The organism is Hanstruepera sp. CR43 (assembly GCF_055227665.1).
Genome location: NZ_CP200078.1, coordinates 3,065,514 through 3,123,184 on the forward strand (window position 1 = coordinate 3,065,514; position 57,671 = coordinate 3,123,184).

Annotated in this window: 52 protein-coding genes and 1 pseudogene (2 of these 53 cut by a window edge); 25 read left to right on the forward strand and 28 right to left on the reverse strand. The window is 37.5% G+C overall.

Going from position 1 to position 57,671, the window contains the following annotated elements:
• Window positions 1-945, reverse strand: partial view of a sigma 54-interacting transcriptional regulator gene (locus ACKXGU_RS14035; protein ID WP_463465893.1) — the 5' portion only. It extends 906 nt beyond the left edge of the window; 945 of the gene's 1,851 nt are visible here — the first part of the coding sequence; its start codon is at window positions 943-945; the stop codon falls past the left edge of the window.
• 122 nt (window positions 946-1,067) lie between these two features.
• Between ACKXGU_RS14035 and ACKXGU_RS14040 the strand changes: the two genes are divergently transcribed.
• The 8 genes from ACKXGU_RS14040 to ACKXGU_RS14075 all read left to right on the forward strand — a co-directional run bounded on the left by ACKXGU_RS14040 (window position 1,068) and on the right by ACKXGU_RS14075 (window position 10,775).
• Window positions 1,068-3,098 carry a FlgO family outer membrane protein gene (locus tag ACKXGU_RS14040; RefSeq protein WP_463465894.1) on the forward strand — a complete coding sequence of 677 codons (2,031 nt, stop codon included), beginning with the start codon at window positions 1,068-1,070 and terminating at the stop codon, window positions 3,096-3,098.
• 62 nt (window positions 3,099-3,160) lie between these two features.
• A complete protein-coding gene (locus ACKXGU_RS14045; RefSeq protein WP_463465895.1) occupies window positions 3,161-4,039 on the forward strand; it encodes an OmpA family protein in 879 nt (292 codons plus the stop codon).
• Between the two features lie 83 nt (window positions 4,040-4,122).
• Window positions 4,123-4,461, forward strand: coding sequence for a DUF4870 domain-containing protein (locus ACKXGU_RS14050; RefSeq protein WP_463465896.1), 339 nt, complete (start codon window positions 4,123-4,125; stop codon window positions 4,459-4,461).
• Between the two features lie 159 nt (window positions 4,462-4,620).
• Window positions 4,621-5,928, forward strand: a complete 1,308-nt coding sequence (locus tag ACKXGU_RS14055; RefSeq protein WP_463465897.1) for a TolC family protein — start codon at window positions 4,621-4,623, stop codon at window positions 5,926-5,928.
• 20 nt (window positions 5,929-5,948) lie between these two features.
• Window positions 5,949-7,025, forward strand: a complete 1,077-nt coding sequence (locus ACKXGU_RS14060) for an efflux RND transporter periplasmic adaptor subunit (protein ID WP_463465898.1) — start codon at window positions 5,949-5,951, stop codon at window positions 7,023-7,025.
• A 15-nt stretch (window positions 7,026-7,040) separates the two neighbouring features.
• Window positions 7,041-10,235 (forward strand): efflux RND transporter permease subunit, encoded by a 3,195-nt coding sequence (locus ACKXGU_RS14065; RefSeq protein WP_463465899.1) that lies wholly within the window; start codon window positions 7,041-7,043, stop codon window positions 10,233-10,235.
• 2 nt (window positions 10,236-10,237) lie between these two features.
• Entirely contained in the window at window positions 10,238-10,543 is a 306-nt protein-coding gene (locus tag ACKXGU_RS14070) for a hypothetical protein (RefSeq protein WP_463465900.1), read from the forward strand.
• A 19-nt stretch (window positions 10,544-10,562) separates the two neighbouring features.
• On the forward strand, window positions 10,563-10,775 hold the full coding sequence (locus tag ACKXGU_RS14075) for a YgaP family membrane protein (RefSeq protein WP_463465901.1): 213 nt from the start codon (window positions 10,563-10,565) through the stop codon (window positions 10,773-10,775).
• Between the two features lie 109 nt (window positions 10,776-10,884).
• Here ACKXGU_RS14075 and dnaN read toward each other — a convergent pair whose 3' ends face one another.
• The 4 genes from dnaN to ACKXGU_RS14095 all read right to left on the reverse strand — a co-directional run bounded on the left by dnaN (window position 10,885) and on the right by ACKXGU_RS14095 (window position 15,654).
• Window positions 10,885-12,003 (reverse strand): DNA polymerase III subunit beta, encoded by a 1,119-nt coding sequence (gene dnaN, locus ACKXGU_RS14080; RefSeq protein WP_463465902.1) that lies wholly within the window; start codon window positions 12,001-12,003, stop codon window positions 10,885-10,887.
• 86 nt (window positions 12,004-12,089) lie between these two features.
• The gene (gldG, locus tag ACKXGU_RS14085) at window positions 12,090-14,480 is read right to left on the reverse strand and encodes a gliding motility-associated ABC transporter substrate-binding protein GldG (RefSeq protein ID WP_463465903.1); all 2,391 of its coding nucleotides are present in this window, start codon (window positions 14,478-14,480) and stop codon (window positions 12,090-12,092) included.
• Window positions 14,481-14,515: 35 nt separating this feature from the next.
• Window positions 14,516-14,812 carry a putative quinol monooxygenase gene (locus ACKXGU_RS14090; RefSeq protein WP_463465904.1) on the reverse strand — a complete coding sequence of 99 codons (297 nt, stop codon included), beginning with the start codon at window positions 14,810-14,812 and terminating at the stop codon, window positions 14,516-14,518.
• 5 nt (window positions 14,813-14,817) lie between these two features.
• Window positions 14,818-15,654 (reverse strand): SAM hydrolase/SAM-dependent halogenase family protein, encoded by an 837-nt coding sequence (locus ACKXGU_RS14095; protein WP_463465905.1) that lies wholly within the window; start codon window positions 15,652-15,654, stop codon window positions 14,818-14,820.
• 111 nt (window positions 15,655-15,765) lie between these two features.
• Between ACKXGU_RS14095 and ACKXGU_RS14100 the strand changes: the two genes are divergently transcribed.
• Entirely contained in the window at window positions 15,766-16,719 is a 954-nt protein-coding gene (locus tag ACKXGU_RS14100; RefSeq protein WP_103052464.1) for a PhoH family protein, read from the forward strand.
• Window positions 16,719-17,675 (forward strand): phosphoribosylaminoimidazolesuccinocarboxamide synthase, encoded by a 957-nt coding sequence (locus ACKXGU_RS14105; RefSeq protein WP_463465906.1) that lies wholly within the window; start codon window positions 16,719-16,721, stop codon window positions 17,673-17,675. Before ACKXGU_RS14100 ends, ACKXGU_RS14105 begins: the two co-directional genes overlap by 1 nt.
• A 14-nt stretch (window positions 17,676-17,689) precedes the next feature.
• Here ACKXGU_RS14105 and ACKXGU_RS14110 read toward each other — a convergent pair whose 3' ends face one another.
• The 3 genes from ACKXGU_RS14110 to ACKXGU_RS14120 all read right to left on the reverse strand — a co-directional run bounded on the left by ACKXGU_RS14110 (window position 17,690) and on the right by ACKXGU_RS14120 (window position 21,179).
• Complete coding sequence (locus ACKXGU_RS14110) at window positions 17,690-18,148, reverse strand: SRPBCC family protein (RefSeq protein WP_463465907.1); 459 nt, start codon at window positions 18,146-18,148, stop codon at window positions 17,690-17,692.
• Between the two features lie 185 nt (window positions 18,149-18,333).
• Window positions 18,334-18,969, reverse strand: a complete 636-nt coding sequence (locus tag ACKXGU_RS14115) for a hypothetical protein (RefSeq protein ID WP_463465908.1) — start codon at window positions 18,967-18,969, stop codon at window positions 18,334-18,336.
• Between the two features lie 86 nt (window positions 18,970-19,055).
• Window positions 19,056-21,179: a M13 family metallopeptidase gene (locus ACKXGU_RS14120; RefSeq protein ID WP_463465909.1), complete on the reverse strand. Its 2,124-nt coding sequence runs from the start codon at window positions 21,177-21,179 to the stop codon at window positions 19,056-19,058.
• Window positions 21,180-21,504: 325 nt separating this feature from the next.
• On the opposite strand from ACKXGU_RS14120, the gene ACKXGU_RS14125 reads away from it, so the two are divergent.
• Window positions 21,505-22,275, forward strand: a complete 771-nt coding sequence (locus ACKXGU_RS14125; RefSeq protein WP_463465910.1) for a lysostaphin resistance A-like protein — start codon at window positions 21,505-21,507, stop codon at window positions 22,273-22,275.
• Between the two features lie 24 nt (window positions 22,276-22,299).
• Here the strand turns inward: ACKXGU_RS14125 and ACKXGU_RS14130 are convergent, their stop codons facing one another.
• The 17 genes from ACKXGU_RS14130 to ACKXGU_RS14210 form a co-directional block, all read right to left on the reverse strand.
• Window positions 22,300-23,883, reverse strand: coding sequence for a T9SS type A sorting domain-containing protein (locus tag ACKXGU_RS14130; RefSeq protein ID WP_463465911.1), 1,584 nt, complete (start codon window positions 23,881-23,883; stop codon window positions 22,300-22,302).
• Window positions 23,884-24,198: 315 nt separating this feature from the next.
• The gene (locus ACKXGU_RS14135) at window positions 24,199-24,954 is read right to left on the reverse strand and encodes a class I SAM-dependent methyltransferase (RefSeq protein ID WP_463465912.1); all 756 of its coding nucleotides are present in this window, start codon (window positions 24,952-24,954) and stop codon (window positions 24,199-24,201) included.
• A 62-nt stretch (window positions 24,955-25,016) separates the two neighbouring features.
• The gene (locus ACKXGU_RS14140; protein ID WP_463465913.1) at window positions 25,017-25,553 is read right to left on the reverse strand and encodes a hypothetical protein; all 537 of its coding nucleotides are present in this window, start codon (window positions 25,551-25,553) and stop codon (window positions 25,017-25,019) included.
• Between the two features lie 100 nt (window positions 25,554-25,653).
• Complete coding sequence (locus ACKXGU_RS14145; RefSeq protein WP_463465914.1) at window positions 25,654-26,097, reverse strand: VOC family protein; 444 nt, start codon at window positions 26,095-26,097, stop codon at window positions 25,654-25,656.
• Between the two features lie 62 nt (window positions 26,098-26,159).
• Window positions 26,160-27,869 (reverse strand): amidohydrolase, encoded by a 1,710-nt coding sequence (locus tag ACKXGU_RS14150; protein ID WP_463465915.1) that lies wholly within the window; start codon window positions 27,867-27,869, stop codon window positions 26,160-26,162.
• Window positions 27,870-27,940: 71 nt separating this feature from the next.
• Window positions 27,941-28,471: a RidA family protein gene (locus ACKXGU_RS14155; protein ID WP_463465916.1), complete on the reverse strand. Its 531-nt coding sequence runs from the start codon at window positions 28,469-28,471 to the stop codon at window positions 27,941-27,943.
• Between the two features lie 111 nt (window positions 28,472-28,582).
• Window positions 28,583-29,014, reverse strand: a complete 432-nt coding sequence (locus tag ACKXGU_RS14160; protein WP_463465917.1) for a DoxX family protein — start codon at window positions 29,012-29,014, stop codon at window positions 28,583-28,585.
• Window positions 29,015-29,058: 44 nt separating this feature from the next.
• Window positions 29,059-30,081, reverse strand: a complete 1,023-nt coding sequence (locus tag ACKXGU_RS14165; RefSeq protein ID WP_463465918.1) for a tetratricopeptide repeat protein — start codon at window positions 30,079-30,081, stop codon at window positions 29,059-29,061.
• 92 nt (window positions 30,082-30,173) lie between these two features.
• A complete protein-coding gene (locus ACKXGU_RS14170) occupies window positions 30,174-30,884 on the reverse strand; it encodes a hypothetical protein (protein ID WP_463465919.1) in 711 nt (236 codons plus the stop codon).
• A gap of 137 nt (window positions 30,885-31,021) precedes the next feature.
• Complete coding sequence (locus ACKXGU_RS14175; protein ID WP_463465920.1) at window positions 31,022-31,759, reverse strand: class I SAM-dependent methyltransferase; 738 nt, start codon at window positions 31,757-31,759, stop codon at window positions 31,022-31,024.
• A 10-nt stretch (window positions 31,760-31,769) separates the two neighbouring features.
• Complete coding sequence (locus ACKXGU_RS14180; RefSeq protein ID WP_463465921.1) at window positions 31,770-32,390, reverse strand: hypothetical protein; 621 nt, start codon at window positions 32,388-32,390, stop codon at window positions 31,770-31,772.
• Window positions 32,350-32,637 (reverse strand): hypothetical protein, encoded by a 288-nt coding sequence (locus tag ACKXGU_RS14185; protein ID WP_463465922.1) that lies wholly within the window; start codon window positions 32,635-32,637, stop codon window positions 32,350-32,352. Before ACKXGU_RS14185 ends, ACKXGU_RS14180 begins: the two co-directional genes overlap by 41 nt.
• Before the next feature lie 93 nt (window positions 32,638-32,730).
• Window positions 32,731-33,486, reverse strand: coding sequence for a DUF6090 family protein (locus tag ACKXGU_RS14190; RefSeq protein ID WP_463465923.1), 756 nt, complete (start codon window positions 33,484-33,486; stop codon window positions 32,731-32,733).
• Window positions 33,487-33,646: 160 nt separating this feature from the next.
• Complete coding sequence (locus ACKXGU_RS14195) at window positions 33,647-34,111, reverse strand: Cif family virulence factor (RefSeq protein ID WP_463465924.1); 465 nt, start codon at window positions 34,109-34,111, stop codon at window positions 33,647-33,649.
• A 76-nt stretch (window positions 34,112-34,187) separates the two neighbouring features.
• The gene (locus ACKXGU_RS14200; RefSeq protein WP_463465925.1) at window positions 34,188-34,661 is read right to left on the reverse strand and encodes a nuclear transport factor 2 family protein; all 474 of its coding nucleotides are present in this window, start codon (window positions 34,659-34,661) and stop codon (window positions 34,188-34,190) included.
• Entirely contained in the window at window positions 34,651-35,082 is a 432-nt protein-coding gene (locus ACKXGU_RS14205; protein WP_463465926.1) for a nuclear transport factor 2 family protein, read from the reverse strand. Before ACKXGU_RS14205 ends, ACKXGU_RS14200 begins: the two co-directional genes overlap by 11 nt.
• A 305-nt stretch (window positions 35,083-35,387) precedes the next feature.
• A complete protein-coding gene (locus ACKXGU_RS14210; RefSeq protein WP_463465927.1) occupies window positions 35,388-36,515 on the reverse strand; it encodes a BamA/TamA family outer membrane protein in 1,128 nt (375 codons plus the stop codon).
• A gap of 120 nt (window positions 36,516-36,635) precedes the next feature.
• Between ACKXGU_RS14210 and ACKXGU_RS14215 the strand changes: the two genes are divergently transcribed.
• Window positions 36,636-38,006: an alanine/glycine:cation symporter family protein gene (locus ACKXGU_RS14215; protein WP_463465928.1), complete on the forward strand. Its 1,371-nt coding sequence runs from the start codon at window positions 36,636-36,638 to the stop codon at window positions 38,004-38,006.
• On the opposite strand, the gene ACKXGU_RS14220 is transcribed toward ACKXGU_RS14215, so the two are convergent.
• On the reverse strand, window positions 37,996-38,910 hold the full coding sequence (locus tag ACKXGU_RS14220) for an AraC family transcriptional regulator (RefSeq protein WP_463465929.1): 915 nt from the start codon (window positions 38,908-38,910) through the stop codon (window positions 37,996-37,998). The two genes, ACKXGU_RS14215 and ACKXGU_RS14220, sit on opposite strands and share 11 nt — an antisense overlap.
• 231 nt (window positions 38,911-39,141) lie before the next feature.
• Between ACKXGU_RS14220 and ACKXGU_RS14225 the strand changes: the two genes are divergently transcribed.
• From ACKXGU_RS14225 to acs, 11 genes and pseudogenes are all read left to right on the forward strand, one after another.
• Window positions 39,142-40,641: an aldehyde dehydrogenase family protein gene (locus ACKXGU_RS14225; protein ID WP_463465930.1), complete on the forward strand. Its 1,500-nt coding sequence runs from the start codon at window positions 39,142-39,144 to the stop codon at window positions 40,639-40,641.
• Window positions 40,642-40,708: 67 nt separating this feature from the next.
• Window positions 40,709-41,063 (forward strand): annotated as a pseudogene (locus tag ACKXGU_RS14230) (DUF779 domain-containing protein).
• Between the two features lie 102 nt (window positions 41,064-41,165).
• Window positions 41,166-41,585, forward strand: coding sequence for a transposase (locus tag ACKXGU_RS14235; RefSeq protein ID WP_463465931.1), 420 nt, complete (start codon window positions 41,166-41,168; stop codon window positions 41,583-41,585).
• A 107-nt stretch (window positions 41,586-41,692) separates the two neighbouring features.
• Window positions 41,693-42,910: a hypothetical protein gene (locus ACKXGU_RS14240; RefSeq protein WP_463465932.1), complete on the forward strand. Its 1,218-nt coding sequence runs from the start codon at window positions 41,693-41,695 to the stop codon at window positions 42,908-42,910.
• A 12-nt stretch (window positions 42,911-42,922) separates the two neighbouring features.
• A complete protein-coding gene (locus ACKXGU_RS14245) occupies window positions 42,923-43,183 on the forward strand; it encodes a DUF4212 domain-containing protein (protein WP_463465933.1) in 261 nt (86 codons plus the stop codon).
• Window positions 43,184-43,208: 25 nt separating this feature from the next.
• Complete coding sequence (locus ACKXGU_RS14250) at window positions 43,209-44,984, forward strand: sodium:solute symporter family protein (RefSeq protein ID WP_463465934.1); 1,776 nt, start codon at window positions 43,209-43,211, stop codon at window positions 44,982-44,984.
• Window positions 44,985-45,126: 142 nt separating this feature from the next.
• The gene (locus ACKXGU_RS14255; protein WP_463465935.1) at window positions 45,127-45,321 is read left to right on the forward strand and encodes a hypothetical protein; all 195 of its coding nucleotides are present in this window, start codon (window positions 45,127-45,129) and stop codon (window positions 45,319-45,321) included.
• Entirely contained in the window at window positions 45,314-48,001 is a 2,688-nt protein-coding gene (locus tag ACKXGU_RS14260) for an ATP-binding protein (RefSeq protein ID WP_463465936.1), read from the forward strand. The genes ACKXGU_RS14255 and ACKXGU_RS14260 overlap by 8 nt, the downstream gene beginning before the upstream one ends.
• An 18-nt stretch (window positions 48,002-48,019) precedes the next feature.
• The gene (locus tag ACKXGU_RS14265) at window positions 48,020-48,382 is read left to right on the forward strand and encodes a response regulator transcription factor (RefSeq protein ID WP_463465937.1); all 363 of its coding nucleotides are present in this window, start codon (window positions 48,020-48,022) and stop codon (window positions 48,380-48,382) included.
• A gap of 307 nt (window positions 48,383-48,689) precedes the next feature.
• Window positions 48,690-50,603, forward strand: coding sequence for an acetate--CoA ligase (locus tag ACKXGU_RS14270; protein WP_463465938.1), 1,914 nt, complete (start codon window positions 48,690-48,692; stop codon window positions 50,601-50,603).
• A complete protein-coding gene (gene acs / locus ACKXGU_RS14275; RefSeq protein ID WP_463465939.1) occupies window positions 50,596-52,503 on the forward strand; it encodes an acetate--CoA ligase in 1,908 nt (635 codons plus the stop codon). Before ACKXGU_RS14270 ends, acs begins: the two co-directional genes overlap by 8 nt.
• A gap of 47 nt (window positions 52,504-52,550) precedes the next feature.
• On the opposite strand, the gene ACKXGU_RS14280 is transcribed toward acs, so the two are convergent.
• A complete protein-coding gene (locus tag ACKXGU_RS14280; RefSeq protein ID WP_463465940.1) occupies window positions 52,551-53,219 on the reverse strand; it encodes a 3'-5' exonuclease in 669 nt (222 codons plus the stop codon).
• Between the two features lies 1 nt (window position 53,220).
• On the reverse strand, window positions 53,221-55,113 hold the full coding sequence (locus ACKXGU_RS14285) for a DUF294 nucleotidyltransferase-like domain-containing protein (protein ID WP_463465941.1): 1,893 nt from the start codon (window positions 55,111-55,113) through the stop codon (window positions 53,221-53,223).
• Between the two features lie 141 nt (window positions 55,114-55,254).
• Here ACKXGU_RS14285 and ACKXGU_RS14290 point away from each other — a divergent pair, with 141 nt between their 5' ends.
• Both ACKXGU_RS14290 and ACKXGU_RS14295 read left to right on the forward strand, forming a co-directional pair.
• Complete coding sequence (locus tag ACKXGU_RS14290) at window positions 55,255-56,976, forward strand: serine hydrolase (protein WP_463465942.1); 1,722 nt, start codon at window positions 55,255-55,257, stop codon at window positions 56,974-56,976.
• A gap of 176 nt (window positions 56,977-57,152) precedes the next feature.
• Window positions 57,153-57,671 carry the 5' portion of a Crp/Fnr family transcriptional regulator gene (locus tag ACKXGU_RS14295; RefSeq protein ID WP_463465943.1) on the forward strand. Its footprint extends 3 nt past the window's final position, so the window shows 519 of its 522 coding nt (coding positions 1-519); the start codon lies at window positions 57,153-57,155; its stop codon lies beyond the right edge, outside the window.

Sequence of the window (57,671 nt, forward strand, 5' to 3'; positions counted from 1 at the left end):
TATCAATTGCATCACCTTTTTCATACTTTGGTCTTCAGCAATAATACCATGATCACTGGTAAGCTCTTTAATTTCTTCCTTGAGATACTCGGTTTGTGACGTTAAAAATTCAATTTTATCTTCAGCTTGAAGCCTATCTTGTATGTTTCTTAAGATTAATGTGTAGAATGATGCTGTGTTATCGCCCCATTTACTTATAGTTCCTTCGTTTAAGGTTTCTGTTTCATTGGACCCTATGACCTTGATGACATCAGGTAAATAATTACTGCTTAAGGTTTGGTCATTATTTAAATCGGTATTTACTAGATTTTCAATACAATCGGCACTTCGATCATCCAGGAAGAATAGGAGATTGCGTTGTAAGACATCATTGTTTTCAAACAATACATTGGCCGATGGATTGGTAAGTAAAATCCTGAATTTTTCGTCAAACATGATAATGGCATCCATGGCGCCATCAATCAAACCACTTAATTTAGAGTTGGCTATTTCAAGGGCTTTCTTTGAAGAGGCTAAATTTTCCTGTATGATATCGATGTTACGATGCCTTTTTATGAGAACAGATAGAATGCCTTGCGAAAAACCAATATCATTGGAAATAAGTTTAAAAAAATGTTCTCTATCAATTTTTAGAACCGAAGTTTCTTCGAGTGTTGTAATTGAGGCAGAACGTTTATTGTTATCAATCAAAGCATATTCTCCAAAACATTCGCCAGCAAGCATATGGCCAAAAACATGATTTTTTTCGTGAACCTTGACGCTACCTGAAACAATAATATACATATACTCACCAACACTGTCTTTTTCAAAAACCAATTTATTTTTTCTAAAAGTTTCTTCTTCAAGTACTACTGTTAAGTGCTTGAGTGATTCTTTGTTGACTTCAGAAAAGAAAGGGATATTTGATAAAAACTCAATTAAACTTTCTGTTGCGGCTTTAGGCATTTTCTAAAAATTGTACCATAAATATATTAATATTTATTGTAGTTTTTAATCAACTGATAAATTGAAAGTTTAGTTTCAGAATATTTACTTAAATTTAATCGATTAATTAATTCTTCATATAGATGTCACAACAAAGGTTGCTTGCCGCTATCATGTTTACGGATATTGAGGGTTATACTTCCTTAATGCAGCGTGATGAGGCCGAAACAATTTCGATTAGAAATAGACATCGCGAAGCTTTTAAAAAGATTACGGCAAAGCATAATGGCCATATTGTTCAATATTTTGGTGATGGTACATTAAGCACATTTAAAAGCACTGTTGAAGCAGTAGACTGTGCCATTGAATTGCAGATGGCGTTTTTAAAAGAACCCAAAATTCCAATTAGGATTGGTATTCATGTAGGGGATATTGTATACTCTAAAGACGATATCATAGGAGATGCGGTAAATGTGGCTTCTCGTATTGAGGCCTGTGCATTGCCTGGCAGCATATTGATTTCTGATAGGGTACACGACCAAATAAGAAGCCATAGCCATATTGAAACTAAATTTCTTGATGCGTTCGAACTTAAGAACGTTAATGATACAGTGCCCATATTTGCCATTTCGAATAAAGGGTTGGTAATACCCAAAAAAGAAACAATAAAGGAGAAATTAAAAGCCACTGTTCCTCAAAAAAAGAAACACTTGGGAGTCAAGATTCTGGCAGCCGTATTGGTTATACTGGCATTGGTTTTTACTTTTTACAAGTTGGATATTTTTAAAGGCACCAATACTGTTAAAGATAAGTCTATTGCTGTGCTGCCATTTGATAACTTGAGTGATGACCATGACGCTGAAATTTTTAGGGATGGTATGACAGATGACATCCTTACCAATTTATCTAAAATTAAGGATTTGCATGTTATTTCCAGAAATTCTGTAATGGGTTATAAAGACACCAACAAGAGTCTGGATAAAATAGCCAAAGAATTAGGAGTTTCCTATGTTCTTGTAGGTAGCATTTTAAAATATGATAATGATGTTAGAATTAACACACAATTGATTGAAGTTAATACCGATAAAATTATCAGTGGTAATAAATACGATGTCGTTTTGACGGATATTTTTAAAGTTCAATCTGAAGTTTCTCAAAAAATTGTTGAAGCATTGGATATGAGTATTTCCTTTGAGGAGCAAAAAGAATTATCAACGGTTCCCATACGTGATATAGAGGCCTACAAACTCTTTTTAATGGGTAGAAAGGAGGCTGATAAGCGAAACAGTGAAAGTTTGGCAAAAAGTATTGAATTGTACGAAAAAGCTATTGAGATTGACCCTAATTATGCTGAAGCCTATGCTGAAATTGCGAACTCTATTTATTTAGAAACCTATTACTCTTCCAGAGATCCACAAGAAGCCTCTAACCTGGCAAATGAGTATTTGGACAAAGCTGAAAAAATAAATAGTAGAGTGTCACGAATATATTCTGTAAAGGGATTGATTTATAATATTGAAGGTAAAAAAGAAGAAGCCCAGGCAGCATTTGAGAAAGCCATTGCTTTATCGCCTAATGATTTAACAGCAAGACATCAATATTCTACATTTTTTTATTACAATCAAGAATATGAAAAACAATTGGAGCAAGCAGAAATAGCCTACAGGTTAGACCCTTTGTCCTTTGCGACTGCTAGTGGATATTTCACGGCTTTAATGTCGAATTATAAATACCACGAGGCCGAACAACTTATGAAAAAGGTTCAAAAGGAAGATTCTGGGAATAACGAGTTTGTAATCAATAGAAACTTTTTCAGATTGTATATGGATCAAGAGAAATATAATGAAGCTATTGTTCCTTTACGTGAATTGGTAAAAAAGCAAAATGTATTTAATAGGTTTTTAGGATATTGTTATACAAAAGTTGGTGATACAGCCAGTACATATAGGATTATAGATTCCATACGAAAAAATTCAACCGAAAGAGAAAAGAGCCACCAGCTGGCTATGGTATATTCCAGTTTAAAACAAACCGATAGTGTGTTGTTTTATTTGGACACGATTAGGAATAAACAAACCCGAACGTTTAAAAGGGAACAAAAGGCATTTTTTGATTATTTAAAGGATGACCCGAGATTTATTAAAATTTTGGAGGATCATGGTATTCAAGAGTAGGTTTTAAATACTTGAATTATATACTATATTTGCTTTGCCTCAATTTGTTGAACTTTTACTTTATGAGATTTTCTTTTTTAACACTACTGTTTTTAATTTCAACGTTTTCAAGTTTGTTTTCACAGGGAAACTCAATTATTAAAGATACGCTATTGGTCTATTATGATATGGGTGAGCATACAATTTCAGTCCAACAAAAAAAACAAATCGCGAACTATTTGAGTAACAGGAAAATTTATAGTTTGAAAGTTGAAGGTTATGCTGACTATGTTGGAAATTCAAATGATAACTATTTACTAGCCCAAGAAAGAGCTGAAAATGTATTGAGTGTTTTTTTAGAAGAACAATCTATAGATTCAGTTACAGTTCTTTCAAAAGGGGAAATGTCCAAACCTGAAAATTATAATAATACGGAAGGGAATCCAAAGGACAGAAAAACAGTTTGTTTTGTTACGTATTCCCTAAATACAGAAAAACGGGAAGATGATGTGGCTAGAGCTGATTTATCGAATAAACCATCAAGTTATCTTGATACCATACCCACTTTGAAAGTTGGAGAGCACATTATATTGAAAGACATTTTATTCTATTTGGGTAAAGCCGTCATAATCCCCAATTCTTTTTCAGAGTTGCAAAAATTAAAGGAGGTTTTGGTAATTAACCCAAACATATCTATTGAGTTAAGGGGACACGTATGTTGTGGTGTAATTACTGAAGAGGTTGAAGGAATGCCTCCACCAAAACAATCTGACTATAATATGGAGCTTTCTCTTAATCGAACTTTGGCGGTGAAAAATTATCTAATTGATAATGGGATAGATTCTCAAAGAGTTTCTGTAAAGGGGATGGGTTTTTTGGAGCCTCTTTACTATCCTGAAGAGAATGAAGCGCATCGACAATTAAACAGGAGAATTGAATTGTTTGTCATAAAAAATAATTGATTTACTTTTTTTTGAATACCCTGTTGTAACGTTTTCTGTTTTTTTACGTCACATAAGTACATCAATCATTTAATAAAACTATCATGAGACAAGACAATCAACTTTTGGTATTAACCCACTTGAGTCAGTTGCTGACTTTTATAACGGGTTTTGGAGGACTTATTGTTCCGTTAATCATTTGGGCGACCCAAAAAGACAATGTATATGCCATGGATGAACAAGGTAAGCGGATAGTGAATTTTCAATTAAGTTTAATTGTTTATGCCATTCTTTGTATTCCTGCTATTTTGCTTCTTGGATTAGGTATTATTGGCTTGATTGTTATCGGTTTGATATCTATAGCCTTTCCAATTGTAAATGCTGTTAAAGCCAGTCATGGCGAAACACCACGATACCCTTTATCTCTTAATTTTATTAGTTAGTTAGATTAATCGAGGTAAGTAAGACGCCCACATTTGTGGGCGTTTTTTATTTAGTTATCTGAATAAGATTTCATAATCTACCATAATTGCATAGTAACTTTTGTTACTGACTACCCTTGTTTCCCAATGTATTTTTGCCAAGTAAATTTAAGATACATTATGAAACGACAGACATATATCATTTTCGGAATGCTAGGATTTATGAGCTTAATCCATGCTCAAGAACGCATTCCGTTAGGAAAAACCGAAGCTTTGGATAAGGTGCTAGAATCCAATTACAGCTTACAGATTTCTGAAGCACAATTTAATGCCTCAAAAGCTGATTTTAAGCAGACCAATGCGGTGTTTTTACCAAACATCACGGCATCACATACAGGTATCACAACTACAAACCCCTTAATGGCTTTTGGTTCTAAATTAAATCAGGAAAGTCTAACAGCAGCCGACTTTAATCCTGCACTTTTGAATGATCCTGAACAGACACAAAACTTTGCTACCAAGTTTGAGATTCAACAGCCATTAATTAATATGGATGGCTTTTACCAACGTAAAGCTGCCAAAACCAAGATGGAGGCAACTGCCTTACAGACCGAACGTACCAAAGATTACCTGGAATTGGAGGTGGAACAAGCCTACATGCAATTACAATTGGCCTATAAAGGCGTAGCGGTTTTAGAACAAGCCCTGCTAACGGCTGAAGCCAACGAGCGATTGGCAAAGAATAGCTTTAATCAAGGATATCTACAAAAATCTGATGTGTTAGCTGTTTCCGTTCGGGTTAATGAAGTTAAAAATCAGTTGCAAACGGCCAAAAGTAATGTCGAAAATGCGTCCAATTATTTATCCTTTTTAATGAATGAAGAACAAGTAGCCATTTATCAACCAACAGATAGTTTACAGGTTGTTATTCCAAAAAATAATCAGGAGTTACAGGTTTCTGAAGAACGGTCAGATATTAAAGCGATGTCATTGGCAACCAATGCTTATGAAACCATGTACAAAGCGGATAAAATGACTTTTTTACCAAGACTCAATGCCTTTGGAAGTTATGAATTGTATGATGATCATATTTTTCAAGGCAATGCCAACGGTTATATTGTTGGCGCTCAATTAAGTTGGGATATTTTACAAGGCACCAAACGTTTCGGGAAGGCTCAAAAAAGTCGCTCGGAGTTTGAACAATCCAAATTGGAATACCAACAATATTTGTCACAAAGTCAATTAGAGCTTAATAAGGCGAAACGCATGTTGACTGATGCTCAAAACAAATTGGAATTAACAAGATTGGCTCTTGAACAGTCGAAAGAATCACTTCGTATTCGTAAAAACCGATTTGAAGAGGGATTGGAAAAAACCTCTGATTTGCTCATGGCAGATACGCAATATGCCCAAAAGCAATTAGAATATTATCAAACCATATATGAATATAATTATGCACTGGCTTATGTGCAGTTTTTAACAAAGTAAGAATCAAATAAACATAAATCATGAAATATATATATACCATTACTTTAGTAGCATTGTCTCTAACCTTCATAGGTTGTTCGGGTGATAAAAAGACTGCGGTTACAGACAATACTCCAGCGATTAATGTGACAGTGAGTGACGTATCATCTAATAACAACAATCCCTTTTTAGCAGTTAGTGGCAAGGTTCAATCGGTTAACAGTGCTGATTTAAGTACCCGAATGATGGGGTATGTAACCCAAGTTCCCGTAAATGTTGGTGATACCGTAAAAAAAGGACAATTATTGGTAGCTATTAATAACGCCGATTTACAAGCAAAAAAAGCACAGGTTGAGGCGAGTATTACTGAGGCTCAAGCAGCTTTTAATAATTCGGAAAAAGATTACAACCGCTTTCAAAATTTATTTTCCGAAAACAGTGCATCACAAAAGGAATTAGATGACATGACTGCGCGTTTTGAAATGGCTAAAGCCCGTTTAGAAGCAGCCAAGCAAATGCGAAACGAGGTCAATGCCCAATTTGCTTACAGCAATATTACAGCACCTTTTGCTGGCGTAGTAACCAGTAAAATGATTGAAACTGGAGATATGGCCAATCCAGGAATGCCTTTAATAACAGTTGAGGCTCCAGGTAACTTTGAAGTGATGGCTATGGTGCCTGAAACTGAAATATCTAAAATTAAAGCAAATACTGAAGTTGCGGTTTTGGTAAAATCCATAAACAAGACGCTTTCAGGTAAAGTTTCCGAAGTCAGTACGTCTTCAAAACATACTGGAGGTCAGTATTTAGTCAAGATTGCTCTGAACAAAACGGATACTAACTTATTGTCCGGTATGTTTGTTACGGTGCAGTTTCCTATTGAAAAGCAATCTGAAAATACCATGGTGTTAATACCTAAAATGGCTTTAGTACATAATGGTCAATTAACTGGGATTTATACCGTAAGCCAATCAAATACAGCCATTTTAAGATGGTTGCGTTTGGGCAGGGAGTATGGTAATCAGGTTGAGGTGCTATCAGGGTTATCAGCAGAGGAATCCTATATCGTTTCAGCCGAAGGTAAGTTGTACAATGGTGCAAAAGTAACCATCCAATAATAAAATATTAATCAGATGAAAGAAGGTATCGCTGGCAAAATTGCCAAAATATTTATACAGTCAAAACTGACGGTGCTTCTCATGATCGTATTTATGGTTATTGGGGTGTACAGTTCGTTCTTGATTCCGCGTGAGGAAGAACCACAAATTGATGTGCCCATGGCCGATATTTTTGTGGGTTATCCAGGAGCAAGTCCAACAGAAGTAGAATCGCGGGTTATTAAACCGCTTGAAAAATTAATATCTAACATTAAGGGTGTGGAGTATGTGTATTCTACATCCATGAAAGAACAAGGTATGGTCATTGTTCAGTTTTATGTGGGTGAAGATATCGAGCGCTCCTTTGTGAAGCTCTATAACGAAATCAACAAGCACATGGATCAAATGCCGCAAGGTGTAACCTTTCCGTTAGTTAAAACACGTGCCATTGATGACGTACCCATGTTAGGGTTGACCTTATGGAGCGAAAATTATGATGATTATCAATTGAGTCAAATGGCTCAAGAACTGGAAGCAGAAATTAAAAAAGTCAATGATGTAGCCATTACCCATAAAATAGGTGGTCGTGATAGACAATTGCGTGTGGTATTGGATAAAGATAAACTGGCGGCAAGTGGATTAGACTTTTTGTCGGTTTCTGAAATGATCAAGGCGAACAATGCCCAATTGAATTCGGGAAGTTTCGATAAAAATGACAGCGAGTTTTTAGTGAATACGGGAAAGTTTTTGGAAACGGTAACCGATGTTGAAAATTTGGTCGTTGGTGTCCAACAAAATCAACCGATTTACTTAAAGCAGGTTGCCACGATTGTGGACGGCCCCGAAGTACCTCAAAATTACGTGAGTTTAGGGTTTGGAAAAGGAAGTGAAAAAGCCAACCAATATCAATCAGAATATCCTGCTGTAACGCTTTCAGTGGCCAAACGTAAAGGTGCTGATGCCATGAAAATTGCTGATGTGATTATTGACAAGGTTGAGCACTTACGTAAGAACCTTATACCTGATGATGTTCATGTGGAAATCACCAGAAACTATGGTGAAACAGCTTCGCACAAGGTATCAGAGCTGTTATTGCACCTTATCGGTTCTATTATTGCTGTAACCTTTGTAGTGATGTTAGCTATGGGTTGGCGCGGTGGATTGGTAGTGTTTTTATCAGTACCAATAACCTTTGCTTTGACCTTATTAAGCTATTATATGCTGGATTACACCTTGAACAGAATTACCTTATTTGCTTTGGTATTTGTTACAGGTATCGTAGTTGACGACTCTATTATCATAGCCGAAAATATGCACAGGCATTTTAAAATGAAACGCTTACCATTTAAACAAGCCGCATTATACGCTATTAATGAAGTTGGTAACCCAACCATTCTGGCAACTTTTACGGTCATTGCATCTGTATTGCCTATGGCTTTTGTATCTGGCTTAATGGGTCCTTATATGGCTCCTATGCCAATAGGTGCATCTATAGCGATGATTCTGTCTTTGTTTGTGGCTTTAACCATAACTCCGTATTTGGGGTATATTTTCCTTCGTGAAAAGGATAAAAAGCAAAAGGTTGAGAAAGCAGAAAAACCTATAGAGGAAACCCTAATTTATCGTTTCTATGATAAATTCGAGCGACCACTTATTGAAAACCGCACCAAGCGATGGTTGTTTTTAGGGTTGACATTTGTCTTATTATTGGGAACCATGGCCATGTTTTTTACAAAATCCGTAGCTGTTAAAATGTTGCCTTTTGATAACAAGAATGAATTTCAGGTCGTCATTGATATGCCAGAAGGGACAACATTGGAACGCACAGGTGTGGTGGCCAAAGAAATTTCTCAATACTTAGCGACACGTCCAGAGGTGGTGAATTATCAAAACTATGTAGGTACTTCAGCACCTATAACTTTTAATGGATTGGTTCGTCACTACGATTTACGTGGTGGTAGTAATATGGCCGATATTCAAGTCAATTTGTTGGACAAGGAAGAGCGTAGTGAACAAAGTCATGATATAGCCAAATTATTACGACCAGATATCCAAAAAATTGCTTCAAAATACAATGCCAATGTGAAACTGGTCGAAGTACCACCAGGGCCACCTGTATTGTCAACTATTGTAGCTGAAGTTTATGGACCTGACTACGAGCAACAAATGGAGATTGCCAGTGATGTTCAAGCTATTTTGAATAATACTGAAGATGTGGTGGATATTGACTGGATGGTTGAGGACGATCAAAAGGAATACACATTTGTTATCGACAAAGAAAAAGCTATGCTATATGGCGTAGCGCCACAGCAAATAGCCTATACCATGAATATGGCTTTATCCAATAGACCTACAACTAATTTGTATGATGAAGATGCTGTTAACCAAATAGGTGTGGTATTAACACTTGATGAAAAGGAAAAATCAACCATTCAGGATATTTCCCAATTAAAAATCAATTCCAAGCAGGACAATATGATGCCGATAGCTGATTTGGTTGAAATCAAGGAAACAATAAGTGCCAAAAGTATTTATAGAAAAAATCAAAAACGCGTGGTATATGTTATGGCTGATATGGCAGGGGAATTAGAAAGCCCAGCTTATGCCATTTTAGGAATGGAGGAGAAATTAAAAGCCATTGAATTGCCGCAAGGTTATGAGATTAATGAAATGTATTTAGGACAGCCTGAATATGAAGATGATTATACCGTAAAATGGGATGGTGAGTGGCAGATTACTTTAGAGGTGTTTCGTGATTTAGGAATAGCCTTTTTAGGAGCCATCATCTTGATTTACATCTTGATCGTTGGTTGGTTCCAGAACTTTAAGGCGCCTGTGGTTATGATGGTGGCCATTCCATTATCATTAATAGGTATCATATTAGGGCACTGGCTGATGGGTGCATTTTTTACAGCAACGTCTTTTATTGGTATGATTGCTTTAGCGGGTATTATGGTTCGAAATTCGGTATTATTAATTGATTTTATCAATCTGCGTTTGGATGAAGGTATTCCCCTTAAGCAGGCAGCTATCGAAGCAGGTGCGGTTAGAACAACACCCATTTTGTTAACTGCTGGAACCGTAGTTATTGGTGCATTTGTGATTCTATTTGATCCAATTTTCCAAGGCTTGGCAATCTCTTTAATGGGAGGCACCATTGTAAGTACGGTATTGACCCTATTGGTAGTACCATTAGTATATTATATGATAGAACGTAAAAACCATAAATAATTATGAAGTTAGTAATAGTAACAGCAGTTGAAGAATTTCACAAAGATGTGATTAAACTGTTTAAAAAAGCAGGTATTGAGAGTTTCAGCGAGTCTGAAATTGATGGTTATAAAAATTCACCAACCTTATTGGCAACCAATAGTTGGTTTGCGAGTGAAAAAGGGGGCAATGAATCCAATATGTTTTTCTCATTTACAGATGACATACATATTGATGCACTTTTTGATTTAATAAAAACATTCAATTCAAATTTGGAAACCAATAACCCGATTAGGGCTGTTGTGCTTCCTATAGAAAGATCATTATAAACTTTAAATAATTAATAATATGTTAAACAGGTATATACGAGCAATAGCGGGTGTTTTTGTAGTAGCAAGCGTCCTTTTAGGTATGTATGTCAACGAAAACTGGCTGTGGTTCACAGTATTTGTAGGTGCCAATTTATTTCAATCGGCCATTACAAAATGGTGTCTCATGGAGACCTTTTTAGTCAAATTAGGCGTCAAGAAAGAAGATAGTAATTGCAATGCATCATCGTAGTTTTCCCGATTGATTAGTTAGTAGCTTGACCCGTTTGGGTCAAACAAAAACTCGTGATGCAAAAACGCCCACTAAATGTGGGCGTTTTAATTGTTTATAGAAAGTTTTTTTAATTGTTTAGCATCACTGGCATAACCAACATGGTTACTTGTTCACCCTCATCCAATCCATCAACAGGTGTTAAAATACCGGCGCGATTTGGTAAACTCATTTCCAATTGCACATCATCCGAAGTCAGGTTATTTAACATTTCAGTTAAAAAGCGCGAATTAAAACCAATTTGCATATCATCACCTTGATAATCGCAGGTTAAACGTTCTTCAGCTTTATTGCTGTAATCAATATCTTCAGCAGAAATATTCAATTCTGCTCCAGCGATTTTTAAACGAATTTGGTGTGTGGTCTTGTTTGAAAAGATGCTCACACGACGTACAGAGTTCAAAAATTGCGTACGATCTATGGTTAATTTATTCGGATTCTCTTTCGGGATAACCGCTTCATAATTTGGATATTTGCCGTCAATCAAACGGCAGATTAATTCCACGTTCTCGAATGAGAATTTTGCATTGGAATCGTTGTATTCAATAGTTACATCATCATCACTAGCAGCCAAAATACCTTTCAATAAGTTCAAAGGTTTTTTTGGCATGATGAATTCAGCAACTTCATTGGCGCTCACATCTTCGCGAGAGTATTTTACTAATTTATGGGCATCAGTAGCCACAAAGGTTAATCCTTCAGTAGAAAACTGAAAGAAAACACCACTCATCACAGGGCGTAAATCATCATTACCAGCAGCAAAAATGGTCTTATTGATGGCGGTTGCCAATATATCTCCTGTAATTGTGGTTGTACTGGCATCCTCTAACGCAACGGCTTTCGGAAATTCATTGCCGTTGGCATAAGCTAAAGCATATTTACCATGGTTAGAGCTTATTTCAATCGTGTTGTTGTCTTCAACAACAAAAGTCAACGGTTGCTCTGGAAAAGTTTTAAGCGTATCCAACAATAGTCGTGCTGGAACGGCAATACTACCAGAATTATCACTTTCAACCTCTAATTTAGCGGACATGGTTGTCTCTAAATCACTAGCTGATATAATGAGTTCAGTATTGTTTAATTCAAATAAAAAATTATCTAAAATCGGTAGTGTGTTTGAATTATTGATAACACCACCTAGAACTTGTAATTGTTTGAGTAAATAGGTACTTGATACTATAAATTTCATCTAAATAATATACGTTTTACGATCAATAGTTTAATATTACAAATATATCCCAAAGCTACTAATCTAGGAAACAAACTTATTAACATTTAGTGGACGTATTTTTTCTTTCTGAAATAATTAAAAAGCAATCCAAAAATTCCCAATAAGACCAGTGGTAATACAAGATTGACTACCTGCCATGTTGTTTTTTCTGCTGCCACTTTTTTGGTGTCTAAGAAGGCTATAGCGACTTCTTTAGAACGAATGTTTATAAGTCCGTCATCATCCAATAAATAATTAACGGCATTCAATAAAAACTCTTTATTTCCATATAATTGTCCGGTCCAGCGATCGAACCCTAATTCCAGGGGACCGTTTCTGCCGACTTCATTTTTTGCCACATCACCATCAGCAATGATTAACATTTTAGTGAATGGACTGGTTGATTTATCACTTGTAATATCAAATGGTTTTACCCGATTGTTATAAACGGACGTGAATGTGCCCTCCAATAAAACAGCCAGATTCTGATAGCCTTTCGTATAAGCCTGTGGGTCGGGTTCTTGACTGGTCATGGCCAGACTAATCTCACGTGGTGTACCATCTGTTTTTGACAATATGGAACTTTGAAGCAAGATCGTTTTTCTAACAGCTGTTGGATTTTTTAAGGTATCAATCTGGTTTGCAAAATCAAACTTAACCAGGTTTAAATTATTGACAATAGGGTGGTTGATAGTTGGATTTACCAATGGGGAATAAAACCAAGGTAATTGCTGAAATTGCGACTGACTGCCCTCGCCAGTGGCCAAAGTAATTTTTGCAGAATACAAATCATTTACCAATACGGGATTGATGCGCACACCATATTTGAAAAAGAAATCGGTTAGGTTTAAATCGCGACTGGTAGCAATAGCCTTACCTGATGCATTGTACAAACTATCCTGTTCCATGGCTACCGCATCAATAAGCCATAAACTTTTACCACCATGCATGGTGAATTGATCTAGAGCATACTTTTCCTTTTCACTAAAAGCTTCTGTTGGTTTAGCCGAGATGATGAGGTCGTAATCCTGAAGCTCTGTCATGGTTTTTTGCGGGTTACTGGCAACACTATCCAGGGTAAATGGTGCAATGTAGTAGTAATCCTTTATGGTCTTCACAAAGTCAAATAAATATTGATCCTTAAGCTGATTATTACCTTTTAAAATGGCAATTTTTCGGCGTTTAGGATTTACCAATTTACTGAAGCCATCGGCAAAGGCATATTCCAGATGCTGAATCGAACTGGAGGCTATTTCCTGTACAGTTGCCCCAATTTTATTCTTTACTAAAGGAATTTTAACGGTTATTCCGTTATAGCTGGCTAGTGCCCAGGGAAAAATAACTTCCTGACTACTGGTTCCTGCTTCCTGAACACTTACTTGCATGGGTGTCAAGCCACGATTACTTAACTGTTGGATATTGCTCTCACGTAAATTATCATCCTCTAACGGATTTATAAATTTATAGACAATACGACTGTTTTGGGAAGCAAATTCATCTAATAGCTGCTTGGTTTCCGTTTGCAGTCTTCGGAATTCGGAGGGTAAGTTGGTACCATCCAAAAACACATCAATTTCTATAGGCGAATCAGCGGTTTGAATCGTATTTATAGAGGCTTCACTCAAGGTATAGCGTTTGTCACTGGTCAGGTCAAAGCGCTTGTAGATGGAATGTGTAAAAATATTTAAAACCAATAAACCCAGCAATAGTAGGATGATAGTTGTAAAGTCCTTTTTATCAAACTTTTTAACACCAATATTGGCAGTTGTGAGCATCATAAAAAATAGGGTCACACTTAAAAAATACAGAATATCCCGTGTATCCAAAACACCACGACTCATACTTTTAAAATGAGCATCCATACCCAATTGCTCTAAAAAGGTACTGGCTATAAAATCAGCAAGGCCTTCAAAACCCATATAGAAAAAGAAACAGCCAAAAACAGCGATGATAAAAGCGACTATTTGATTATCGGTAATACTGGAAGCGAATATGCCTATGGCGGTATAGGCGGCTACTAAGAACAAAAGCCCCAAATAGGAGCCCAAGGTGCTTCCAAAATCTAAATTCCCAATAGGATTACCTAATTGATAAACCGAATACACATATAGTAGGGTCGGGATTAAAGCTAAAATAATCAGTAATACAGCACCCAAATATTTACCTAACACAATTTGAAAGGCACTAATAGGTTTGGTCAGCAATAATTCCAGAGTTCCTTGTTTTTTTTCATCCGAAAAACTCCGCATGGTCACAGCGGGTATTAAAAACAGTAAAATCCAAGGTGCCAAAGTGAAAAAACTCGACAGGTCTGCAAACCCGTTATTTAAAATATTGAACTCCCCATTAAACAACCATAAAAACAGACCGTTTAAAATCAAAAAAATAGCCATGACCAAATAGCCAATAGGTGAAGCAAAAAAACTGGTTATTTCTTTTCGTAATATGGCAAGCATGAATATTTGGTTTATCGGTTGATTCTATATTTAAATTAATGGAGTGACACAAGTTTATCCACACTCCATGCCTCCGGCTTGGCATTGAATAAGGGTTTGGTTTTCGACCATACATCCTGAAACAAATCGGAATGCCTGTAATCTTCCAAATCACTTTCGGAATTCCAGTAGCTATACGTAAAAAACACATTTGGTTGGTCTTTGTCTCGGTATAATTCCAACAACTGACAGCCATTAAACTGGCGAATCAGGTCTTTCTTCTGATGAAAGTTATTGAGAAAGGTATCAATATGTTCAGGTTCAAAAGTCATTTTTACAATACGTATAAACATACCATTTATTTTTTGCTAAAGTTAACCGTTATCGTATCCCTTAAATCAAGACCCATAAGGCTTGATGCACTGCCAACCGTTGCCGAATTACTTTTGTAAACCGCAATTTCCATATAGTTGGAGGCGTTAAATACGACCAAGCCACGGCCTTCATCGTTTCGCTTGTCCTGCGGAATAGTGAAATCAACAATATCACTATACTTTTCGTAAATCTTTTTAAACTTATGATTTCTGGCCGATATCTCAAAGGATCGCCCTTTTTGAATGGTCTCAAAAAAACCTTTTTTGATATTGGTAATTACGTTGCCATAGTTGTCAATGTAGATAATACTGCCAATAATCTGGGTCTTGTCATCATTTACAAACGGAATGATATTCTTGATAGGTTTGATGTGTTCAATCACTTTTCCTATGACCTCCAAAGTACCACCACGCGCAATATGACAAGCCACTTTCACAAAAACATCCAAAACAGGAAAACTGGTCTGAATTTTATCGTGTATGTTAATTTCAACTATTTTTTCGGGAGCAATTTCATTGGTAATCATACTCATGATTCCATTGTTGGCACAAATAAAATAATGCCCATCCAACAACACGGCAATATGTTTGTTTTCAACATTTATTTCCGAGTCAATGCCAATAATATGGATGGTCCCTTTTGGGAAACTCTCATAGGCATTTTGAATGATATATGCAGCTTCTGGAATGCTGAAAGGCGATACAGAGTGTGAGATATCAACAATTCTAACATCTGGTAATTCATTATAAATAGCTCCTTTTGTCGCACCAGCAAAGTGATCTTTCTCTCCAAAGTCGGTCGTCAAAGTGATAATGGCCATATAGGAATTGTTGATATTTTTTTAACCTAACACGTTTTAAAAATGTGTAGCTTTGTTTAGACACAAATCTAATAAAACTTAATAGATATTTTTAATTAAATCACCCAGCTTTTGAACGAAATCATTATCGAACTTGAAGAGGTGTCGCCAAAAGATTTTTTTGGAGCTCAAAACACCAACATTACACTATTAAAAAAGCACTTTCCTAAACTAAAAATTGTAGCCAGAGGCACCAAAATTAAAGCCTACGGCGATGAAGATCAACTAGAAGAATTTGATAAACGCTTCACGATGCTTATGGAGCATTACATCAAGTATAATAAACTGGATGAAAATGTCATTGAGCGTGTTTTAACGAGTAACAGTAAAGAAGACTATACCACTAATGATGCCAGTGGCGAAGTGATTGTGCATGGTGTTAGTGGTCGATTGATTAAGGCTCAAACCACAAACCAGCGCAAACTGGTGGAAAGTATGCGTAAAAACGATATGGTATTTGCCATAGGTCCTGCAGGTACAGGTAAAACATATACAGGTGTCGCTTTGGCTGTTCAGGCATTAAAAAATAAAGAGGTCAAACGAATTATCTTAACACGCCCGGCTGTAGAAGCAGGGGAGAACCTGGGTTTCTTACCTGGTGATTTAAAAGAAAAACTGGATCCGTATATGCAACCCTTGTACGATGCTTTACGAGATATGATTGCACCAGAAAAATTGGCACACTATATAGAAAATGGCACCATACAGATTGCACCATTGGCATTTATGCGTGGTCGAACATTAGATAATGCCTTTGTGATCTTGGATGAGGGACAAAATACCACACACGCCCAAATGAAAATGTTTTTGACGCGTATGGGTAAGAATGCGAAGTTTTTATTAACCGGTGACCCAGGTCAGATTGACTTACCAAGGCGTACCATTTCAGGTTTAAAAGAAGCCTTATTGATTTTGAAGAATGTAGAAGGTGTTGGTATGGTCTTTTTAGATGATAAAGATGTCATTCGTCACAAATTAGTTAAAAAGGTTATCGAAGCCTATAAAAGTATAGAGAATAGAGAATAATGAGTAATACCATAATAGATACCAATTTTAATTTTCCAGGCCAGAAAAGTGTTTATAAAGGCAAGGTTCGCGAGGTTTATAATATTAATGACAATCAATTGGTGATGATCGCCACAGACCGCTTGAGTGCGTTTGACGTGGTCATGCCAAAAGGGATTCCCTACAAAGGACAAATACTCAATCAGATAGCAACTAAAATGATGAAAGCTACCGAAGATTTGGTGCCTAATTGGCTAGTAGCCACACCAGACCCCAATGTGGCGGTTGGGCATTTATGTGAGCCTTTTAAAGTAGAGATGGTCATTAGGGGCTATTTATCGGGTCATGCGGCACGGGAGTATAAAGCGGGTAAACGTTTGTTATGTGGTGTTGCCATGCCTGAAGGGATGCAGGAAAACGATAAATTTCCAGACCCTATCATCACACCAGCAACAAAAGCTGAAATGGGTGACCACGATGAAGATATATCAAGAGAGGATATTTTAAAACGCGGCATTGTATCAGAAGCAGATTATTTGGTTTTGGAAGATTACACACGAAAACTCTTTCAACGCGGAACTGAAATTGCGGCATCTCGCGGATTAATTTTAGTCGATACCAAATACGAATTCGGAAAGACCAAAGAGGGTAAAATTGTGTTGATAGACGAAATTCACACACCCGATTCATCGCGCTATTTTTATGCGGATGGTTATCAGGAACGCCAGGATAGAGGCGAAGCCCAGAAGCAACTGTCCAAGGAATTTGTTCGTCAATGGCTCATTGCAAATGGATTTCAGGGTTTGGAAGGACAAACGGTTCCTCAAATGTCGGACGATTATATTGAAACGGTTAGCGAGCGTTATATAGAACTCTACGAAAACATCACGGGAGAGTCTTTTAAAAGAGCCGACTTATCAGATATTCACAAACGTATTGAAGAAAACGTTATGAGTTATCTTGCCGAGACTGCATAAGTTTATACTATCATTTAATTTTCAACCAGTTCCTTTAATTTTTGCAGGGCCTTTGGCCAGGTGTCATTAAAGTAATCTGCGTAATCACCAGCTGCATCCGTCTCAATACTAATGGTAGTCTTGCCATCGGTTTCCGTAAATCGATAGTTTTCCAAGCCACCAGCCCAAGGCTCCACATCCGGACCTTCTGTAATTTCCGTATCGCCATTCAAAATACCATAATGTCTAATGGATACATAACTGTTTGGAATGTTTTCTGCAATTTCCGATACCATACCACCGCGATTACCTTGCTCGTCGGTCCCTATAAAGTAAATTTTAGAGCCTTTATCCCAACTACCTTCGTAAGTGGAAGTGGGATTAAACAAGGCAGTCCATTGTTCATAGGTCGTAATATCCTCTAAACCCAGCATGGTTTCATAAGCTTTCTTGGCACTGGCATCTACGGTGATGTTAAATAAAAGTTGTTTCATAATAATATACTTTAAAATAGGGATTAAGATCAGATTCCAGAATATAATTAAATTTAAGAAATTAAAATAAAATGAAGCTATCTCACCAGGCGACTTTTTTAGGTTGGTATAATAAAAAAACGGTTAAGAGTGGTAATCATGTAGTGTACCACTCAAAACCGTTTAAATGTTTAGCTGCTGTCTAATTATCTATTGCAGTGAGTTGAGCTATAGATTCTGTTAATTTTTCGCTCTTGGCTTAATGTTTTTATACATTGGTGCGTTCTGTAATTGTACCATACCCGAAAAGTATTTCCGTCGTCTTGATATGATTTTTGTTCTCTAAAGCCACGATTGTTCAGCTCATCATAGGCACTAAGGGCATCTCTTCCTACAAGGTCATGAACGGCTACTTCACCATTACCATAATTATAGCTACTGTTGTACTCTCTATCGTCATTGTGTCTCCAATTGTCACGGTCATCATGATAGTATCTGTTGTCCGAATTGTTTCTCCAGCTATGGTTCCCAGACAGCTCATAACCATCGCCATCCTTGTGGCAATCAGAATTTGGAACGCTTCTTATAGATTGAACTCTTGCTGAACGAGCTCTTAAGGTTACACATCTGTGGCGGTCTGGATGCCAATACGTAACATAGGTACTGCCTCCAGAAGAACTGGTGTGGTCTAATTCATATCCTTTATCCTTCATCTTTACTAGGGCACTTCCATAATTCATATCTTCAAGACCTCTGAGGTCTCTTGGTGTTTGAGCATAACTGGCCACAAAGGCAAATGCTAAAATGGTTGTAATCCACATGTGTTTGGTTGTTTTTTTCATTGTTAATTGATTTTAAAGTTATTGATTAATTGCGTTAAATATTAGGGTTTAAAATATTAAATATTGGTTGCTTTTTGGTTCTATCATTACCATATCTCTACTCGGTCTTTAGGCGCTAGGTATAATGAGTCACCGGGCTGCACATTAAAGGCTTCATACCAGACATCCATATTTCTAAATACACCATTGGCTCTAAATTGACCAGGACTGTGATTGTCGGTTAAAGCCGCATTTCGGGCAAAGGCATCGGTTGTCATCCAGCTCCACATTTGGGCATTGGCCAGAAAAAACCGCTGATCACCTGTTAAACCATCAATAATAGGTGCTTGACCTCCTTGTTTTTCGTTAACGTAATCCCGATAAGCACTATAGGCTAGTGCCACACCACCTACATCACCAATATTCTCTCCAAGGGTCAGTTTTCCGTTTAGGAAAACTCCAGGAGCAGCTTCATACTGATTGTATTGCTCAACCAACATGTTAGCACGTCTTGCAAATTCTTCACGAGACTGGTCAGTCCACCAGTTACGTAAGAGTCCGTTGGCATCACTCTGACTGCCTTTATCGTCGAAACCATGACCCACCTCATGCCCAACTATAGATAATATACCTCCAAAATTAGAAGCAGGGTCAGCCTTTGGATCAAAGGTAGGTGATTGCAATATACCAATAGGCAATACAACATCATTCATTTCCGATTGATAATAGGCATTCACAATTTGAGGTGGCATAAGCCACTCCCATTCCCGTTTGGGCTCCGTTAGTCGGTCGGCAAAATCCTTGGCATCCAAGCGGGCTGTTTCTTTTAAATTTCCAATAAGATCATCGGCTTTAAAATTAAGACCGGATTGATCAATCACACGTTCGGGTCTTCCAATTTTCCAATGAATATTGTTGAACTTCTTAAGAGCCTCGGCCTTGGTTTCGGCATCCATCCAATCGTTTCTATTCAAACGTTTTTCAATTGCTTTTTTCATGAATTCCACCAATTCCACGATTTGTTTTTCCACTTCAGGGGTATAATATTTATCGGCGTATATGCTGCCCAGTTGCCAAGCTAAAATGGAATTCGCTTCACTTTTGGCTTTAGCTTCCAGGGTTCTTCCTTCCTGTATCCCCAATAAGGTTTTCTTGAAAAATTCGAATTCGGCCTCAATGAAATCATCGGACAAGTATTTCGCATTGGAATTCAGTAAATAGAAAGTTTCCAAGGATTTTAAATCATCCAAGGAGGTTTCTTTAAAAACTGTAGCAATGCCTTGAATGGCTGTATCGGTATTCACATTGATATTAGCGTTTTCCATACCTTTTGCTTGTAGATAAGCACCCCAATCAAATCCAGGAGCGAACTCTTTTAACTCGGCCACCGTCATTAAATGATACATTTTATTGGGATCTCTTTTTTGGGTGTTAGTCCAATATTTAGAGGCCAACTTGGTTTCAATATCGAGTACGGTTTCTGCTTTTTTTCGGGCTCCTTGAATACCAGCTAGATTAAACAGCTTTTCAGCATAGTCTATATAAGCTGACCGTACTGCAGGATTTGGTGCATCGGTAGAAAGGTAATATTCTATTGTGCCCATTCCCAGATCCTTTTGCCCCATGATGTAAACATAACGAGAGGTGTCCTTTGCATCCAAAAACACATAGCCCCCAAAAATGGAAGGCATAAAAGGTTGCCCCATCAAACTTGCCATTTCGCTATGAGATTTAACAGCTGCTACAGCTTCGATATCTACCTTAATAGGCTTAATACCCAACTGATTTCGTGTAGTAGTATCAATATAACTGCGATAAAATGCTTGGATTTGTCCTTTGGGCGTATTCGTTGGTTGGTCAGGTTCTTTAAGCACGTCCTGTAAAATTTCCCCAATTTGATCTTCAGCATCAAAGTTAAGCTTGATCATCCCACCATTTAACGGAAGTCCAGGTAAATAATCAGCTGTTTTATACCACTTGCCATTAGCAAATCCTGAAAAATCATTTCCAGGAGCAATTGTACTGTCAATATGGCTCAATACCAAACCAGAAGACAGTTTTGATGTTGTGACAGGATTTTCTTTTACATCCTTTTTACAGGAAAAACTTATTAAAAAAAGCAGTAAGACCCATGCAAAGGCTTTTCTGCTTTTAATAAAATTCAAAATAGCGCTATAAACAGATTTCTCAAATAAGAGTATCTTGACTCTTAAATAAAATGAGGGATTCATTTGGTTGGTTTTTTTTGGTTGCTGCGATAATGTTATTTACAAATAATAAGTGAAGTTTAAGTAAGATTCATGAGGGGTTTTAAGTTTTTAGCCCATTAAATTACTAATTTATCATGTGATTTCAAATTTTTCTTACAATTAATCAGTCATTGTGTTAAATTATTAATTTTACGTTACATGTATTTCCAGATAGATACTTTGATAAGGATGTTCTATAATAATCAATCAAAAAAATGATGCATTCATTATGGGATAATGATAAACCAAAAATATTTTACTAATTTAAGGCACATATTTTAGTACTAACCAACCAATTATTATCATTATGAAAAAAATATCCATTATTGCCGCTTTTATTGTTTTTGCTGTTTGGTTCTTTTTTACGTTTGGGTTGCAATTTGTTTTAGGAACCCATGAATCGGAAATTGATTTAAGCGAACTGGTTACCAAAGGCTTAAACTATGGTATCTTTTTATCGGCACTTACCTGTTTGGTATTTGCTTTTTTAGGCAAGCATCACATACGTATGGGCCTTAAAGGACTTGGGAAATATACAGATAAGATACTGTGGTTTCCTATTGTGTTAATTATTATTGCTCAAATAAGTGCCTATAATGGCGGTGCTTATTCTAATGCGTCTTTTATTATATGGGTTTTAATCAACACGCTTTTTGTGGGAATATCAGAAGAACTCATGTTTCGCGGTGTTTTTATGAGTTCCTTTACCAATAAATTTGGTTACTGGCCGGCAGTTATTTGGACATGTGTCATTTTTGGAGGTATCCACGTGCTTAATGGCTTTGTTACAGGGGATTTTGGAATGTCAGCGCTTCAAGCAGTGTTGGCTACAAGTTCTGGTTTATTGTTTTTGGCTATCAGGGTACGCACATTAAGTATTATTCCAGCCATTATTTTACATTGGATTTGGGATTATACTGTTTTTATTTCCGGTACTGTAGAAAAGTCAACCGAGGATTTAGTAGGCTTGATTCCGTCATTGCTATTAATCCTAGGTCCTGTTATTTTTGGTATTATAGGAATTGTAGCTTTAAGTAATAAGAAAACAGCTCAAGCTTACGTGGATAGTCAAGTCTAAAGTATTCAGTTTCGATGGGATACATTATTTCTTAATTATTTTAATGATTTGGTTGTTTTGGCCATCAAAAACATGACAAAAATAAAGCCCGGTTTGGAATTGAGATAAGTTTAAATTTAACTTATTTAAGCCATTTCTCAATTCAGTTTTAGGGGAAACATACATGAGGGCACCCAACTCGTTATAAATGGTGATTTGAGATTTATTGGCATTTTGCAATTCAAGTTCTAGAGTTGTTTCCTTGTCTACGGGATTAGGATAAAGTTTGATTACGTTTTTTATTGCAACATTATTTTGAGACAATGTTATACTATTACCCAGTTTTACTACGGTATTGTTATTATCAACTTGAAAATAAATGTTTTCATTTGAATCTGTCATTATAGTCATCGGTTTAACGCCTTCATTATTATAGGATGTATTCCATTCATATCCATTAGTATCCGAAAAAGCATAGATAAACATTGAACTTGGTGCACCTCCATTGTTATCGCTTTGTCCTGCAACATAATAGTTTCCATTTGGAGTGACTGTAAGGTCATAAACCCAATTGTTTATTTGAGGTAAGTCGTGTAAACTACTAGTTACAATCGATGCATCAGAGGCTTCTATTTTAGCTACAAACAATTTGCCCGTACCTGAAATTGTCCAATTGGTACCACTTATAGCAATATTCCCATCTGGAAGTAACCCCATACGACCCGAAGTAGCATCAACTTCCAAGTCAAATGGTTCTGAATATAAAACAGTGCCCGTTGGACCATATTTAGTAACTTCTATAAGATTATGAGTAGTACCGAAATTTTGACATAATGTGTAGGTGTTTCCGACATTATCTAGTAAAATATCCGTTGCCCATGTTTGATCTGGAATGGTTCCTGTAGAAGCCCAAGACAAATTTCCCATTGTATCCCAAACTGCAACCTGATTATTATTACCGGCAATGGTGGTAGTCCCCACAAGCGCTATTTTGCCGTTGTTGTAATGCATACCACGTAAGCCATGAACATTAGTAAAAGTATGAACCCGTTCCCACAATAAATTGGCGTTATTGTCAAATTTCAACAATACAAATCCAGCATTGGTTTGGGAGTCCGTAGAACCTGCTGTGGCAACATACAAATTACCACTTTCATCCAAGGAAGCCTCATTTCTTCTACCAAGGTTAAAATTGCCATCACGATTAAAAACGCCTGTAATGGTTTTGTTTTGAAGCACGGTGCCATCAGGGGATATTTTAAAAACCTTTATGGCATTCGGTATTTGGTTTTGGCTAGATAAGGTAAATCGATAGCCAACAACAAAGATATCTTTGTTGGAATCGGTTCCTACCCAAGTGGCTGAATGATAATTATTATTGAGGGTGGTCGAAATGGAATCTTTCCAAATTAAATTGCCTTGGGGTGTGTATTTTTGAATGTAAACATATTCATTATATGCACCGGTTGGCAACCCATTACCAATGGAGATAATATTGTTATCTGAATCAATGGTAAGGGCCTTGCCTAATGTTAATCTATTAGGATAAACATTTTCCCATTCTACATTTTGAGCTTGTACGGAAAAAAAACATAAGATTATTACTAGGGTTATTAGTTTGTTGAACATATTTAATTGTAATTGAGGGTTAGTATTCTTGAAAATTAATTAATTCGCTTTTTATAGAATATGATAAACGTCATGTTTAGTGTGTTATCTTGTTGAAAATTAAGTAAATATTTTGCTGTGCTACTGGCATATTTTGGTCCCATGGGGGGTATTTACCATATAACAATTGAAGGAAACTTTTTCCTGACAAGGAATGAAATTATTTTATAATTGAAGTAGTGACATCACTTTTTGATAGAGACTGAATGCCCATTTAAAAGGTCTGAAGCTGTTGCATGAAAACACCTGTAAAAGATACTGGTAATCAAGTCAATACTATGACTTAACAGCCCGAGTAGCTAGAAATGCCGGAAAAAATGCATTCAAATTGCTGTCCACATCCCAATAGTCCTCATACATATGAGTTAGATTAAAACCAGCGTCCAGCTGTCCTCCAATTTGGTCACTTAAACTATGACCAAAAATCAGTGGGTCATTGTTCGTTTTTAGGGCATTCAGTTTTTCAGGAGGTAAGGAATGGATATCCGAATAAGGCTGTTTGTAAATTAGTTTTAATTCATCTTCATCCAATTGAAATGCCAAAGGATTCATTAAGCCAGTCATTAAAATACCACCGGGTTTGAGCACCCTAAAGGATTCTTTCCAAACAGGTAACACAGTATCAACAAAAACAATGGAACAGGGATTAAATATCAAATCAAAATTAGCATCGGCAAATACGGATAAATCGCGCATGTCACCTTGCAAGGTCTTAATGTTGAGTTCAAATTGCTCGCTGACTGTCTGGTCTTGTTGTAATTGGCGTTCCGAATTATCAAAAATAGTCACATCGGCTCCCAAGGCAGCCAAAATAGGACCTTGCTGACCACCACCACAGGCAAGTCCCAAAACTTTTAAGCTCTTTAAATCGGGAAACCAACTATGTGGAACGGGTTTCTTGGGTGTTAATATAATTTGCCAGTTGCCCTCTTTGGCATCTTGTATTTCCTGATCAGTCACTGGAATAGTCCACCGATCTTTTTTATCTACATAGCCATTCCAGGCAGCTTGGTTGTATTTTGCTAAATCCATTTAAATTTTTTTAAGTAACTCATGTAAAGACCCATAACGGTTTTTTTAATACCCTATACATTTTAATCAAAATAGGTGTCCGATACTTTTTGACCGTCTCGCTCGGCTTGCCAAATCATAGAGAGAATTTTCCACTTATCGTTAATCTTGACCAATTGAAAATTAATGATGCCTTTTTCGGCAAGGCTATCGGTAGTATTGGCGTGGACACCATACAGGCTTGTTCGTTGGGCAATGGTTCCAAAAAGTTTGGTTTCGCCTGTTATTTCCCATTCCCTTAAGTAAGTTAATTTGGGGTTGTTCTTTAGCATATTTTCCATTCCGTCAAAATATTCACTCGGGCTTTTCAAAATAAGTGAATCTTTGGTTATATAACCTAACCTGGCTGATTCAACAAACTGCTTTTTAATGATACTAAAGTCGGGCTTTTGTGTGGAGTCAACCTTGATGTTATTATAGACAGTGTTGATGGTTTTCAAAATGGCCTCTTGGTCAAGTGAACTTACCACAGCGGTTGGTTCTCTGTTTTCGGGTTTTAAATGGTTTTCCTTGCAGGAACATATAAGAAGTAAAATGGTTAAAATTTTTATGATTTTCATAATAGAGTGAATAAGTCGATACCGTTATTAGTTATGTTTTTTTATGTCATTTAATAATCTGGCACACCTGTAAGGTACAATGATTTTAGGGTTCCGTTCTTTACTTTTGTGCTTTAAAATTCGGGTCGTAATCAACCATCCATTCAATGCCGTATTTATCCCGAAACATCCCGAAATAAGAACCCCAAGGGCTATCGGCAATGGGCATTTCTATGGTGCCGCCTGCTGAAAGGCCATGAAACAATTTATCTGCTTCGGCTTTTGATTCGGCAATAATGGAAATCTTGCTGCGGGTTTCTTGTTCACTGTGCTTACCCATAAATTCTGGTGTGTCACTGGCCATCAAGATATCCGTTTTACCAATGGGTAAGGCAATATGCATAATACGGTTGGCTTCGGCGTCATCAATAGGATGATTGTGGTCACTGGGCATATCCTTAAAACGGACAACCGATAAGAATTCGCCTCCAAAAACCGATTGATAAAATAAAAAGGCGTCTTCGGCATTGCCATTAAAATGAATATAGGGGTTAATTTGTGCCATGGATTTTTAAATGGATTAATAGTTAATTAAAAGTAGTGAGTTTTTTGTAATCATGATAATATTCACCTTTTGAATACTGTGGTCCCTTCTTTTATCGTTTCCATCACCTGAATAGACTTTATTTCTGATTCTGGAACCTTTAACGGGTTTTTGTCCAGTATGACCAGGTCAGCTAATTTACCAGGTTCCAAGGTTCCTTTGGAATCCTCTTCAAAATGCTGGTATGCAGACCAGATAGTGATGCCTTGTAAGGCTTCATAAGGTGTGAGTTTTTCATTAGCACCAATAACAACACCCGAACGCGATTTCCGTTCGACTGAAATACCAACCATGCGCATCAAATTGGGTAAGGCTACAGGAGCATCGGTGTGAATGGTCACTTTAACACCTTTATTAAGCGCGGTTCGCACCGGACTGATTTTATTACCGAGTTCATCCCCAATAATTTGTTTGTGCCAGTCGCCCCAATAAAACGTGTGAAGTGGAAACAATGAGGCAATCACATCCAGGGTTTTTAAGGAATCCAATTGGTCTTCCCGAATATATTGTCCATGTATTAGTGTCGTACGTCTGTCATTCATACCGTAAGCATTGGTCGCTACCTGAATAGCTTTGATAAACTGATCGATGGCAGCATCGCCATTGGCATGAGCCAATACTTGCCAGTTGTTTTGATAACCTTTTTTAAAGAGTTCAATGACTTTTTGGTCATCGGGAATAGCTGGGTAACCCTTGTAGCCAGGTTGTGCTCCCTCTGGTCTTAACAAGTAGGGCTCCGTTCGCCAGGCAGTGCGACCTTGTGGAGACCCATCCAAGGTAATTTTCATACCACCAATACGATAATGATTGGTATAGGTTTTACGGTTCCAGGGCGTTGCCATCAGGCTATCAACAAAGGCGTAATCAATATAGGAAACCACATCCAGTTTCAGGGTTTTATTTTTAGCAGCATTCACAAAAAGGGTTTGGTCCATTGCACGGCCGTCCTGTGCGGTCGTATAGCCATAAGACAATGCCATGTCTTGTCCAGCTTCAAAAAACTGATTGGCTGCTTCTTTTGAAATCGGTGTTAAGGCTTTGGTATAATGAGGAATAGCTGCTAATTCTTCCAGCACACCATTGGGTTCTTGATTTTCCGTACGTCTGATGATACCGCCTTCAGGGTCTTCGGTTTCAGCTGTGATATCGAGAAGTTCAAGTCCTTTGGAATTAACTACTGCAAAATGGCCGGAAATATGAATGATCATAATGGGGTGTTCGGTGGATACCTGATCGAGATCAAACTTCGTTGGAAAACGTTGTTCTTCCAAAACCGAATCATCAAAACCCAAACCAAAAATCCATCCAGTAAGTGCTCTGTTTTCAGGTGTATTCCATGCTTTTAAAATATCTATCAGTTGTGGAATATTACTCGCACCAGCATCTGGTGGCGGTAAAATTTGAGCACCAATAGCTTGAGCCGAAAAACTGCCAAAGTGTGCATGCCCATCTATTAAACCGGGTAATAGAGTTTGTCCTTGCAGATTTATTTTGATATGTCCATAACCAGCAAGATTCTCGGCATCAACCAAATTACCGGCAAAACTAATTTTCCCATCTTGAACAACCAGTGCTTCAACATAATCGGGCGTATCACCCACCATGGTCAGAATATCACCACCAAAGTATAGGGTCGCATTATTTTCAATGGGTTTTTCGGGTTTCGATGCATCCTTGCAGGAAAATGCTAATCCCAAGCAAAAAACAATAACCAGTAATCGCCGTATTCTCATGATTTGTGTGTTAAAAAGTTAATATTTTTTTGATGTATATTCATGGAGTCAGTTGCCTAAAATAAAACAAGTTAATCCGGCTTATAAACTTCCAGTTCTATTTCCACCATAAATTCCGGAAGTGCCAGTTCCTTTACGCCCAGCCAGGACCCTGTTGGAAATTGGTTTTTGTAAATTTCGGCACGGTAGGCTGATTTTTCCAGCATCAGTGGCATGTTTGTGGTAAAAATATTCTCCACAACCACATTGTCAAAGGTACAGCCGTAGTGCGCTAGGATTTTTTCCAAATCGGCATAGCAGTTTTTCATTTGTTGCTCCAGGTCGCCAATGGCGGTTGGATTACCTTCATCATCCATACTCACAGCTCCCGATATTTTAATATCATGCCCAATTTTTACAGCGTGGGTGTAGCCATAGGCTTTTTCCACTTCAGGGCGCAACATAAAATAGTCGGGCTTTTCGGGTTCAATGACTACGACTTCTTCAATAACAGGTTGCGCTTCTTGAGTGGTTTCAGCTTGTTTTTGTTCACAACTTTGAAAGCCTAATGCTAGAGAAACTAGTGTAATTAAGATGGATTTGTTGGTTCGTGTTTTCATCATGTTGTAATTAATGGTAAGTTACTTCATGATAGATGGTTAGGGTTTCTAAAGATAGTGTATTTCGTTATAAAAGCAACAACAGGAATTTAGCAATAACATACGTTTTCGAGTTTAGGGTTTCTGTTTTGAAATCAAGCTGTCTACCTCCAGAAATTTATTGGTCATCAATGATAGGGCAAAAGCACCAGCGGCAGCGGCAAAAACCGAATAATCCAAGGCACTTTTAATACCCAGCGAAAATGTCATAAACAAGCCAAACACCAGAAGCAGATAACCACTCAACTTGGCAAATAGCTCCGTTTTAAATCCAATAATCAAAAATAAGGCAAAAACAATTTCGGCAGCCGTCGCGAGAGTGCCCAAAGCAGGAATTACGGATACCGGAAACCACGGATTGATCATTTCGGTAAATTCCAAAAAACTATCCCAGTTGCCCCAGGTGGATTGAGCAGGACTATACCATCCAAAGCGATCAGCAACAGCGGATAAAAAACCAGAAGCCAGAGCCAGACGTAAAAAGAGTTTAATGATGTTTTGGGTCATAACAAGAATTTATCTATCCTTAATTAAAACAGAAATTAATAAGACTATTCATCATAGGTCTTTAGCCATTCGCCAAATGCAGCCAATTTTGATTCATTGGACTCAAGCCAGATTTGAGAGTTTTCATTGGAACTCTGTGTAATGTACTTGCAAAAGGCAGTTAGATGTTCACTTTTAGCTAGTTCATAGAAAAATGGGGTGTAAAAAGTCCACCAAATCTCCTTGTATTTGTTCTTCTTCAATTCACCCATAATCTTAAAAAAAGATTCAGTATTTTCAATAAAAAGTTCGTCATCCGTTTTGTCTTTATTCTCCTCTGTAGTTTTTGAAGCTTCCAACAGCGAAACCATCATTTCGGCGGGACTTAATGGACTGTCATCTGGTGAAACCGAAATATTTATAGTATTAGGTTTATCCGGGTCTTTAGTAACATTGGCACCAAAGCTTTCTTCAAGCATGGCGAAAGCGGATGGAGATCGTTGGCTATCTGGTTCCAAAAACAAAAAGTAATAAGTAGCTAGCAAAGTCTGAACTTTATTGCCTTGTTGATGGTGAATAGTAGCGAGCATTAGATGACTACTTCCATGTCCAGAATTCATTCCAATGGCTTTGATAAGATTGGCTTCAGCATCCTCATAATTACCCATCTTGAAATAGTTTACCCCAAGATTGAAATAAAGTAGATAATGACCGTCGGAGTCTTTTATAGCTTTTTTGAAAAGTTTTATAGATTCATCCGTTTTTCCAACCATATCAAGGGCAGAACCTTTAATCATATAGGCTCCAATCAAATGGTCTTGGTTCTGATTTATTACAACATCAGCATAAGTAATAGCCTCATCGTAGCCGCCTTTATTAAAATAGCTCAAAGCAATTTCATAATTTGCTAATGCAGATTGCGGATCAATTTCCAAAGCTTTTTTATAGGTGGCTATGGCTTGTTCATAATCTCCCTGATCGTGGAGAGCAATACCTTCATCCACAATGTCTTCAATAGTGGCTTGGGAAAAACCGGAAATACTTAAAAATAGGAGACTGAATAGTGATGCGAGAGGTCTAATGGTCATTTTATACATGGTTAGAGCTTTAAATGTAGTAAAAAAGCATTAATCCCTCCTGTTCAAATATGTTAATTATAATATAGTGAGAAATGGATACTTCACCCCAAAAACTCAATGAGTGCTACATGCATGTTGTTGTTAATAATGAAAAGTAATAATGGTACCGTTATAAAGGTTAATACCAGCACTAATATGGTCATAGGATGGACTTTTCTATTTTTAACAATATCATACACTAGTAGGGTTACAGGAATAAAATACGACCCAACAAATTGAAAAATTTCAGGTAATCCAAAGGGTCTAACAAACCGATCAAAAGCAGGACTTAATAATAGAAAACTCGCGCCGAAAATAGCCCGCTTATGGGCATTAGGCTTAAATCGTTTTAAATAGGCAATAATAATGAGAATAGAACTGGTAACGGTAAAATACAGATTGCCTATAACAAAACCACCCGAATTCTCTATGGTGCGTATCTCGTCATAATAGCTTGGTTGCTTGGTCATAATTTCTGTCGAGAGATTTATAACCACATTAAAGTTGGCTATAAACATAATAATGGCCAACAGAAACATATAAATACCAAAATTTTTGTGATTAATCAGCTTGCCTTTGGCAATCATGAGGTTTTGATAAAAATACCCTGAATACCATAGTAGCATGATAATACCATGCACTACTAAAAATAAGGGGAGGGTTGTTTCATAAAACCAGGGGCGCAGTAAAAAAGAGGGGCCAAAACCAATAATGGTAATCAATAAAAAGACAATACTCCAAAAAAAGAAAAAGCTAAATTGAAAAGTTTTCATGGTGGTTGGCTTTGTTGGCAGTTTACAAAACCTAATAGGCTCATAAACGGTTAGTTACGGACTATAAGTTACGCATTTTTAAATTAAAGGAGTGGTTATATGGTCAAATACGCAAAATTACCAAGTCGGAACATGCCTTATTTCACAGTCCCTATTCGCAACAGTATTGGAAACCGAACTTCTTGAATACTTCCTGTTTTCCAAAGAGGTATTAATGCCTGTTCTAAAGCCTCGACTGGGTTGTGTCCTTTTTGTTTAATAAAATGTTTTACTACTGACCACGTATTCAAATAACCAATCAGTTGTTCCAATTGCCATTGGTGTCGGTTCTCAAACTGGGGTGTGGGTATCTCATCAAACGGAAACGGAATGGTCTTGTAATGCTCGTCTATATACCGTCTTTCCGCATCCCAATAGGCGCCAATAGTGTTGGTGTAAAAATCGGTAATCAGGTTATCAATCTCGTGTGATATCTCTAGCCTTCCATAACCCAGCACACAAAGTTTGGCTTTAGGTTTAACGACACGCCTAACTTCAGAGTAAAACGTTTTAAAATCAAACCAATGAATGGCCTGTGCCACAATAATGAGATCAAACTGGTTGGCTTCAAAGTTGGTAGCTTCAGCGGGCTGCAAACTATAGGTAATATTTTCCGCCCGTTGGGCATGGTCTATTTGCGACTGACTGATATCCGTAGCATGCACCTGCTCAAATGTTTTGGCAAGTTCTATAGCAACTTGTCCATTGCCAGTGCCACAGTCCCAAGCGCAATTTTTGTGAGGAATAACCGTGTTTAGGTAGTCATAAAATTCAATCGGGTAGGTCGGTCTAAATTTCGCGTATTGCTCTGATTGTGTAGAAAAATTGTCTTTCATAACCTAGCTATCACGACACTTTTTTGGCGGTCACTTGCACATCCGGATCAGTTAAGGTAAGTGACTGCACCACACTATCTTGAATGTCAAAGGTAATCTGTACCGATGGTGCCCCATTGTAAGTAAACAAGTTGTCACCCAGTTTATACAGTGCACCACCAAACCCACCAATAGGACCTAACGATAACAGTTTCCGCATGTTAATGGCTATGGTAAACCCATCCGTGTCACCGTTTCCATATTTATAATCGCCTAAATATTGTTGTTGGTCTTCAGAGGAAACAGTTTTATAGTCTGGACCGCCAGCATTTCCCAAGTTGCTTAAATAATCTATGGTGCGCTCGAGGTTTTCATATTCAGTTGCGGTCATGCTATCTTGCATGCGTTTGCCATTTAGCGCATGGTCCAACAGACTAATACCATGCGGACCCATGGTTTGCTGAATACCTGGTGAAGCTTCTATGGTAGCTTTCACCACCTCATAGTGCCCCAGCATAGCAAAGGTAAACAGGGTAGGGCGTGCCCCTTGTCTAATCAGGTATTGGGCAATATCACGCCGGCCTACATGTGAAGCCGCACCAATAGCCGACTCAAAATCTCCAAAACGCCATTCCCAAACCGAGCGTGCCAAGTTCTGGTCGCTTATCAACCAACGCTTTTACAGCATCCAAATCAAAATGCGATTTCCCAACCACGTCACTAACAACCTCTGGCGGTATATTAGGAAAATGCTCGGGTACCGTATCTTGGGTTTTTGGTATAAATAGGTTGGAGGTGTTATTTGTAAAACCCACTTGAGGTAATGCCAGACCCAACACCGCCAAAGCTCCCAACTTGAGGCTGCTACGTCTATCGAGTGGGTTATGGGTTGCCATCATATGGTATTTTAAGAAAGCGGTTTCTTAAAGATACAAAGGCTGGGATTAAAAGGTAATAGAAGAGGCTGTTTTTAACAGGAAATTATCATACGGTTATTCTTGAGCCATGTAGGTCTCAATCTGTTTAGAGTAGTCCGTAAGGTGGTTAACAATGATATTGAAGTCCCATTTTGATGATTTTTCAGCAAAACTGCGATGAATAAGGATGTTTGTAAATTCTTTGTTGTTCAAAAAACGCGCTTTATCAACTATGAAAAATCGTTTTGGAGGTGGCTTTGTACTTATAGTATCAACTATTGATAAAAGATCCATGTGTTTTATATAATATGGTTTTAAGAGGTCTTCCCAATTATCGAACATTCGCATTCTGTTTTTTTCATAAATCTGGTATCCTGCTTCAATACCCAAAATATTGAGTTTTAAGGTTTCATCTTTAATGAGGCCTATTAAATTTGAGGTAATCATGTTTTGGTATGCATTTTGGCGCATCGGTAAATAGGTAAAGGGACCCATGTCTTGCAAAGCTTTATTAAGGGAATATTCAGAAATGGTATCGGTATCTGAATTCAATGTATAAATGATAGATTCAATTTCGTAAATGTCATGATCTATCTCTTCAATGCGTCTGTTTAGGTAGTTGATATTAGTTTCTATTTCTTTATGTAATGCTGTTAACCCAATGGAGACGGCTTTAGTATTTTGCTTATTGATATTCCAATTATTAATTTGGAGGGCAATCAAAATACCTATAACAACAAGTATTATTTCTCCAACTGCATATTTTAAGTACTTTCCAGTTTTTCCTTCCGAAAGTAATTTTTTTCTAATTTTTCTATAGAACTTTATCATGGTTTACTGGTTTTCAGAATTTAACACAACGTGATTGGCTATGATATCGTTGAGTGAAAATCCGAGAGGATTTTCCGCCTTAACCGAAAGATAGCAAATTGCAATGAATTCCGATTAGGAATTAAGCCGCAATGAACTATAGCCGTTATTGTAATGCGTTTTATTTTTTATCTAAACCCGAATGCCAGGTATCCATGCATATTTTCCAGTCACCGTTGTCATTCTTCCTCCAAGTGGCAACATAAACTCCTCGGTTATAAGAGCTGTCCTTCGTTTTCCCATCTATAAAATATTCAACGTAGCCTCCAATAGTAATCACCTGATTTTCACTAATTATCATTTCAGGTTCATCAAAACTTTCTAAATGTAATTTTTTGACTTTTAAATAGTCATTCCAATTTGTTATTTGTTCCTCAACACCTTTTTGAAAATTTCCACTAGGCGTAACTCTTAAAAAGTCATTCTCAAAATATTTCCAAAATTCATCTGTGCCCTCACCATAGGAATTATACATGTCATTATAGGTAGTTAGTACTTGTTTTTTAATAGCCTCTTCATTTAATTTCTTTTCAGTGCAACTGAAGATGACAAAAAAACCAAAAGTGAATAATATTAATTTTTTCATAGTTAATATCCTGAATTTAATTTGTTATAAACTAAACTATGGTTCATAGTTAGAGCTATTTTTTGACTTTCTTAAATCATTTAAGTGGTTCAATTGTAGATTCGTGAACATAGATAATTTTCCACCCATTCTTCGTTTTGTTCATTACCAAACTTGCAGCTCCAACTCCAAAAGGAGATTTGTTCTCATCATCAAATTGAAAAAATATTATAGCATTTTTTTTATCAATAATAGTATAGTTTACATTATTCATTGAGAGTTGAAAATTAGAACCCATTTCAGGTAACGATTCAGCAAACTTTTTGGTTTCTTCATAAGTTCCAAGAGGAACATTTCCACGCCAAGCATATTTCATTTTTGGATGATATGTTGACATCATTTTTTCACTATCGACTTTACCATTCCATGAATTGAGACATTTCATTGCATGTGTTAGCACTTCTCTTTCAATTTGTTGGATATTCTCTTTAGTTAAAGCTGTTTCGTTTTCTATTGAACATCCTAAACTTAAAATAGACATTAGTAGGATTATAAAAAATTTAACCTTCATGTATATGTATAATTTTCCATTCTGAACCAACACGTGTTATTACAAGTGTGAATGCGTTTTCATCATTTTTCACATCTTCGTCACTATCTCCAAGTTGAAAACCTACTACTGCGTTGTTTCTATCAATAACTGTCACTACCGGATTAAATAGTTGATTGTTATAAGTCTCAACACCTATAATATATTTTTTCAAAACCTCTTTAAAACCATCAAAGGTCATGGGTTTACCGTGCCAATAGTATTGCAATTCTTTATGATGTAATGACATCATTCTGTCGATATCAATTTCCCCATTCCATGCATCATTCCAGTTTTTTGCAACCTCAATAGCCTCTTTTATAATTTTCTCCTTATCATATTCCACGGAATTGTTGCATCCTATAGTCAAGAGAAGAAATATAAGTATCCGTGTATTCTTCATTTTAATTATCGCTAACTCGTTATATATAGATAAATATACTCATTTTGGAGTCTATTTTGGCGATAATAGGAACATTTGTTCCAACTTATCGGTTATCAATTTTGTAATAAAGTGTTCCTTTTGGGCGCTCAAGATTACATTTGCTATTTTAAGACGAGTCTTCCTAATACTTCCTCCATACGCCCGTCGTATGTAGTTGGTATTTACTTGGTATATAGTTGGTGTTTGCTATCGAAAATTCTTACAAGACTGAAGCGGAACGATCTACTAAAACGACTGATTAATTATGCCTCATAAGACACCTTTTAAAAAGCTTCAGCAAAGTTTAAATACACGGCATTGATACCATTATTACCAAATCCGGCATCAATACGCAGGTTAATATCGTTATCGCTATCCACTTTAATTCGCAAACCACCGCCATAAGATAACCAGAAGTTATTCAAGCCAACGGCCTCAAACGAGTCAAAAACACGACCAGTGCCTAACCAGCCAACCACACCAAAAATGTTCCAGACAGGTAATCGGTATTCTACTTGGGTATCTATGAGCACATTATCTCTTAATGCCCCTTGATAATACCCGCGCATGTTGTTTTGGCCACCCAATAATGCCAGGTCATAATAGGGAGTATTACCATCGAGTTGGGTCAATGTGGCCTGCATGGCAATCACATGTTTGAGCCAGGGCGTATAGTATTTTCTGGCGTCAATTTCAAAACGGTTAAATTCATAGGCACTACCTAAAGCGGTTTTGTAAAACAGCCATTCTACTTTTAAAAATGACCCATTGTGCGCATTATAGCGATTGTCACGACTGTCCCACATGAGTGTGGCACCCAATCCGAAATTGGTGCCGCCATAGAGTCCCGTAACGTTCTCTTCAATTAAAAAACTGTCGGGTTCGGTGAGTACTTTAATATAATCATCCAATTCCAGACGAATTCCTAAATATAAATGATTGTAAACCCGTCTTAAGGCATTAATATTAAATTCTAAATGCTCATTGGTCACTGCTTCCAGGTCATTAATGGAGACGTCATTACCAATGCCAAAAAGGTATTCGGGCTGTTTGGCATACTTAAAGGTAGTTAAAATGAAATACTTGTTTTCATTGAATATCATATCATTGCCCAGATTGAAGTTCACTCGGCCTTTGGTTGAAAAGGAAATGGAACTGGATACTTTGGAAGGCTGCGAAATGGTATCTTTTTTACTCAAATTAAAGGCATTGAATTTGGCCAGTCCTAATATATTGCCAGCTTCCTGGGAATAACTGATAATGGGTACAGGAATCACTTTGAAGATGGCTTCAGCCTTCTTGTTGAATCTATCAAACTTTGAAAGGCTATCATTGGTTTGGTCTAGGTCTTGCGAAAAGCTAACCTGAATGAGAAGCAGAACCATTGAGAATAGTAGCAGTTGTTTTTTCATGATGGCAACACAAGAAGTTGTACAATACTATAACGTCAATTCAGGAGCTTATGAATTTAAAGTAACGAATACTTTTTTTGAATTAAAAATATTTATTCTAAATTCCAGCAAAAAAGGTCATTGAGCACATTAGATCAATTAATTTCAGATTTTGCCTCCGCAGCTTGGGGCTTACCCTTACTCATCTTACTCATCGGTGGCGGACTTTACTTACTCATCCTGTCCCGTTTTTTGCCCTTTCGGTATTTTGGGCATGCCATACAGGTACTGCGTGGCAAATATGATAATCCCAACGATCCTGGTGAAATCAGTCATTTTCAGGCCTTAACCACCGCCTTATCCTCAACCATTGGTATGGGAAATATAGCGGGAGTGGCGGTAGCTATTGCCATTGGTGGTCCTGGAGCGGTATTCTGGATGTGGATCAGTGCCCTCATTGGGATGGCAACCAAGTTCTTTACGGCAACTTTGGCCATTATGTATCGTGGTAAGGATAGCAATGGCGACATTCAAGGTGGTCCTATGTATTTTATTGTGGAAGGCTTGGGTAAATCCTGGAAACCCTTGGCGGCCTTTTTTAGTGTCTGTGGATTGGTGGGAGCTCTACCGGTGTTTAATGTCAACCAATTGACACAGGCCATTAATGATATCCTGTTAGTACCCAATGGCGTGGAAGTAGATTTCAATTCAAACCTTATAATTGGGATTGTTCTGGTGCTACTGACCAGTATCGTCATCCTTGGTGGACTCAACCGTATTAGTAAAACAGCAGCACGCCTAGTGCCTAGTATGGTGTTGTTGTACTTTGTATTGGTACTCATCATTCTGATTGTTAACATCCATGAGGTGCCACGCTATCTGGTACTTATTTTCACTGATGCCTTTGCAGCCAAAAACTTTACTGGCGATGCCTTTTTGGGTGGTGTGCTAGGTGGTTTAATTCTCCTGGGAATCCGTCGTGGTGCTTTTTCCAACGAAGCTGGGATTGGTACGGCACCTATGGCGCATGGCGCTGCCAAAACCTCCGAACCGGTTCGTGAAGGTCTCGTAGCTATGATGGGTCCTGCCATTGATACCTTGTTAGTCTGTACCTTAACAGCCTTGGCTATTTTAGTAACGGGTGTGTGGCAAACCACCGATGCCAATGGCGTAACCTTAACAGCTTCAGCATTTGGGCAGACTTTTTCAGGTATTGGGAAGTATCTGTTATTACTCTGTATTATAGTCTTTAGTGTATCCTCTTTGTTTTCTTATTCCTATTATGGTAGTAAGTGTCTGTCATTTTTAATAGGCGCTCATAACAAGCATTATTACAACTACCTGTATATAGCGAGTATCATTATGGGAGCCACCACGTCTTTAAGCCTCATGATTAACCTTATCGATGGCTTTTTTGCTCTGATGGCATTTCCAACGATGTTGTCAACATTGATTCTGGCACCACGTGTGGTGAAAGAAATACAAGCTTATAAAGAAAAAATTAGGAGATAGAGATTTTGAATTGCTGGGGTGTCATCAATTCCATTTTCTTAAACTGTCGGTTAAAATAACTGGTATTGTTAAATCCTGACTTAAAGGCAATTTCAGACATTCGTAAATCCTTGGTTTCCTTAATCAGTTTCTTGGAGAACTTGATCTTTTCAGAATTGATATAATCTATCGGTGAAACACCCAAGGTGTTCTTAAACTTCTTATGAAAGTGTGAAGTACTCATGCAGGCCTTCTCGGCCAATAAATCAACTGTTATGTCTTTATTGGTCAGGTTTTGTTTAATGTACTTAATCACCATCCCTATGCGTGTATCGTTAAAAATACCTTCAGGGTCATTCAGTAAAAAGGCTTTGGCTTTGGTTTGCAAGAGCCGCACAATGAGTTCCTGAATCATCAAGTCTAGCAGCACGTCTTTGGATTTAGTATTGTTGGTAAAGGTGTAAACCAAACGTACTACTAAATGGTTTACATCGGTATTATTGATAAGGTGGGAAGCATTGTCGTCCAATTGCCAGTTATTGTTTTCACGTTCAATAGTAACATGGTGATTGAACTTTTCAACCACTTCATCAATCTTCCCACTATCGATCCCCAGTGCCAGGCATTGGGTAGGGGCGTTGTGTTTGGCAAGTGGAAAATCAATAACCATTTCCTTATTGGTTGGCATCACCACGGATTCTCCTGGAAAAAAATCAAAGGACGGCAAGCCATCAATATGCATCACTTTCTTGCCAGTAAGCATGCTCGCAATCACTGGAAAGTCAAATGTCAGCGAAACTTTCTCGGCATATTCATGGGTTTCATAAATATTCAATTCGGCATAATCGGCATTATAGGTCGTGCGATTCTCTACCAAAGTGGTCAGTTTTCTGTGACTTTTATGATGTTTTAACAGGTGATCCATACTCAATATTACAAAAAAAGAACACATTTATGTTGTTCATGATAGATATGTTCAACAATTTAATAATTCTGTTCAAGAAAATCAGAATATGATAAAATAACTTTATAAAAATTATTGATAACCGAATATTTCGACCTTAAAATTGCATAACTGATAAAGATTTTAAGAATTACTTGGAGGGTTGTTAATGGTTTGATTTTAAACAAAATATAAACTAAACTTAAAAATCGTATGAGTTATTCAAAACCAAAGTTTAAGGAATCCTATGGTAATTTTATCAATGGCCAGTTTGTGCCGCCCATAGGAGGTGAATATTTCGAGAATCGTTCGCCAATAGATAATAGTGTGATTGCAAAATATCCACGATCGCAGAAAGAAGATGTGGATAAAGCATTGGATGCTGCCAATGCAGCCAAAGAAAGTTGGGGGAATACATCCGCCACCGAGCGTGCCACTTTATTAAATAAAGTAGCCGATATTATTGAAGCTAATTTAGAGGAGTTTGCTTTAGTGGAAACCTGTGATAACGGAAAACCAATCAGAGAAACCCTAAATGCTGATGTACCGCTATCTGCTGACCACTGGCGTTATTTTGCAGCTTGTATTCGTGCCGAAGAAGGTACCGCAACCGAATTGGATGCCAATACCTTGTCCATGAACATTAAAGAACCACTAGGTGTTGTGGGACAGATTATTCCATGGAACTTCCCTTTATTAATGTTGTCCTGGAAATTACCGCCAGCATTGGCAACGGGTAATTGTGTGGTTTTAAAACCAGCCGAACAAACTCCATCATCAGCGACCTTATTAATGGAGAAAATCGCCGACGTGTTTCCTCCAGGCGTGGTGAATGTGGTTCATGGTTTTGGTCCTGAAGCAGGTAAGCCATTAGCATCAAGTTCAAGAGTCGATAAAGTAGCTTTTACAGGTGAAACAACTACCGGGCAGTTGATTATGCAATATGCTTCCAAAAACCTGAATCCGGTTACTATGGAATTGGGTGGAAAGTCACCAAACATTTTCTTTAATTCCGTGATGGATGAAGATGATGCTTATTTGGACAAAGCGGTTGAAGGTGCTGTGTTATTTGCTTTTAATCAAGGTGAGGTGTGTACCTGTCCGTCTCGTTTATTGGTGCAGGAAGACATTTACGATAAGTTTATGGAACGTGTGGTAGCGCGAACCAATGCCATTGTTCAGGATAATCCGTATGATGTGAATACCATGGTTGGAGCACAGGCATCTAACGACCAATATGAAAAAATACAATCGTATTTAAATATTGGTAAAGAAGAAGGTGCTAAAGTCTTATGTGGTGGTGAAGCCAATAAGTTGTCGGGAGATTTATCTAACGGATTCTACATCAAACCTACCATTTTGGAAGGCCATAACAAAATGCGCGTGTTCCAGGAAGAAATTTTTGGACCCGTTGTATGTGTGACCAAGTTTAAGGATGAGGCCGAAGCTTTAGAAATCGCCAATGATACCTTATACGGGCTCGGAGCAGGTGTGTGGACACGTGATGCGCATCAGTTATATCAAATACCAAGAGCCATTAAAGCGGGTCGTGTTTGGGTCAATTGCTATCATGCTTATCCAGCCCATGCACCATTTGGAGGTTATAAAAAATCAGGTTTCGGAAGGGAAACTCATGTGATGATGATGGATCATTACCGTCAAACTAAAAACATGTTAATCTCTTACGACAAAAATAAACTGGGCTTCTTTTAGAATGTTTTAGTTAGTTAGGAAGAAGGTCGGATAATTTATTCGGCCTTTTTTAATAAATTTAAAGAATATGAAACGTATAGATATTACAGAACGCGCCATTGATATTGTCAATCAGGTTAAAAAACGTCATGGGGAACTCATCTTCCATCAAAGCGGCGGCTGTTGCGATGGCTCGGCACCCATGATTTTAGAAAAGGACGATTTTTATCTGGATGATAGCGATGTATTATTGGGTGAGGTTGCCGGAATTAATTTTTATATGAATATTGATCAATTTGAGTATTGGAAACATACGCATCTAACCATTGATATTACGGAAGGTCGTGGTGCCGAGTTTTTCATTGGAGATTCCTTTAGGTTTCCGATTTATCATTCACTCTCGATTATTGACACCAGAGGAGGAGGTCTATTTTAATAGTTAAAACGACTATTTAAGACTATATTTCTAGGTTTGATAAAATTAATATGACAATCAGGTTACATTAATGTTGCTAAATTGATATATTTATGCTAAATTAGTATATATGAAAATTGACCTATGTCCAAACTGCAATTCAGATCAATACATTAAGAGTGGTATTGTTAACGATCGGCAACGCTATAAATGCAAGTCATGTGGCTATTTCTTTACCGTAAATAAGTTAGGTAAACGCATTGATGATTACTACGTCAATAAAGCACTACAGTTATATTTAGAGGGCTTAACCTACAGAGAGATTGAACGCATATTGGGTATTTCTCATGTGAGTATCATGAACTGGGTAAAAAAATATAACATTAAGCGACCTTATAAAACCGATTACCATCCTACCTATAAAATACTGAACGCAAACGAGCTATCCAAATACTTTCAAACCACCGAAAACTTATCTGGAGCTGGTGTCCTTGTTACCGAGTTGGGAGATAAGTTTATGCTTATAAAATGGGAACGTTTCCGTGATTAGATATTTCAAATTAACAATTACCTATAACAATTTTTATTTAACTCACACATTTTAAGAGATTAGTGCTGCACACAAAACCAATTAATTAACTAATTAATCTTAAAATTATGAGAAACAAACTAACGCTATTGTTTGCCTTTTTTATGGTCATGCAATATGCCTTCTCACAAGGATCACCGGATTATAATGGTGGTCTCAAAGTTAAATTTGATGAAGAGGGCAAAAAGTATCTCCGTATTTTGTCTTGGGCACAAGTCCAGGGTATCTATACCGATGAAGTCCCTGATGAATCCAGTCATTTTAATTTCAATTTAAGGCGTGCGCGTGTTTTAATGTTCGCCCAGATTAACGAAAAGTTCTTAATCTTAACACATTTTGGTTTAAACAGCTTAAATAGCACCACAATGGATCCAGTCGGGAAAGGTGATGGTGCTCAATTGTTTTTCCATGATGTATGGGCCCAGTATAATTTAAGTAAAAACCATTCTGTTGGTGGTGGTTTGCATTACTTTAACGGTATTTCCAGATTGAATAACCAAAGTACCTTGAACATGATGACTTTGGACAACAATCGACAATCTTGGGCCACTATTGGTTTATCGGATCAGTTTGCCAGACACGTTGGTGTTTTTGGTAAGGGAAGCTTTGGTAAGCTACAATACCGCCTAGCTATTAATGATGCGATCACAAACGGACTGGATACAAGAGAGCCAGTTGAGGGTGGTTCAGCTGTTTACGGTGGTAAACGTGTTTTGGGTTCTAAAGATGCTGGTATGGCTTATGCTGGTTATTTTGATTTTAACATACTTGATCAGGAATCCAATTTCCTACCGTATAAGGTGGGCTCTTATCTTGGAGGTAAACGCGTGTTTAATATAGGAGCTGGATTTTTCTATCACCCAAGTGGATCGGTTATAATGGACAATATGGAGCTAAAAGGAGAGGATGTCAGTATTTTTGCTATTGATGCCTTTTACGATTCACCTCTAGGAGATAAAGGTGCCGCTATTACAGCTTATGCGACATTTCAAACTAATAATTATGGTAAAGACTATTTGTTCAGTGCTTATGGAACAGGTAGTATGGTGTATGGTCATGTTGGCTATGTGTTTAATGGTGATAAAACCAAAACGCGTTTTCAACCTTATGTGTCTTTTGCATCCAATAGCTATGATGCTGTAGATGATAATAGAAATATCTTCGGAATTGGAGCCAATGCCTATTTCAGTGGTCATAACTCCAAATTAACTTTAGAATATCAAAATCAAAAATTTGGTGATTCAAAGCAAGGAACGGTAACGCTCCAGGCCATGATTTACCTATAAACCAAGCATATTATGACAGATAAACAAAAACACGCATCGGCCTATTGGAAGGAAAACCTAAAGTATTTGGTTATTCTTTTAACTATTTGGTTTTTAGTTTCCTATGGCTGTGGAATTTTATTTAAAGATGCTTTAAATGAAATTCGTCTGGGCGGATTCAAATTAGGATTTTGGTTCGCACAACAAGGTTCCATTTACGTATTCGTTATTCTCATTTTCGTATACGTCAGATTGATGAATAAATTAGATAAAAAATACGGTTTCGACGAGTAAGCCTTAACTATTAAAACAAATTATTATGAGTGTACAAACATGGACATGGATTTTAGTAGGGCTAACATTCGCTCTATATTTTGGAATCGCTATTTGGGCCCGAGCAGGCTCAACAAAAGATTTTTATGTTGCTGGTGGTGGCGTTTCACCATTGGCAAATGGTATGGCTACTGCAGCCGATTGGATGAGTGCCGCATCTTTTATCTCTATGGCAGGATTGATTTCCTTCATGGGATATGATGGGTCTGTATTCCTCATGGGATGGACCGGAGGCTATGTATTATTGGCCTTACTGTTAGCGCCTTATTTACGGAAGTTTGGAAAGTTTACAGTACCTGATTTTATAGGTGATCGCTACTATTCCAACACAGCTAGAACCGTAGCGGTTATCTGCGCCTTAATTGTATCCTTTACTTATGTAGCTGGACAAATGCGTGGTGTGGGTATTGTATTTTCGCAATTCCTTCAGGTTGATATTAACCTAGGGGTTATAATTGGTATGACGGTCGTTTTGGTATTTGCCTTTTTGGGAGGTATGAAAGGAATTACCTATACGCAAGTAGCTCAATATTGTGTTTTGATTTTCGCCTTTATGGTACCTGCATTCTTTATTTCCATGCAGATGACTGGAAACCCAATTCCTCAAATAGGTATGGGTGGCAAATTGGAAGGTGGTGCCTACCTTTTGGATAAACTGGATACCCTACATACACAATTAGGATTCAATGAATATACCGATGGTACTAAATCCACTTGGGATGTGTTTGCCATCACATTGGCGTTGATGGTTGGAACCGCCGGTTTACCACATGTAATTGTGCGTTTCTTCACAGTGCCCAAAGTAAAAGATGCACGTAAATCAGCTGGATTAGCCTTGTTGTTTATTGCCATTCTGTATACAACAGCTCCGGCGATAGCAGTATTCGCAAGAACAAACTTAATTGAAACCGTTAGCGAACAACAATATAGTGAGATTCCAGAGTGGTTTAAGAACTGGGAAAACACAGGATTGATTGCTTGGTCAGATAAAAATAATGATGGTAAAATTCAATATGTAGCTGGTAGTGCTATTGATGGTAAAAAACCAGTATATACAAACGAGAGAGGTGCTCATGGTGAGCGTTTAATTTCCAATGCCAATGCCGAAGTTAACGAGTTATATGTTGATAGAGATATTATGGTATTAGCAAATCCTGAAATAGCCAAACTACCAAACTGGGTAATTGCTTTGGTAGCAGCCGGTGGATTAGCAGCAGCACTATCAACAGCGGCTGGGTTATTATTGGTGATTTCAACATCTATTTCTCATGACTTAATTAAAAAGCAATTGAAGCCAAACATTTCTGAAAAAGGAGAATTAATGGCAGCACGTATCGCTATTTTAGTGGCTATCATCATTGCGGGACTATTCGGTATTTACCCTCCAGGTTTCGTGGCGGCTGTTGTGGCTCTAGCTTTTGGTTTGGCAGCAGCATCCTTTTTCCCGGCCATTATTTTAGGAATATTTGACAAACGTATGAACAAGCAAGGCGCCATAGCTGGTATGATTGTGGGTATTACCTTGATGTTGTTCTATATGATACGCTATAAAACGGGATTGATTGGTGTGATGGATCCAAGACCTGCCAGTGAATGGTGGTTTGGAACCTCGCCAGAAGGTTTTGGTACCGTAGCTATGATTGTAAATGTTATCGTTTCAGTAGTAGTTTCCAGAATCACAGCAGCACCACCAGCCGATGTTCAGGAAATCGTTGAGAATATTAGAATACCTTCGGGAGCAGGTGAAGCTTCCAGTCATTAATCATTTCAGATTTATATAAAATTTGAAAGTTTGTTTAGTTAGTTAAAACAGTATGGTCCTTTTGACCATACTGTTTTTTTCTTACATTTAACTGCGTTAGTAGTTATGGTATCTTACCAAAACAAAAAATAAATTTTAAGAGATGAAAAAAAGACACGAGCAGAAATTGGTAGTCTTGGCATTGGCGCTATTGCTATTGTTCAATGTGCCCTTTCTATTCATCTTTAATATGGAAGGACAGGTTTTGGGAATTCCTATCATCTATTTTTCCATATTCGCTATTTGGTGCGTAGCTATTATTATCTCCTATGTTATTCTAAAACGGCATTATGAATAATTATAGTTTGTTCATAATCATCATCATCTATTTAGCAATATTGTTCTACATCGCTTTTATTGCTGAAAAGAATGCCAAAAGCAAATGGGTAAACAACCCGTACATTTACACCTTGTCATTAGCAGTGTACTGTTCCGCTTGGACCTATTACGGCAGTATTGGTATTGCGGCTAATTCTGGAATGCAGTTTTTGCCTATTTATTTAGGGCCTGTTATTGCGGCACCTTTATGGATTATTGTTTTGCGAAAGATTATACGGATTTCCAAACAGCATAAAATTTCGTCCATTGCCGATTTTATTTCGTTACGTTATGGAAACAATCGGTTTATTGGAGCCTTGGTCACGGTGGTGTGCTTGGTAGGGATTGTGCCCTATATTTCATTACAATTAAAAGCTGTTTCAGAGACCTTTGAAATTATGGTTGATGAAAGCAGTTATATTTCCAAGACCATTTGGGATGATTCCACATTTTACATTGCGGTTCTCCTGGCTGTTTTCGCCACCTTTTTTGGAACGCAAGCTACCGATGCTTCTGAAAAGCATCGTGGTATCGTGGCATCTGTTGCTTTTGAGTCAGTTTTAAAATTAGTATTCTTTTTGGTTATTGGGTTGTATGTCACTTTTTACCTCTATGATGGTACGACGGATATTTATAACCAGATATCAGCTATGGAATCGTTTAAGAGTTTATCCTCTTTTGGAGACATTGGTAATGGATTCAACTGGTTCTTTATGATAATGTTGTCGTTTTTAGCCATTTTCTTATTACCCAGACAATTTCAAGTATCGGTTTTGGAAAACAATCGGGAAAAATATTTAAAACAAGCCATTTGGTTATTCCCACTGTATCTACTCCTGTTTAATGTGTTCGTGATATTTATTGCATGGGCAGGCAAACTAACATTTAGTAATGGGGTCAATGCCGAATATTATACCTTATTGTTACCGTTGCAACAAAACAATACAATACTAGCCTTATTGGTTTTTTTGGGAGGCTTTTCTGCAGTCATTTCTATGGTCGTCGTGTCCACTTTGGCATTATCAACTATGGTAAGTAATAACCTCATTATTCCCTATGGGTTTTTAGATAAATTCAGTAAGAGTCAGCCAGAAAAAAATGCCAAATACATCAAGATCATCAGACGGGTTTCCATTTTTAGTATCATCATTCTGGCCTATTTCTTTTACGTGTCCTTTTCAAAGGCCTTGTCGTTATATTCTATAGGCTTGATTTCTTTTGTAATCATTGCTCAGTTGGCCCCCTCTTTTTTTATTGGAATATTTTGGAATAGGGGATCCTCACGAGCAACCAAAGTCGGTATTATTGCTGGGTTTTTAACAACCCTCTATACCTTGGTTCTACCATTTGTCATGCAGGTGCTTACTGGAACTTCGGAATTTTCGGATTATGGTTTGTTTCATATCGAGGCATTGCGACCAAGCGCCTTGTTTGGGATTGACTTTTTAAGTCCGCCCGCTCATGCTTTTTTCTGGAGTTTGAGTATCAATACGTTATTATATCTCACGGTGTCTCTCATGTTTAAAGGAAATTACAGGGAGCGTAACTACGCCGAAATGTTTGTAGACAGTAAAAATTATGCGTCGCTTCAGGACAGTGCCTTGGTTTGGAAAGGGGAAGCTTATGTGTCTGATATTAAGAATGTTCTCAACCGGTTTTTAGGAGAACAACGAGCGCAACGCGCTTTGAGTATCTTTTTTACGAAATACAAATTACCACAGGATACCCAACTCGCAGATGCACGACTCATCAATTTTTCAGAAAAACTCTTGACAGGTAGTATTGGAAGTTCTTCGGCCAAAATTCTGATATCGAGCGTCGTTAAGGAAGAACAGATTAGTTTGGTTGAAGTGTTAAAAATTTTAGAGGAATCCAAAGAAGCTATTGCGAGTAATAAGCTGTTAAAAGAAAAGTCTGATGAGCTTCAGCATTTAACCAACAGACTTAAAAACGCCAATGATGAGTTGATTCTGAAGGACAAACAAAAGGATGAGTTTTTGGATACGGTAGCTCATGAATTAAAAACACCGATAACGGGTATCCGTGCGGCAACCGAGTTAATTATGGAAGATGTTGATATGCCAGCTGAAGTAAAGGCTCAATTTTTAAGCAATATTCTTCAGGATTCAGATCGTTTATCACGATTGATACATAATATCCTAGATTTTGAAAAGCTGGAAACGGGCAGACAGGAGCTGGACATGAAGCAGCATGACATTAATTTGACTATAGAAAAAGCGATTAATAGTGTGAGTCAGATTGCCGCCAAAAAACATATTGAGATAGTTGCTAAAAATCCACATAAATGTAAATTGAATTACGATGAAGATCGGATCATTCAGGTATTGACCAATTTACTTTCCAATGCTATTAAGTTTTGCGAACCAAATACGGGTAGGATTGTGATTGATTATAAGCTTGGAAATGCTTCCGTTGAGGTGTTGGTAAGCGATAACGGTAGAGGGATTTCAGATAAAGATTTGGACTTTATCTTTGACAAATTTTATCAAACCAGTGACCAGAATACCATTAAACCACAGGGTAGTGGTTTAGGGCTAGCCATTAGTAGGCAAATCATTAAAAAACACCATGGCAAAATATGGGTTAAAAACAATCAAAAAAGTGGCGTAACCTTTGGTTTTAAGCTACCTTTTGACTAAATTGTACTGCTGTAAAATATGAAGAAGATTTTAATTGTAGATGATGAGCCCAACATCGTGATGACGTTGGAATACGCTTTCAAAAAACAAGACTTTGAAGTGTATATTGCGAGAGATGGCAGTGAGGCTCTTCAGATATTAAAAAAGGATGTGCCAGATGTAATTTTATTGGACATTATGATGCCGAATGTAGATGGCTATCAAACCTTAAAATTTATAAAAGAACAAGCCAGTTTAAAGAATACCAAAGTGGTGTTTTTAACGGCTAAAAATAAAGCTTCAGATATTGAAAAAGGCTTAAAACTTGGAGCAGACAAATATTTACTCAAGCCGTTTTCAGTAAAAAAAATAGTTTCAGAAATTCTTGAACTACTCAATTAACCATTGGTTTTGTGTGCAAACAAACAATGTTTAATAGAATAAGTCGCAGATTTTTATATGTGCTTATTTGAAAAGTAGTATTGATTATGAAATTTCGTATCAACCCGTTAGCGTCCGATATTATTATTAGTATCTACGTGCTTATTACCCTATATCTTCGTTTTAAATTTGAAAATGACACACCTATAAGTACCGTTAATTCTATGGTTATTGGTGTTTGTTTTATTGTGATTATTTGGGTTTTGGTTAAACTGAAGGTTTTAAATCCCAATTGGTTTGGTTTGTTTAATTCAAAAAAAACAAAGTCATGACCTATCAGCAATTTTATAATAGCAGTATCCAAGATCCCGAAGGATTTTGGAAAACCCAAAGTGAAGCACTGGACTGGTTTAAAAAACCGGAAATTATAGTATCTAAAGGTCAACATGATTATTATCAATGGTTTGAAGATGGTGAATTAAATTTAAGCTACCTGTGTATAGACAAACACATCAAAGATGGTTTTGGAAGTCAGACAGCTATTATTTATGATTCACCAGTTACTCAAACCAAACAGCATATAACCTTTAATGAATTACATGATGAAGTCTCCAAATTGACTGGAGGTCTCCAGTCATTAGGTCTGCAAAAAGGCGATACGGCCATCATTTATATGCCAATGATACCACAGGCTATTTACGCTATGTTGGCTTGTGTTCGGATTGGTGTGATTCATTCTGTAGTATTTGGGGGATTTGCACCCAATGAATTAGCCATCCGAATTGACGACTGTCAACCAAAAGCGGTTATCACCGCATCTAGCGGTATTGAGATTCAGCGTATAATTCCATATAAACCTTATGTGGATGAGGCTATAAAATTGGCTAACCACAAGCCTCAAAAAGTCATAGTTTTTAATAGAAATCTCAACGCTGAAATCCCAAAACAGGATTATGATGTGGATTATCAAACACTCGTTGAGAATTCTGTTCCAGCAGAAGCTGTTTCTGTTCCTTCAACGCATCCATCATACATTTTATATACTTCTGGTACAACAGGAAAACCCAAAGGGATTATTCGTGATACAGGAGGTTATGCCACAGCTTTAAAATTCTCTATGAAATATATCTATGGGGTAGAACCTGGAGATGTGTACTGGGCTGCCAGCGATGTCGGTTGGGTAGTTGGTCATAGTTATATTGTTTACGCACCGCTAATCAATCGCAATTCCACGGTTCTTTTTGAGGGAAAACCTATCAAAACACCAGATGCATCGACCTTTTGGCGGGTCATTAGCGAACATCGTGTGAAGGTGATGTTTACAGCTCCTACAGCCATCCGTGCAATTAAAAAAGAAGACCCAAACGGCAAGTTTTTGAAACAGTTTGATATGTCGTGCCTAAAATATCAGTTTTTGGCGGGTGAGCGTTGCGATGTGGCTACCTTAAAATGGACAGAAGAAAAACTTCAAGTTCCTGTCATCGACCATTGGTGGCAAACCGAAAGTGGCTGGCCTATGTTGGCGAATATGGCTGGTTTGGAATTACAGGATGTGCAACCAGGATCGGCAGGATTTCCAGTGTGTGGTTATGATATCCAAATATTAAATGAAGAAGGCCAGGAAGTCTCATCCAGTAGTGAGGGCTATGTGGCAGTAAAATTACCTTTGCCACCAGGAACGCTCATGAATCTCTGGGGAAATCCGGAACGTTTTAAGTCAGGTTATTTGGAAAAATTTCCGGGCTATTATTTTTCGGGAGATGGGGGCTATAAAGATGAAGATGGCTATGTATTTATTACTGGTCGTGTAGACGATATTATTAATGTTGCTGGGCATCGCTTGTCAACGGCTGAAATGGAAGAAATTGTGGCGTCGCATAAAGCGGTTGCAGAGTGTGCTGTTTTTGGTGTCCACTGTGATTTAAAGGGCCAAAAACCATTAGGATTAGTGGTGTTAAAAGCTGAAAACAACGACAGTGAAGAAGATATCCAAAAGCAGATTATTCAGGATGTACGACATGAAATTGGAGCGGTTGCTTCATTTCGAGATGTTCTGGTGGTCGATAGGTTGCCGAAGACACGATCTGGAAAAATTCTTCGTAAATTGTTACGCAATATAGCCGATGAGATGAGTTATAATATTCCATCGACTATCGATGATCCTGAAATCATAAATGAAATAACTGCAGTTTATAAAATCAATCAAATAGGAATACATAAAAACTTAACGAGTCATGAGTAATTATCATATAAAACATTTAGAAGAGTATTATCAAGTTTATAGAAAATCAGTTCGAGAACCAGAAAACTTTTGGGAAGAAGTAGCTGGTGAACATTTTCTATGGCGGAAAAAATGGGATAATGTATTAAGCTGGGACTTTTCAAAACCCGAAATTAAATGGTTTGAAGGTGCCCAACTCAATATTACCGAAAACTGTATCGATAGGCATTTAACAACACGAGCCGATCAAACAGCTATTTTGTTTGAGCCTAATGATCCTAGTGAAAAGGCGGAACATATCACTTACAAACAACTGTATCATAGGGTCAATAAAATGGCCAATGTATTAAAATCAAAAGGTGTTCAAAAAGGTGATAGGGTTTGTATTTATGTACCTATGATTCCAGAATTGGCTATTGCTGTATTGGCTTGCGCTAGAATTGGCGCAGTGCATTCAGTGGTTTTTGCTGGATTTTCTTCTACAGCTTTGGCAACACGGATTAATGACTGCGATTGCAAAATGGTCATCACGAGTGATGGTTCTTATCGTGGTGCCAAAACGATTGATTTAAAAGGTATCGTAGATGATGCTTTGGAATCATGTCCTGGTGTTGAAACCGTTCTTGTAGCCAAACGGATTAAAAGTGAGGTGACTATGAAAGACGGTCGAGATGAATGGCTGGAGCCGTTATTGGAACAAGCTTCTGATGAATGCCCTGCTGAAATCATGAAAGCTGAAGATCCGCTATTTATTTTATATACATCGGGATCTACGGGACAACCTAAAGGCATGGTACACACCACTGCTGGTTATATGGTCTATACGGCTTATACCTTTAAAAATGTGTTTCAATATCGGGATGGTGATGTCTATTGGTGTACGGCTGATATAGGATGGATTACTGGACATAGCTATATTGTCTATGGTCCGTTGTGTAACGGAGCTACTACTGTGATGTTTGAAGGTGTGCCAAGTTATCCGGATTTTGGTCGTTTTTGGGAGATTGTTCAAAAACATCGGGTTAATCAGTTTTACACAGCTCCAACAGCTATCCGTGCTTTAGCCAAGCAAGGTTCTGAATTAGTTGAAAAATATGACTTATCCTCATTAAAAGTTTTGGGTTCTGTGGGAGAGCCAATCAATGAAGAAGCATGGCACTGGTATAACGATAATGTTGGAAAGAAAAATAGTCCTATTGTGGATACCTGGTGGCAAACAGAAACAGGCGGTATTATGATTACGCCAATCCCTTATGTCACCCCAACAAAACCTACTTATGCTACCTTACCATTTATTGGTATCCAACCAGCATTGATGGATGAAAATGCTGAAGAATTAAAAGGCAATCAGGTAGAAGGGCGTCTATGTATTAAATTCCCATGGCCTAGTATGGCAAGAACCATTTGGGGTAATCATCAACGATATAAGGATACTTATTTTTCAGCGTTTGAAAACAAGTACTTTACGGGTGATGGCGCTTTAAGGGATGAGGTTGGTTATTACCGTATAACAGGTCGTGTGGATGATGTCATTATTGTATCAGGTCATAATTTAGGAACAGCACCAATCGAAGATGCTATCAATGAACACCCAGCTGTATCTGAATCGGCTATTGTAGGTTTCCCACATGATGTCAAAGGTAATGCCCTTTACGGTTATGTAATTTTAAAAGATACTGGTGAAACCCGTAATCATGATAATTTACGCAAGGAAATCAACCAGATTATCACGGAACATATTGGACCGATTGCCAAATTAGATAAAATTCAATTTACTCAAGGCTTACCAAAAACGCGATCGGGTAAGATTATGAGACGCATCTTACGAAAGATAGCCCATAAGGATACGAGTAACCTGGGAGATATTAGCACATTACTTAACCCGGAAGTGGTTCAGGATATTATGGATAATGCGCTATAAAATTATTGATTAATATCAAAGAAGGCGCTTCGGTTGAAGCGCTTTTTTTAAAACAAACCGATGCGTTTTTTTGGTAAAGTTAAGTCTTCCAGTTTTAATTTAGGCTTGTTCTTTTTTAAGAGGGCAATCAATTTCAAAAACAGAACAGCCGTAATATAAGCATCACCAGAAGCTGTATGTCTATCATGTTGTGGAATGTTAAATTGTTTCGATAGGTCATCCAAACTGAAATGCAGGTTCGGGTTTGCTGAATTCAAGGTGGTTCTATAAACAAATCCAGTATCAACAACCTTGTTTTTGAGGTTGGGTAAGCCCAGACGTTTCAAACAGGCGTTGATCATGGCAATATCAAATGCTGCATGATGCGCAACTAGTACTGCATTTTTGATATGTTTTAAAAAATCCTTGATAGCCGTTTCTTCAGAAACTTTCTCTAGCTTTCCCGTTTTTAAAAGCCCATGAATTTTAACGGTGTCTGCATTAAACGTGTCTTGCCTTAAATAGACCTCTAATTGATCAGAAACACTAATGGTATTATTTTTAATAGCAATGGTTCCAATGGATAGTATCCGATCAATTTTAGGGTTTAATCCTGTGGTTTCAGTATCAAAAACAATGAACCTGATATCATAAAGGTCTTGTTCAGAATGGTTGTCAAACGACGATAGATACTCATTCCAGAAAGGCGGATAGTTATGTTTTTTAAACCATCCCATATTACATGAGTTGTGATAATTTGAATCGGGTTTGAATGAGTTCCTGAACCGATTTTATGGCTTTGAAACTGTTTTTAAGCTCTAATCTATCTGCTTTGCTCAATTGCTGTAAATCTATGAAACGACCGGAATCGGTATGTTTGAGACCTTGTTTGGTTCTGAAACGCAAGAGATCTTCATAACTCAAGAGGCATGCTTCATAAATATCCTTGTTTTGAGGCTCCAAATCCATTAGTTTTTGATAGCGTGCTGTGGTATTATTGATGGACGCTATGTGTTTCGATAGAATCAGCAAACGTGCAGCATCAACCAATGGCATCATCGCTCGTGCCTTAATGTCAAATTGATCTTTATGTTCACCTGAAGATTCTACTAAAAAGTTTCTAAAGAAGCTTAATGGTGGCGGATTGTTAAGTGCATTCAAACCGAGATAATTTAAAAAGATATCATGAGAATCAATGGCATCAAAAATATTTTCAGATAGCTTATTAGCCAGAGTTTGGTCACCATAGACAAATGCAAAATCAAAAAATATGGTGCAAAGCATCAAATTGTCTTGATCAGGATGGGTAATCCAACGTTTAAATTGTGATTGCCATTCAGATAATGATAGGCACCATTTGGGATTACTACCCATCATATTGGCAGGACAATACTCATAACCGACGGTGTTCAAACCCTCGGTGATTTTTTTTGCAAATTCTAAAAAATAGTTTTGTGTTGTTTGATGGTCTGCTTCCTGAACGTTGTCAAAAACCAAAAAATTATCTTGATCCGTTAACAGCAATTGCTCCTGTCTACCCTGACTACCCATTGACATCCAAGCAAAGTCAACAGGTGGTTTTGTAGGCATATCTTTAAGTGCCAAGCTGATGACCTGCTTGGTAATATTATCGTTAATGGCTGAAATAATTTTAGAAATATGGTTAATGGGTAAATTTTGTTCCAAATACCGTTTTAATAATGATTCACAACGAATCCGAATCTGTTTTAATTCAAGACTGGTTTTGCAGCGTGTGATTTCTTTTACTAATACCGAGGCATTATTTTCCCGAAGAACCAAAATATCATGTTCTGACAAAATACCGGTTAAAGCAGAATTAGGTGTACCATCTTTGGTGATACACAGGTGAGTTATTTTATGCTCCAACATAGCAATTTGGGCTTCTGCCACTGAAATAGTTTCAGGATAGGTAATAACGGGTGAGGACATAATTTCAGTAACTGGCGCCTCAATACTGACTTGACCTGTAGCAATTTTAATCCGTATATCTTTGTCCGTTATAATACCAATGGGTTTTTTGTTATCCGTGATAATGATACTCCCAACACGTTTGTCGGTCATGGTTTTGGCTGCCTCCTGTATTTGCGTATCTGGATTACATGAAATAGGATTTTTGCTATAGGTTATACTTTCGGCTTCATTAAAGTCACCAATGGACACTGCTGACAGTGGGTTTTGCCAAGTGTTATCGTGTCTTAATGAGGTATTGGAGGCAAAGGATTGCATTAAAAACTTATTGGCCTCCATGTTTGAGGTAATGTATTCTTCTAACAAATCAGATGAAATACTATAGACTATACTTTCCTCTAAAGCTTTGGCTGTGAGTTTGTAATTGCCTTGTCTGATTAAGGCGCGTAAACCAAAGATGTCGCCTTCATCACATTCATCAACGAGGTTTTGGGTGTCTTCCCGATACAAGCCAATGGCACCCTCACGAACCACATAAAATACACTTTTGACGGCTTCGGTAGTTTTAAAAACAAAGTTCTCGGGCTCCACATAAATCACTTCAACAGCTCCAGATATGGCCAGCAATTGATCATGCTCAAGCATGTTGAATGGTGGATATTGTTTTAAGAAATCCGATATACGCAGTGCGATGGTATTCATGACAGAAAGTTAGTCATAATTGTTAGGTATAACTATGAGAATTGTCATAAAATTGGTAAAATGATATACTTTGTAAATCAGGTTGTTGTGTGGATAATTTTGCACCTTTTTTTGGTATCTTGCTATTCCTAAAATCCAATAATGATGAAATATCTAGTAAGCTGCCTCTTTCTTTTTTTAAGTTTTCAGGCCATTTCTCAAGTACAAATACCAGATACCGTTAAAGAAAATATTCAGGCCAGAGTGGAGTCTGGTGAAAATGTAGGAATATCGATAGCCTACATTGAAGGCGATAAAGTTGATTTCTATAATTATGGCACAACCGATTTAAAACATAACATTCCAGTAAATGAACATACGGTTTATGAAATAGGGTCTATTTCTAAAGTCTTCACCTGTATCATGTTGGCTGATGAAGTTTTGAAAGGCAATATGAAATTATCAGATCCCATCAAGATGTACTTGCCTAAAGAGGTTAAGGTTCCTACTAGAAATGGTAGGGAAATTACCCTATTGGATTTAGCCACACATACATCGGCATTGCCCAGAATGCCTGATAATTTTAACCCTAAAGATCCTAGAAATCCTTATGCGGATTACACTCCAGAATTGATTTATGAATTTTTGTCTTCTTATGAACTAACTCGGGATATTGGTTCACTATATGAATATTCCAATTATGCCATGGGATTATTGGGACATATTTTGGAATTACATACAGGCAAAAGCTATGAAACACTTTTAATAGAAAAAATAGCGCATCCTTGCAATATGATTAGTACCAGACTGACATTAACCGATAGTATGAAAAACCATCTGGCAAAACCTCATGCACAAGGTGTGGAGGTGTCCAATTGGGATTTAACAGGCTTGGCTGGGGCAGGAGGTATCCGTTCAACAAGCGAGGATATGGTCAAGTTTTTACAAGTTAATATGGGTGTTTCAAAACCAGCCATTTTTGAAGCCATGACATTAAGTCAACAGGTAGCTTATGAAAACCAGGAAGACCAATTTAAAATTGGTCTGGGCTGGCATTATGCACAAAATGGCGATGATACCATAATCTGGCACAATGGTGCCACAGGCGGCTATAAATCATTCACTGGGTTTATTGAAGGAACCCAACAGGGTGTTGTAGTTTTGGGAAATGCAGATACTGATATAGGTCGTTTAGGTATGAAGCTATTGGGAGATCCCAGGCCATTGGAAATGCCAACCCCTTCTATAGCAACTGTCGTCAATAAAGAGATTAATGCGAACGGTATGGAATCGGCTATTAAACTCTATCAGCAGTTAAAGATGGAGCAACCGGATAACTATAAATTTGATGAAAATCAATTAAACACCTTGGGTTATAAATACTTATCTGAAGGTCAAAATACGATGGCCTTGGAACTTTTTAAATTAAATGTAGCTTCATTTCCAAAAGCTTCCAATCCTTACGATTCTTTAGGTGAAGGCTATTTAAAAGTGGGTGATACTGCACAAGCCATAACCAATTATAAGAAGTCGTTAGAGTTAAATCCTGCTAATGACAATGCGAAAACGGTGCTATTGAGGTTAGGTGTTGCCAAATCAGAATTGGTCACGGATGTTGAGGTTCCCATTGATGTGATGGATGCCTATTGTGGTCAATATGAATTGCAACCAGGATTTGTTATTACGGTCACTCGTCAAGATAAACAATTGTTAGCCCAGGCAACAGGTCAGCCACAATTTGAGTTATTCGCGTCTACGTATAACAAATTTTATTTAAAGGTTGTTGATGCACAAGTAACTTTCAATGCCAACGACAAAGGCAAAATAGATAGCTTGACCTTACACCAAAATGGTCAGGATATGCCTGCAAACAAAATTCAGTAGCGTCCACATTCATAAATTTGGGTTCTCTAACCTAAAGTTGCTCCAGTGATTTAAATTTCTAAAAATACAGAACTAGAGCTTTATTTATTATTTTTGATTTCAAATTTCTAAAGCAATAAACGATCCAACGACTCTTCAATTATATCAGTAATTATATTGAGCTAACCCCTCAAGAATTGGACGTATTGTCCAACTATGTTTCCGAAAGGAAGTATTTAAAAGGGCAATATATTCTTCAGCAAGGTGATGTTTGTAAACACAGCAGCTTTATTTTGGAAGGCTGTACCAAAATGTTTTATGTAGATGATACTGGTCAGGAACACATTATCATGTTGGGAGTAGAGGATTGGTGGGTTTCCGATATCGGTAGTTTTATTGAACAAAAACCAGCGCAGTTCAATATTCAGTGTTTGGAAGATACGGTGTTGGCGCAATTCCATGTGGATACCATTGATGAGGTCTTCCAAAAAATTCCATCGTTGGAACGGTTCTTTAGAAAATTATTGGAGCGTGGTTTGGCCGCTTCCCAAAAGCGCATCATTAGAAACTTTAGTATGACAGCCAAAGAGCGCTACCTCTATTTTAGAAGTACCTATCCCAACATCGAGCAGCGCATACCTCAATATTTATTGGCTTCTTATTTAGGTATAACTAAAGAATTCTTGAGCAAAATAAAGAGTCAGTTGGCTTCTCAG

Excerpts from the sequence above, each read along its gene's own strand:
- ACKXGU_RS14045 (WP_463465895.1), top strand. The coding sequence starts at position 3,161 with ATGAGATTTTCTTTTTTAACACTACTGTTTTTAATTTCAACGTTTTCA.
- ACKXGU_RS14160 (WP_463465917.1), bottom strand. The coding sequence starts at position 29,014 with ATGACCCAAAACATCATTAAACTCTTTTTACGTCTGGCTCTGGCTTCT.
- ACKXGU_RS14105 (WP_463465906.1), top strand. The coding sequence starts at position 16,719 with ATGAGTAATACCATAATAGATACCAATTTTAATTTTCCAGGCCAGAAA.
- ACKXGU_RS14185 (WP_463465922.1), bottom strand. The coding sequence starts at position 32,637 with ATGATGGCAACCCATAACCCACTCGATAGACGTAGCAGCCTCAAGTTG.
- ACKXGU_RS14150 (WP_463465915.1), bottom strand. The coding sequence starts at position 27,869 with ATGAGAATACGGCGATTACTGGTTATTGTTTTTTGCTTGGGATTAGCA.
- gldG (WP_463465903.1), bottom strand. The coding sequence starts at position 14,480 with ATGCTTGCCATATTACGAAAAGAAATAACCAGTTTTTTTGCTTCACCT.
- ACKXGU_RS14065 (WP_463465899.1), top strand. The coding sequence starts at position 7,041 with ATGAAAGAAGGTATCGCTGGCAAAATTGCCAAAATATTTATACAGTCA.
- ACKXGU_RS14055 (WP_463465897.1), top strand. The coding sequence starts at position 4,621 with ATGAAACGACAGACATATATCATTTTCGGAATGCTAGGATTTATGAGC.
- dnaN (WP_463465902.1), bottom strand. The coding sequence starts at position 12,003 with ATGAAATTTATAGTATCAAGTACCTATTTACTCAAACAATTACAAGTT.
- ACKXGU_RS14040 (WP_463465894.1), top strand. The coding sequence starts at position 1,068 with ATGTCACAACAAAGGTTGCTTGCCGCTATCATGTTTACGGATATTGAG.
- ACKXGU_RS14200 (WP_463465925.1), bottom strand. The coding sequence starts at position 34,661 with ATGAAGGTTAAATTTTTTATAATCCTACTAATGTCTATTTTAAGTTTA.
- ACKXGU_RS14115 (WP_463465908.1), bottom strand. The coding sequence starts at position 18,969 with ATGAAAAAAACAACCAAACACATGTGGATTACAACCATTTTAGCATTT.
- ACKXGU_RS14245 (WP_463465933.1), top strand. The coding sequence starts at position 42,923 with ATGACAGATAAACAAAAACACGCATCGGCCTATTGGAAGGAAAACCTA.
- ACKXGU_RS14265 (WP_463465937.1), top strand. The coding sequence starts at position 48,020 with ATGAAGAAGATTTTAATTGTAGATGATGAGCCCAACATCGTGATGACG.
- ACKXGU_RS14250 (WP_463465934.1), top strand. The coding sequence starts at position 43,209 with ATGAGTGTACAAACATGGACATGGATTTTAGTAGGGCTAACATTCGCT.
- ACKXGU_RS14145 (WP_463465914.1), bottom strand. The coding sequence starts at position 26,097 with ATGGCACAAATTAACCCCTATATTCATTTTAATGGCAATGCCGAAGAC.
- ACKXGU_RS14140 (WP_463465913.1), bottom strand. The coding sequence starts at position 25,553 with ATGAAAATCATAAAAATTTTAACCATTTTACTTCTTATATGTTCCTGC.
- ACKXGU_RS14205 (WP_463465926.1), bottom strand. The coding sequence starts at position 35,082 with ATGAAGAATACACGGATACTTATATTTCTTCTCTTGACTATAGGATGC.
- ACKXGU_RS14075 (WP_463465901.1), top strand. The coding sequence starts at position 10,563 with ATGTTAAACAGGTATATACGAGCAATAGCGGGTGTTTTTGTAGTAGCA.
- ACKXGU_RS14155 (WP_463465916.1), bottom strand. The coding sequence starts at position 28,471 with ATGATGAAAACACGAACCAACAAATCCATCTTAATTACACTAGTTTCT.
- ACKXGU_RS14225 (WP_463465930.1), top strand. The coding sequence starts at position 39,142 with ATGAGTTATTCAAAACCAAAGTTTAAGGAATCCTATGGTAATTTTATC.
- ACKXGU_RS14130 (WP_463465911.1), bottom strand. The coding sequence starts at position 23,883 with ATGTTCAACAAACTAATAACCCTAGTAATAATCTTATGTTTTTTTTCC.
- ACKXGU_RS14260 (WP_463465936.1), top strand. The coding sequence starts at position 45,314 with ATGAATAATTATAGTTTGTTCATAATCATCATCATCTATTTAGCAATA.
- ACKXGU_RS14125 (WP_463465910.1), top strand. The coding sequence starts at position 21,505 with ATGAAAAAAATATCCATTATTGCCGCTTTTATTGTTTTTGCTGTTTGG.
- ACKXGU_RS14235 (WP_463465931.1), top strand. The coding sequence starts at position 41,166 with ATGAAAATTGACCTATGTCCAAACTGCAATTCAGATCAATACATTAAG.
- ACKXGU_RS14170 (WP_463465919.1), bottom strand. The coding sequence starts at position 30,884 with ATGAAAACTTTTCAATTTAGCTTTTTCTTTTTTTGGAGTATTGTCTTT.
- ACKXGU_RS14220 (WP_463465929.1), bottom strand. The coding sequence starts at position 38,910 with ATGGATCACCTGTTAAAACATCATAAAAGTCACAGAAAACTGACCACT.
- ACKXGU_RS14210 (WP_463465927.1), bottom strand. The coding sequence starts at position 36,515 with ATGAAAAAACAACTGCTACTATTCTCAATGGTTCTGCTTCTCATTCAG.
- ACKXGU_RS14270 (WP_463465938.1), top strand. The coding sequence starts at position 48,690 with ATGACCTATCAGCAATTTTATAATAGCAGTATCCAAGATCCCGAAGGA.
- ACKXGU_RS14110 (WP_463465907.1), bottom strand. The coding sequence starts at position 18,148 with ATGAAACAACTTTTATTTAACATCACCGTAGATGCCAGTGCCAAGAAA.
- ACKXGU_RS14190 (WP_463465923.1), bottom strand. The coding sequence starts at position 33,486 with ATGATAAAGTTCTATAGAAAAATTAGAAAAAAATTACTTTCGGAAGGA.
- ACKXGU_RS14280 (WP_463465940.1), bottom strand. The coding sequence starts at position 53,219 with ATGGGATGGTTTAAAAAACATAACTATCCGCCTTTCTGGAATGAGTAT.
- ACKXGU_RS14165 (WP_463465918.1), bottom strand. The coding sequence starts at position 30,081 with ATGACCATTAGACCTCTCGCATCACTATTCAGTCTCCTATTTTTAAGT.
- ACKXGU_RS14060 (WP_463465898.1), top strand. The coding sequence starts at position 5,949 with ATGAAATATATATATACCATTACTTTAGTAGCATTGTCTCTAACCTTC.
- ACKXGU_RS14290 (WP_463465942.1), top strand. The coding sequence starts at position 55,255 with ATGATGAAATATCTAGTAAGCTGCCTCTTTCTTTTTTTAAGTTTTCAG.
- acs (WP_463465939.1), top strand. The coding sequence starts at position 50,596 with ATGAGTAATTATCATATAAAACATTTAGAAGAGTATTATCAAGTTTAT.
- ACKXGU_RS14255 (WP_463465935.1), top strand. The coding sequence starts at position 45,127 with ATGAAAAAAAGACACGAGCAGAAATTGGTAGTCTTGGCATTGGCGCTA.
- ACKXGU_RS14050 (WP_463465896.1), top strand. The coding sequence starts at position 4,123 with ATGAGACAAGACAATCAACTTTTGGTATTAACCCACTTGAGTCAGTTG.
- ACKXGU_RS14285 (WP_463465941.1), bottom strand. The coding sequence starts at position 55,113 with ATGAATACCATCGCACTGCGTATATCGGATTTCTTAAAACAATATCCA.
- ACKXGU_RS14240 (WP_463465932.1), top strand. The coding sequence starts at position 41,693 with ATGAGAAACAAACTAACGCTATTGTTTGCCTTTTTTATGGTCATGCAA.
- ACKXGU_RS14090 (WP_463465904.1), bottom strand. The coding sequence starts at position 14,812 with ATGTTTATACGTATTGTAAAAATGACTTTTGAACCTGAACATATTGAT.
- ACKXGU_RS14175 (WP_463465920.1), bottom strand. The coding sequence starts at position 31,759 with ATGAAAGACAATTTTTCTACACAATCAGAGCAATACGCGAAATTTAGA.
- ACKXGU_RS14120 (WP_463465909.1), bottom strand. The coding sequence starts at position 21,179 with ATGAATCCCTCATTTTATTTAAGAGTCAAGATACTCTTATTTGAGAAA.
- ACKXGU_RS14195 (WP_463465924.1), bottom strand. The coding sequence starts at position 34,111 with ATGAAAAAATTAATATTATTCACTTTTGGTTTTTTTGTCATCTTCAGT.
- ACKXGU_RS14135 (WP_463465912.1), bottom strand. The coding sequence starts at position 24,954 with ATGGATTTAGCAAAATACAACCAAGCTGCCTGGAATGGCTATGTAGAT.
- ACKXGU_RS14070 (WP_463465900.1), top strand. The coding sequence starts at position 10,238 with ATGAAGTTAGTAATAGTAACAGCAGTTGAAGAATTTCACAAAGATGTG.
- ACKXGU_RS14095 (WP_463465905.1), bottom strand. The coding sequence starts at position 15,654 with ATGGCCATTATCACTTTGACGACCGACTTTGGAGAGAAAGATCACTTT.